The 56248-nt window shown below is 62.1% G+C and carries 49 protein-coding genes, 5 tRNA genes, 1 other RNA gene, 2 pseudogenes and 1 riboswitch (1 of these 58 cut by a window edge); of the genes and pseudogenes, 23 read left to right on the top strand and 34 right to left on the bottom strand.

Translation table 11 applies throughout. From position 1 onward, the window contains the following. Positions 1 to 30 carry the end of an aminotransferase-like domain-containing protein gene (locus ACQ4WN_RS20325; protein ID WP_436553138.1) on the top strand. The gene continues 1371 nt to the left of window position 1, outside the view, so only the last 30 of its 1401 coding nucleotides appear in the window; its start codon lies beyond the left edge, outside the window; it ends in the stop codon at positions 28 to 30. 260 nt (positions 31 to 290) lie between these two features. Here ACQ4WN_RS20325 and ACQ4WN_RS20320 read toward each other — a convergent pair whose 3' ends face one another. Next, positions 291 to 665 carry a VOC family protein gene (locus ACQ4WN_RS20320; protein WP_436553137.1) on the bottom strand — a complete coding sequence of 125 codons (375 nt, stop codon included), beginning with the start codon at positions 663 to 665 and terminating at the stop codon, positions 291 to 293. Positions 666 to 867: 202 nt separating this feature from the next. Here ACQ4WN_RS20320 and ACQ4WN_RS20315 point away from each other — a divergent pair, with 202 nt between their 5' ends. After that, positions 868 to 1626 carry a hypothetical protein gene (locus tag ACQ4WN_RS20315; RefSeq protein WP_436553136.1) on the top strand — a complete coding sequence of 253 codons (759 nt, stop codon included), beginning with the start codon at positions 868 to 870 and terminating at the stop codon, positions 1624 to 1626. A 307-nt stretch (positions 1627 to 1933) separates the two neighbouring features. Here the strand turns inward: ACQ4WN_RS20315 and ACQ4WN_RS20310 are convergent, their stop codons facing one another. The 6 genes from ACQ4WN_RS20310 to ACQ4WN_RS20285 all read right to left on the bottom strand — a co-directional run bounded on the left by ACQ4WN_RS20310 (position 1934) and on the right by ACQ4WN_RS20285 (position 9034). Beyond that, positions 1934 to 2554, bottom strand: a complete 621-nt coding sequence (locus ACQ4WN_RS20310; protein ID WP_436553135.1) for an RNA polymerase sigma factor — start codon at positions 2552 to 2554, stop codon at positions 1934 to 1936. Between the two features lie 840 nt (positions 2555 to 3394). Then, positions 3395 to 3484: transfer RNA gene (locus tag ACQ4WN_RS20305), tRNA-Ser, on the bottom strand. Positions 3485 to 3578: 94 nt separating this feature from the next. Then, positions 3579 to 5624, bottom strand: a complete 2046-nt coding sequence (locus ACQ4WN_RS20300; protein WP_436553134.1) for a putative bifunctional diguanylate cyclase/phosphodiesterase — start codon at positions 5622 to 5624, stop codon at positions 3579 to 3581. A 1-nt stretch (position 5625) separates the two neighbouring features. After that, positions 5626 to 6750 (bottom strand): EAL and HDOD domain-containing protein, encoded by a 1125-nt coding sequence (locus ACQ4WN_RS20295; protein ID WP_436553133.1) that lies wholly within the window; start codon positions 6748 to 6750, stop codon positions 5626 to 5628. Between the two features lie 266 nt (positions 6751 to 7016). Further along, the gene (locus ACQ4WN_RS20290; RefSeq protein WP_436553132.1) at positions 7017 to 7646 is read right to left on the bottom strand and encodes a response regulator transcription factor; all 630 of its coding nucleotides are present in this window, start codon (positions 7644 to 7646) and stop codon (positions 7017 to 7019) included. A 17-nt stretch (positions 7647 to 7663) separates the two neighbouring features. Further along, positions 7664 to 9034: a cache domain-containing protein gene (locus ACQ4WN_RS20285; protein ID WP_436553131.1), complete on the bottom strand. Its 1371-nt coding sequence runs from the start codon at positions 9032 to 9034 to the stop codon at positions 7664 to 7666. 244 nt (positions 9035 to 9278) lie between these two features. Here ACQ4WN_RS20285 and ACQ4WN_RS20280 point away from each other — a divergent pair, with 244 nt between their 5' ends. The 4 genes from ACQ4WN_RS20280 (at position 9279) to ACQ4WN_RS20265 (ending at position 16877) form a co-directional block, all read left to right on the top strand. Beyond that, positions 9279 to 11339 (top strand): carbon starvation CstA family protein, encoded by a 2061-nt coding sequence (locus ACQ4WN_RS20280; RefSeq protein ID WP_436553130.1) that lies wholly within the window; start codon positions 9279 to 9281, stop codon positions 11337 to 11339. After that, positions 11339 to 11539: a YbdD/YjiX family protein gene (locus ACQ4WN_RS20275; protein WP_010396213.1), complete on the top strand. Its 201-nt coding sequence runs from the start codon at positions 11339 to 11341 to the stop codon at positions 11537 to 11539. The genes ACQ4WN_RS20280 and ACQ4WN_RS20275 overlap by 1 nt, the downstream gene beginning before the upstream one ends. A gap of 309 nt (positions 11540 to 11848) precedes the next feature. Beyond that, on the top strand, positions 11849 to 14716 hold the full coding sequence (locus tag ACQ4WN_RS20270; protein ID WP_436553129.1) for a hybrid sensor histidine kinase/response regulator: 2868 nt from the start codon (positions 11849 to 11851) through the stop codon (positions 14714 to 14716). 1 nt (position 14717) lies between these two features. Next, positions 14718 to 16877, top strand: a complete 2160-nt coding sequence (locus ACQ4WN_RS20265) for a putative bifunctional diguanylate cyclase/phosphodiesterase (protein ID WP_436553128.1) — start codon at positions 14718 to 14720, stop codon at positions 16875 to 16877. On the opposite strand, the gene ACQ4WN_RS20260 is transcribed toward ACQ4WN_RS20265, so the two are convergent. The 7 genes from ACQ4WN_RS20260 to ubiD all read right to left on the bottom strand — a co-directional run bounded on the left by ACQ4WN_RS20260 (position 16846) and on the right by ubiD (position 24653). Beyond that, on the bottom strand, positions 16846 to 17979 hold the full coding sequence (locus ACQ4WN_RS20260; RefSeq protein ID WP_436553127.1) for an esterase-like activity of phytase family protein: 1134 nt from the start codon (positions 17977 to 17979) through the stop codon (positions 16846 to 16848). The genes ACQ4WN_RS20265 and ACQ4WN_RS20260 overlap by 32 nt on opposite strands. Before the next feature lie 88 nt (positions 17980 to 18067). After that, complete coding sequence (locus ACQ4WN_RS20255) at positions 18068 to 19285, bottom strand: CaiB/BaiF CoA transferase family protein (protein ID WP_436553126.1); 1218 nt, start codon at positions 19283 to 19285, stop codon at positions 18068 to 18070. A 2-nt stretch (positions 19286 to 19287) separates the two neighbouring features. Continuing rightward, positions 19288 to 19878, bottom strand: coding sequence for a recombination mediator RecR (recR, locus tag ACQ4WN_RS20250; RefSeq protein ID WP_436553125.1), 591 nt, complete (start codon positions 19876 to 19878; stop codon positions 19288 to 19290). 47 nt (positions 19879 to 19925) lie between these two features. Next, positions 19926 to 20252, bottom strand: coding sequence for a YbaB/EbfC family nucleoid-associated protein (locus tag ACQ4WN_RS20245; RefSeq protein WP_034759121.1), 327 nt, complete (start codon positions 20250 to 20252; stop codon positions 19926 to 19928). Positions 20253 to 20293: 41 nt separating this feature from the next. Then, a complete protein-coding gene (gene dnaX, locus ACQ4WN_RS20240; protein ID WP_436553124.1) occupies positions 20294 to 22657 on the bottom strand; it encodes a DNA polymerase III subunit gamma/tau in 2364 nt (787 codons plus the stop codon). A gap of 250 nt (positions 22658 to 22907) precedes the next feature. Further along, positions 22908 to 23006: signal recognition particle sRNA small type (gene ffs / locus ACQ4WN_RS20235), an RNA gene on the bottom strand. Between the two features lie 162 nt (positions 23007 to 23168). Next, complete coding sequence (gene ubiD / locus ACQ4WN_RS20230) at positions 23169 to 24653, bottom strand: 4-hydroxy-3-polyprenylbenzoate decarboxylase (protein WP_436553123.1); 1485 nt, start codon at positions 24651 to 24653, stop codon at positions 23169 to 23171. Positions 24654 to 25131: 478 nt separating this feature from the next. Between ubiD and ACQ4WN_RS20225 the strand changes: the two genes are divergently transcribed. Continuing rightward, on the top strand, positions 25132 to 26049 hold the full coding sequence (locus ACQ4WN_RS20225; protein ID WP_436553122.1) for a transglycosylase SLT domain-containing protein: 918 nt from the start codon (positions 25132 to 25134) through the stop codon (positions 26047 to 26049). 107 nt (positions 26050 to 26156) lie between these two features. Here the strand turns inward: ACQ4WN_RS20225 and nusB are convergent, their stop codons facing one another. The 3 genes from nusB to ribBA form a co-directional block, all read right to left on the bottom strand. Beyond that, positions 26157 to 26627, bottom strand: a complete 471-nt coding sequence (gene nusB / locus ACQ4WN_RS20220) for a transcription antitermination factor NusB (RefSeq protein WP_436553121.1) — start codon at positions 26625 to 26627, stop codon at positions 26157 to 26159. A 202-nt stretch (positions 26628 to 26829) separates the two neighbouring features. Next, positions 26830 to 27312, bottom strand: a complete 483-nt coding sequence (gene ribH / locus ACQ4WN_RS20215) for a 6,7-dimethyl-8-ribityllumazine synthase (protein WP_100876905.1) — start codon at positions 27310 to 27312, stop codon at positions 26830 to 26832. A 178-nt stretch (positions 27313 to 27490) separates the two neighbouring features. After that, positions 27491 to 28609, bottom strand: a complete 1119-nt coding sequence (gene ribBA, locus ACQ4WN_RS20210; protein ID WP_436553120.1) for a bifunctional 3,4-dihydroxy-2-butanone-4-phosphate synthase/GTP cyclohydrolase II — start codon at positions 28607 to 28609, stop codon at positions 27491 to 27493. 434 nt (positions 28610 to 29043) lie between these two features. Here ribBA and ACQ4WN_RS20205 point away from each other — a divergent pair, with 434 nt between their 5' ends. Beyond that, positions 29044 to 29469, top strand: a complete 426-nt coding sequence (locus tag ACQ4WN_RS20205) for an OsmC family protein (protein ID WP_436553119.1) — start codon at positions 29044 to 29046, stop codon at positions 29467 to 29469. Here ACQ4WN_RS20205 and ACQ4WN_RS20200 read toward each other — a convergent pair. The 11 genes from ACQ4WN_RS20200 to glyA all read right to left on the bottom strand — a co-directional run bounded on the left by ACQ4WN_RS20200 (position 29466) and on the right by glyA (position 42100). After that, complete coding sequence (locus ACQ4WN_RS20200) at positions 29466 to 30866, bottom strand: hypothetical protein (RefSeq protein WP_436553118.1); 1401 nt, start codon at positions 30864 to 30866, stop codon at positions 29466 to 29468. The genes ACQ4WN_RS20205 and ACQ4WN_RS20200 overlap by 4 nt on opposite strands. Positions 30867 to 30975: 109 nt before the next feature. Further along, entirely contained in the window at positions 30976 to 31611 is a 636-nt protein-coding gene (locus ACQ4WN_RS20195; protein WP_070219574.1) for a riboflavin synthase, read from the bottom strand. Between the two features lie 31 nt (positions 31612 to 31642). After that, positions 31643 to 32716, bottom strand: coding sequence for a bifunctional diaminohydroxyphosphoribosylaminopyrimidine deaminase/5-amino-6-(5-phosphoribosylamino)uracil reductase RibD (gene ribD / locus ACQ4WN_RS20190; RefSeq protein ID WP_436553180.1), 1074 nt, complete (start codon positions 32714 to 32716; stop codon positions 31643 to 31645). Positions 32717 to 32778: 62 nt separating this feature from the next. After that, complete coding sequence (locus ACQ4WN_RS20185; protein ID WP_436553117.1) at positions 32779 to 33348, bottom strand: GspH/FimT family protein; 570 nt, start codon at positions 33346 to 33348, stop codon at positions 32779 to 32781. A gap of 3 nt (positions 33349 to 33351) precedes the next feature. Continuing rightward, the gene (locus tag ACQ4WN_RS20180; RefSeq protein ID WP_436553116.1) at positions 33352 to 33840 is read right to left on the bottom strand and encodes a type IV pilin protein; all 489 of its coding nucleotides are present in this window, start codon (positions 33838 to 33840) and stop codon (positions 33352 to 33354) included. A gap of 84 nt (positions 33841 to 33924) precedes the next feature. Further along, a complete protein-coding gene (locus tag ACQ4WN_RS20175) occupies positions 33925 to 37791 on the bottom strand; it encodes a pilus assembly protein (protein WP_436553115.1) in 3867 nt (1288 codons plus the stop codon). Further along, positions 37788 to 38447, bottom strand: a complete 660-nt coding sequence (locus ACQ4WN_RS20170; protein WP_436553114.1) for a pilus assembly PilX family protein — start codon at positions 38445 to 38447, stop codon at positions 37788 to 37790. The genes ACQ4WN_RS20175 and ACQ4WN_RS20170 overlap by 4 nt, the downstream gene beginning before the upstream one ends. A gap of 9 nt (positions 38448 to 38456) precedes the next feature. After that, positions 38457 to 39434 carry a PilW family protein gene (locus tag ACQ4WN_RS20165; protein WP_436553113.1) on the bottom strand — a complete coding sequence of 326 codons (978 nt, stop codon included), beginning with the start codon at positions 39432 to 39434 and terminating at the stop codon, positions 38457 to 38459. After that, entirely contained in the window at positions 39431 to 40021 is a 591-nt protein-coding gene (pilV, locus tag ACQ4WN_RS20160) for a type IV pilus modification protein PilV (protein WP_436553112.1), read from the bottom strand. The genes ACQ4WN_RS20165 and pilV overlap by 4 nt, the downstream gene beginning before the upstream one ends. Positions 40022 to 40242: 221 nt before the next feature. Then, entirely contained in the window at positions 40243 to 40707 is a 465-nt protein-coding gene (gene nrdR, locus ACQ4WN_RS20155; RefSeq protein WP_071078724.1) for a transcriptional regulator NrdR, read from the bottom strand. A gap of 145 nt (positions 40708 to 40852) precedes the next feature. Continuing rightward, positions 40853 to 42100 (bottom strand): serine hydroxymethyltransferase, encoded by a 1248-nt coding sequence (gene glyA, locus ACQ4WN_RS20150; RefSeq protein WP_436553111.1) that lies wholly within the window; start codon positions 42098 to 42100, stop codon positions 40853 to 40855. Positions 42101 to 42211: 111 nt separating this feature from the next. After that, positions 42212 to 42336: riboswitch (ZMP/ZTP riboswitch) on the bottom strand. Positions 42337 to 42651: 315 nt separating this feature from the next. On the opposite strand from glyA, the gene ybgC reads away from it, so the two are divergent. From ybgC to ACQ4WN_RS20105, 9 genes are all read left to right on the top strand, one after another. After that, positions 42652 to 43053 (top strand): tol-pal system-associated acyl-CoA thioesterase, encoded by a 402-nt coding sequence (ybgC, locus tag ACQ4WN_RS20145; protein WP_436553110.1) that lies wholly within the window; start codon positions 42652 to 42654, stop codon positions 43051 to 43053. 47 nt (positions 43054 to 43100) lie between these two features. Further along, positions 43101 to 43790, top strand: a complete 690-nt coding sequence (gene tolQ / locus ACQ4WN_RS20140; RefSeq protein ID WP_102122543.1) for a protein TolQ — start codon at positions 43101 to 43103, stop codon at positions 43788 to 43790. 15 nt (positions 43791 to 43805) lie between these two features. After that, entirely contained in the window at positions 43806 to 44246 is a 441-nt protein-coding gene (locus ACQ4WN_RS20135; protein ID WP_242428498.1) for an ExbD/TolR family protein, read from the top strand. A gap of 48 nt (positions 44247 to 44294) precedes the next feature. After that, positions 44295 to 45308 carry a cell envelope integrity protein TolA gene (tolA, locus tag ACQ4WN_RS20130; protein ID WP_436553109.1) on the top strand — a complete coding sequence of 338 codons (1014 nt, stop codon included), beginning with the start codon at positions 44295 to 44297 and terminating at the stop codon, positions 45306 to 45308. Positions 45309 to 45313: 5 nt separating this feature from the next. Further along, a complete protein-coding gene (tolB, locus tag ACQ4WN_RS20125) occupies positions 45314 to 46582 on the top strand; it encodes a Tol-Pal system beta propeller repeat protein TolB (protein ID WP_436553179.1) in 1269 nt (422 codons plus the stop codon). A gap of 43 nt (positions 46583 to 46625) precedes the next feature. Then, positions 46626 to 47147 carry a peptidoglycan-associated lipoprotein Pal gene (gene pal / locus ACQ4WN_RS20120; RefSeq protein WP_436553108.1) on the top strand — a complete coding sequence of 174 codons (522 nt, stop codon included), beginning with the start codon at positions 46626 to 46628 and terminating at the stop codon, positions 47145 to 47147. Positions 47148 to 47282: 135 nt separating this feature from the next. Beyond that, on the top strand, positions 47283 to 48041 hold the full coding sequence (gene ybgF, locus ACQ4WN_RS20115; RefSeq protein ID WP_436553107.1) for a tol-pal system protein YbgF: 759 nt from the start codon (positions 47283 to 47285) through the stop codon (positions 48039 to 48041). A gap of 67 nt (positions 48042 to 48108) precedes the next feature. Beyond that, positions 48109 to 48184: transfer RNA gene (locus ACQ4WN_RS20110), tRNA-Lys, on the top strand. An 88-nt stretch (positions 48185 to 48272) separates the two neighbouring features. After that, a tRNA-Lys gene (locus tag ACQ4WN_RS20105) sits at positions 48273 to 48348 on the top strand. Between the two features lie 110 nt (positions 48349 to 48458). Here ACQ4WN_RS20105 and ACQ4WN_RS20100 read toward each other — a convergent pair. Together ACQ4WN_RS20100 and ACQ4WN_RS20095 are read right to left on the bottom strand one after the other, a co-directional pair. Continuing rightward, the gene (locus ACQ4WN_RS20100) at positions 48459 to 49586 is read right to left on the bottom strand and encodes an acyltransferase family protein (RefSeq protein WP_436553106.1); all 1128 of its coding nucleotides are present in this window, start codon (positions 49584 to 49586) and stop codon (positions 48459 to 48461) included. Between the two features lie 170 nt (positions 49587 to 49756). After that, a pseudogene (locus tag ACQ4WN_RS20095) lies at positions 49757 to 50050 on the bottom strand (ArsR/SmtB family transcription factor); the annotation flags it as partial. 105 nt (positions 50051 to 50155) lie between these two features. Here ACQ4WN_RS20095 and ACQ4WN_RS20090 point away from each other — a divergent pair. The 3 genes from ACQ4WN_RS20090 to ACQ4WN_RS20080 all read left to right on the top strand — a co-directional run bounded on the left by ACQ4WN_RS20090 (position 50156) and on the right by ACQ4WN_RS20080 (position 51745). Beyond that, complete coding sequence (locus ACQ4WN_RS20090) at positions 50156 to 51244, top strand: NADH:flavin oxidoreductase/NADH oxidase (protein ID WP_436553105.1); 1089 nt, start codon at positions 50156 to 50158, stop codon at positions 51242 to 51244. Positions 51245 to 51506: 262 nt separating this feature from the next. Next, positions 51507 to 51582, top strand: a tRNA-Lys gene (locus ACQ4WN_RS20085). Between the two features lie 87 nt (positions 51583 to 51669). Further along, a tRNA-Lys gene (locus ACQ4WN_RS20080) sits at positions 51670 to 51745 on the top strand. A gap of 54 nt (positions 51746 to 51799) precedes the next feature. Here ACQ4WN_RS20080 and ACQ4WN_RS20075 read toward each other — a convergent pair. Further along, positions 51800 to 52585, bottom strand: a complete 786-nt coding sequence (locus ACQ4WN_RS20075) for an AraC family transcriptional regulator (protein WP_436553104.1) — start codon at positions 52583 to 52585, stop codon at positions 51800 to 51802. A gap of 66 nt (positions 52586 to 52651) precedes the next feature. On the opposite strand from ACQ4WN_RS20075, the gene ACQ4WN_RS20070 reads away from it, so the two are divergent. Both ACQ4WN_RS20070 and ACQ4WN_RS20065 read left to right on the top strand, forming a co-directional pair. Continuing rightward, a complete protein-coding gene (locus ACQ4WN_RS20070; protein ID WP_436553103.1) occupies positions 52652 to 52918 on the top strand; it encodes a hypothetical protein in 267 nt (88 codons plus the stop codon). Between the two features lie 57 nt (positions 52919 to 52975). Further along, positions 52976 to 53581: an IMPACT family protein gene (locus ACQ4WN_RS20065; protein WP_436553102.1), complete on the top strand. Its 606-nt coding sequence runs from the start codon at positions 52976 to 52978 to the stop codon at positions 53579 to 53581. Positions 53582 to 53584: 3 nt separating this feature from the next. On the opposite strand, the gene ACQ4WN_RS20060 is transcribed toward ACQ4WN_RS20065, so the two are convergent. Both ACQ4WN_RS20060 and ACQ4WN_RS20055 read right to left on the bottom strand, forming a co-directional pair. Then, positions 53585 to 53974, bottom strand: a complete 390-nt coding sequence (locus ACQ4WN_RS20060; RefSeq protein ID WP_436553101.1) for a hypothetical protein — start codon at positions 53972 to 53974, stop codon at positions 53585 to 53587. 10 nt (positions 53975 to 53984) lie between these two features. Next, positions 53985 to 54362: a nuclear transport factor 2 family protein gene (locus tag ACQ4WN_RS20055; protein WP_436553100.1), complete on the bottom strand. Its 378-nt coding sequence runs from the start codon at positions 54360 to 54362 to the stop codon at positions 53985 to 53987. A gap of 277 nt (positions 54363 to 54639) precedes the next feature. On the opposite strand from ACQ4WN_RS20055, the gene ACQ4WN_RS20050 reads away from it, so the two are divergent. After that, positions 54640 to 56040, top strand: coding sequence for an L-cystine transporter (locus ACQ4WN_RS20050; protein WP_436553099.1), 1401 nt, complete (start codon positions 54640 to 54642; stop codon positions 56038 to 56040). 94 nt (positions 56041 to 56134) lie between these two features. Here ACQ4WN_RS20050 and ACQ4WN_RS20045 read toward each other — a convergent pair. Next, positions 56135 to 56248: pseudogene (locus ACQ4WN_RS20045) on the bottom strand (IS1595 family transposase); the annotation flags it as partial.

Here is a 56248-nt window from a genome sequence, read left to right as displayed (position 1 = left end):
CCCGAGTCGTTCAGCGCTGCTGTGGTTTAACTATCCAGGAAACACGGTGCTTGATCCGGGATTTCTCTCAATGCGGCCGCACATTGGTTTGCAGCATCGCCGTTTATTTATCGTGAGATCACGCGCGAAAGTGAACAGACTGGAAGAAAGCTACGTTAGCCGCGCGGAAAAGATGTTTTTCGTGCGACGACGGGCACCCGCTAATGCAGCACCTCCACGAGCCTGACGACGAAAAACACATGGTGATGACAGGAGAGCCATAACGTCGAACTGCCTCCTCTTTAAAGTCACTATTTGTTTTGGTATAGGTCCCAGCGATTTCCGTAGAGATCCTCAAATACCACGACCGTTCCGTACTCTTCCTGCCGCGGTTCCTCACAAAAGTGAACGCCCGCAGCCTTCATGGCACCATAATCTCGCCAAAAATCGTCGGTGTGGAGGAAAAGGAAAACCCGCCCGCCACACTGATTGCCAATAAATACCTCCTGACTGTCGTTTGAGGCACGAGCCAACAAAAGATGACAATCGCTTTCTGGATTCGGCGTTACAACCACCCAACGTTTCCCTGCTTGTGGCGTATCTTCGACCACCGTAAATCCGAGTTTTTCTGTGTAGTACTCGATCGCCCGATCGTAATCGTCGACGACGATGGCCACATACCCCATGCATCTTTTCTGCGTTCTCAAAATCCATTCCTTCCATTTTGGGACAAACCTCCCAGTCACTCGAATTTACCATAACACCTGCTACAGCCACCGGTCTCAACGCCTCTCTGCGCAAACGGCGCACAGCCGCATGCTCTCGCGCACGCTAGCCGCATGACCGCGCGCATGGCATCATGCGGCAGAACATTAACTATGGTGACACATGGAGCAATTTCATTTCCTGGTAGGCGAATTCAAAAAGAATAGCCCATTTATTCCTGCCGCCGCCAGCGAGCAGCTGTTTGCCTGGTTTGAGCAGGTGGGCGAGCGCGTCGATCGCTACGGCAGCAAGACCGGCAAGGTCGTCAAGTTTTCGCAGAAAAACTACGAGAAAACCCTGTTCGCACCTGATGCCGACAGCATCAGCCTGTATTCGCCTCGGGTCGTACCACCCGACGATATAGACGAGTGGGCGAACTGCGACGTTCTTGCCCTGTATTCACATAGCTTTTCGCTGATGCTGGCTGTCCACGCCAGCAAACTGCCGCTGGCGCAACTGTTTCAAGGCGCAGAGAATATACCCGGCTTGCTCGATCATTGCGATTATGTGTACGGCTACAGCGAAACGCTGGGTTATGGTACCGGTTACGCACGCGGCTACCGGATAATCGATGAAGCCCATCCGTGGGTACCGGCCAGCTCCGATCCTGGCAATAACTGGGGAGCCATCCAGCGCCACGGGCTGCAGTATGAGCATATACGCGACGTGTATCCCATTAATATTTTCAGCCAGGCCAGGCTAGACGCGCTACCGCCAGAGCGTCAACAGGCATTGCGCAAGGCGATGCAGGCATATGGCAGCAGTAATACGCAAGACGGCAGGACGCACTGGATTTTAAGCGGCGAAGAAGAGGCGGCGGCCCGGAGCGACCTGCAAGCGCATGCCATGCTGGGTTCCTTGATCGACCCATGCAACCGGTAAGGGCAGCAAGCTGTTGCAAATTGCATTCCGAACCGGCTTGCGCACTTCCGAACCGGATGCCCTGGACTGCTCCAAAGTGGACTTCGTGCGCGGCGGGTTCGATTACCGCCGTCTCCACCACTGAATTGTTTAGAATCAAAAAGTTAGAAAGATGATGGCTGTCATTATTTGGGTTGTTTTTGGGCTGTTTTAGCCTGGGAATAACAGCAAAGTGACAGCCTTTTTTCGCCTATAGCAGTCATCAAAGCTTGCATCCGTACCGGCTATCTTGCGTTTGTGGAGCGAGTAGCCAAGCTAGTCTTGACAGCTACGCCGCCCGCAAACCACTTCGCCTTCTTTTCAGACTCAAAATTCCAAGTCTTATACGATTTTTTACAGTGCCTAAAGGTTCAGCTACTATACTTGCAACTTCTGAGTGGCTTAAGCCGTTGTAATAAGAAAGGTAAATCGCTTCCATTTGAGAACAATTAAGCTTTCGCAAATATTTCATTATAAGCATTGAAGACTGTTTCTCTGTTAATACCGCATCAGGCTCAAGGAAATTACTTGGCTCTTCCTCTTTGTTTTCATCTTGAAGTAATTCAGCATTTAAATAAACCTTTGAATTTCTTAAAGCGTCCAAAGCTTTATTCTTGACGATTGTTCGCATCCACGTTACCGGACTACCCTTCTCAGCATTATAAGATTTAGCTTGAAGCCAAATACTCGTAAATGTTTCCTGCACTACCTCTTCAGCAAGCTGTTGATTTTTCACAATTTTATGCGCATAAAATAATAAATGCTTACTGGAAGCATCGTGAAGCATCCGAAAAGACTGTATATCGTTTTTTTCAATCCAATACGCAAGGTCGGAATTCTTATTCTCTCTTGCGGCAATAAATTCAAGTTCCACCTTGACCTCGCAAAGAATTGAAATTAATTTATTCAAAAATAATATTTAATTATTTTAAAAAATAAAATAAATATCGCAAATGAAATTACAATGAAAAATTATTTCCGCAAGCCAAGTTAAAGCATACCGGTTCATCCTGAAAAAATGTTCACAGTTTGTAACAACCTGAAATAAATACGAAAAATGTTATATACGCTTGCAAACATTAAATTTCGAATAATATTTACTAAGACTGAATTTTCTAGCCAGATTGCAAAAAAGATATTTATCCATAACAAGAGAGTGGGTCATGCTAACTTGCACAAATTATCACAATGTGAAAACTAGCTAACTTCACGGCCACAGCACGAAAACAACACGGCTCCCACGTCGCAACGCCACCGGCACGAACAACCGCTCAAAATGCCTCAAATCGCATGCCCCCCTCTTCGCCCTGCCTCGTCAGTCCTCATGCGCCTTCGGCCATGGCGCAAATTTGAGTCATAAGAACCCTGTATAGCGGGCAGGTGTGGAGGGGGGGCAACTGCGCGCGCCGGGCCGAAATGGGCTTTTTTCTTGCTTCTGATGCAACATCATTCGTCGGGACGTGAAAAAGCCGCCTCGGGACGCGACGGGTCACTCAGGACGCGAGGTCCCTCATTCAGACACGAGCTGATGCGTGGAGCTCCTAGAAGCTGGCTCAGTCGAAACCTACTTAGAACCACGAACGCGCGCCTGCGGCGCGCGAAGCTGCCGCACTGCGGCAGCAGTTGGAGGATTCGGGGCGGGCTGGGCCGGTAGGCCCAGCCCTTCGAATCTCACACGCAGGGCGCGAAGGCGCCCTGCTCGCTTCCGCCAGGCAATAAAAAACCGCCCGAAGGCGGTTTCTCTATTTCCTGGCGGAAGCGGTGAGATTCGAACTCACGAACAGTTTAACCCGTCGCTAGTTTTCAAGACTAGTGCCTTCAACCACTCGGCCACGCTTCCTGATGGCAGCATTATACATAAAGGTGCGTGGCTTACCAATGCCTGGCACCGTCGCAACTCTTTCTTCTGACAGGAAACAGCCAACACGCATGAACTATAGGCCCCAGTTTTCCCGCAGCGCTTTCTCGAACTCCACCGCCGGCAACGGGCGCGAGAACAAATAGCCTTGCACTTCGTCGCAGCCCGAACTCTTCAGGAAGGCCAGCTGCTCGGCCGTTTCCACGCCTTCAGCGATCACCTTGTGATGCAACTGCTGGGCGATGCTGATGATGGTGCTGGCGATGGCGCAGTCGCTGGCATCGGTAGGGATGCCGGTGGTGAACGAGCGGTCGATCTTGAGCGTGTCGATGGGGAAGCGTTTGAGGTAGGACAAGCTTGAATAACCGGTGCCGAAGTCATCCAGCGACAGGGCCACGCCCAGCGCCGTGATGCGGTCCATGATGCCGATCACGCGCTCGATGTTGTGCATCAGCGTGCTTTCCGTGATTTCCAGTTCCAGCCAGGCTGCTTCCAGGCCGTAGCGGGCCAGGGTCGCCGCCACTCTGGCGGGCAGGGCCGAGGTGAATTCGCGCGCGGAAACGTTGACGGCCAGGCGGATCGGTGGCAGGCCGGCCAGTTTCCACGCTTGCGCCTGGGCGCAGGCCGCTTCCAGCACCCATTCGCCCACCTGCACCACCAGGCCCGTCGATTCGGCCAGGGGGATGAATTCGGCGGGCGGGATCATGCCGTGCTGCGGGTGGAGCCAGCGCACCAGGGCTTCGGCGCCAATGATGCGGCCGCTACCCAAGGCGTATTTCGGCTGGTAGTGCAGCAGCAATTGCTGTTCCGATAATGCCTGGCGCAAGCCTGTTTCCAGGCGCATGCGCGCCTGCATGCCCAGGTTCATGTCCTGGCTGTAAAAGGCCACGCTTTCCGCTTCGCCGCCGCTATCCTGCTTGGCGCGGTACATGGCGATGTCGGCCAGGCGCAGCAGGGTTTCCGCGTCTTGCCCATCTTGCGGATACACGCTGATGCCGATGCTGGCGCCCACGCGCAAGTCGTGACCTTCGATCAGGAACGGTTGCACCAGGGAAGCGAGCAACTTTTGCGACACCATGCTGGCCTCAAAATGCTGGCCGATGTCGAACAGGCCAACGGCAAACTCGTCGCCACCCAGGCGCGCCACCAGGTCCTGGTCGCGCAATACCTTGCGGAAACGCAGCGAGACCTGGCGCAGCAATTCGTCGCCGATGCGCCGGCCCAGGGTGTCGTTGATCAGTTTAAAACGGTTCAGGTCGATGAACAGCACGCAACCGAGCATCTTGCTGCGCTGCGCCACGCTCAGGGCCTGGTCGACCAGCTTGGCCAGCAAGGTGCGGTTGGGCAGGCTGGTCAGCGGGTCGTAATACGCCAGGTGGTGCAGGCGCTCTTCGGCCAGCTTACGTTCCGTGATGTCCGTCAGGTAGGCGATGAGTCCGATGGGCTTGTCGTCCATGTCTTGCAGTGGCGACAAGGACAGGCTGGCCCAGAAAATCTCGCCTGACTTCTTTCGGCGGCGCACCTCCATCAGGCGTCCTCCCTGCTCCAGGAAGGCGTCGTGGAAACCGGTGTCTTCATCGTCGTACAGGAACAAAATGTTGCGCCCCACGGCTTCCACCGAGGTATAGCCGAACAGGCGCTCGGCGCCCTTGTTCCAGCTGGTGATGTAGCCGGTCAAGTCCATCGTCAGCACGGATTCGTGCAACTGGTCAAGGATTTGCGTCTGCTGCGCCAACAAGGCTTCGACTTGCGCAAAAGCATGGGTCGAGCGTTGCGCCAGCGAATGCACCTTCAGCACACCGGCCGTCAGCGAGGCCAGGCTGGCCAGGTGGCGGCGGTCGGCGTCGCTGTACAGGCTGCGTCCCGCCACGCTGTAATGGCCAAAGCAATGGCCGTCGAAACTGATTTCCTGCAGCAGGGTGGGCGTATCGCTTGGGAAAGGCGCGACCGGTGCAGCGGCGTCCATGCTGGCCGCAGGCAGGAACTGGCCATGCGGGCTGGCCATCACGGCGCTGGCAATACGGCCCAGCTCAGCGACCAGCGCGGGACCGCGCAAACGCACGACGGCATCGCACAGGGCGGCGCTGTTACCGAGGAAATCCGACACCGGCAGCAAGGTCATGCTAGAGGTTCCGGCTGACCAGGATGGCCCATTGGTAGGCCTGCAGCAGGCTGCGCCAATAAGTTTCTCCATCGATGCCGGCGCGGCGCAAGCCGTCAGGCGCCGGCGTGGTGCTTTCGACCAGCGCCAGCAAGGTGCCCAGCTCGCCATTGCGCTCCAGCAAGGCGGCGCTGACTTCGGGCGCCAGGTTCAGGGTGGCGATGATGTCCGGCATGGGCATGCCCAGCAGGACGTCGAGCAGGGAAAACACGCCCGCCATGAAGGCCAGGTCTTGCGCATCGCGGTCGCCGCCGCGCAGCTGGCACAGCGCTTCCATCTGCGCCGCACGCACGGCCGCCAGCGGCAGCAGCGCGTGGATCTTGCCATCGTCTTGCTGGCGCGCATACAGCAGCAGTTGCAGCCAGCGCTGCAGCTGGCGCCGGCCCAGCAGGGTGATGGCCTGGCTGAAGCCGGTAATCGGCGCCGTGAAACCGAAGGCGGCGGAGTTGACCAGTTTCAATAAATGATAGCTGAGCGATGGGTCTTGCTTGAGCGGCACTTCCAGCTCGTGCGCGTCGGCATCGCGGGCCAGCAGGCCCAGCAGCGCCAGCAGGCGCTTGCGCGAGGTGGCGTCTTCCGGCTCGCTTTGCTGGCGCGCATGGTGCAGGGCGTAATCGCCGGAAAACCAGCTCACGCCCAGCGCTTGCGAGGCAGCAAACTGTTCGGCGTCGCCGATGTTGTAGGCCAGGTGCGGCCCCGGCAAGGGCAGCAGCTGATGCAGGGCCGGGCGTGCGCCCACCGCGTCAAAGCTCAGCGCGCGCGCGTCGACCTGCGCCGCCACCACGGGACCGGCATCGGCGCCATCGAGAAGGATGCGATAGCCGGCGTCGCGCCATTGCTGGCATTTTTTCTGAATTTGCTTGTCGCCGGCAAGCCGGGCCGGCAAACGGAAAATGGTGCGTTGCGGCGCCAGTTGCGCCAGCACGGCCTCGTCCACACCATGTGGGTCGGCCAGGGGAATGATGCAGTCGAGCGGCGCCAGGAAGGCATACGCATCGACGGCGGCCAGCGCCGCCAGCAGCGGTGCCGTCGAGGCCTGCGGTACATGCAGGGTGACAGCGACCCACTCGTTATGAGCATTGGCCACTGCTTGTAATCCCACCAACGGAAACAGGTTTGATTCAGACGCTGACATCGGTATCTCAGTGTGGGTAGGGCGCCATAGTAAATAAACTGACCTGCATTGGCAACCCTGGCCCGACAGGGGATGCCATTTCGAGAGCGAGAATCATTCTATCCGAATCTCACCCATGAAACAGTTTAATTATGGCAATAAATATTCAAAACGAACATTCCCCCGCGAGACCCGCCTGTCATGCGGGCTTGATAAAACCGCCGTGATGCCAGCATCGTTCAGGCGCTGCCGCCATGCGCATGCTCGACCGCATACTTGATCAATTCGGCCTGCCCTTCGATACCCAGCTTGCGCTTGATGTTGAGCCGGTGCGTCTCCACCGTGCGCACACTCAGGTCCAGGTCGCGGGCGATCTGCTTGTTCGACTGGCCCGCCGCGATGTGCTGCAGCACTTGCTGTTCGCGCGTGGTAAGGAAGGAATCGTGCACTTGCGGGCGCGACAGTTGCCGCGCCAGGGCCGCGCTGTAATAAATGCCGCCGGACATCACCGTCTCGATGGCGAAGACGATATCTTTCCCTGGAGCATCTTTGAGCACATAGCCGCGCGCACCGGCGGCGATGGCTTGCGACACATATTCGAGCTTGTCGTGCATGGACAGGATCAGCACGGCAATCTGCGGAAACGCCTGCTTGAACAGCCCTGTCGCTTCGATGCCGTTGATGCCGCGCATATTGATATCCATCAACACGAGGTCCACCTGATGCGTGCGCGCCTGGGCCAGCGCCTCATCGGCGCCGCCCGCTTCGGCCACCACGTCGAAATGCGCGACCGCCTCCAGACGCGCGCGCAAGCCGTCGCGCACGAGGGGATGGTCGTCCACCAGCAGGATGTTGATCTTCTCGGTCATGTTTCGGTATCTGTGAATTAGTGTGTCGGTGGAAGGGCGAGCCGCGCCAGCACCAGGGTGCCGGCCGGCGAGGAAGTGATGTGCAGGCTGCCGCCGATGGCTTCCATGCGTTCCGTCATGTTGCGCAAGCCGATGCCGCGCTGCGGATGCAGGGCGATGCCGTCGAAGTCGAAGCCGCCGCCATTGTCGCCGATGCGCAACTCCACCGCCTTGTCCGCCTCGTGCAAGCTCACTTCCACGCTGCGGGCATGGGCATGGCGCTCGCAATTGGTCAGCGCTTCCTGGGCGATGCGGAACAACACGGTATTGACCATGTCGGGCAAGCCCTCGCCCGCCGCCGCCGGACTGGCCGTGAAGCTGGCTTGCGCACTGCTGCTGTCATTGAATTCATGCACCAGGTGGTCGAGCGCGGCGGCCAGGCCCAGGTCGTCGAGGATGGCGGGGCGCAGATTGTGCGAAATGCGCCGCACCTCGCCCAGCACCTTGTTCAGTTGCTCGGCGGCCCGCTCGAAGGTGACGGGCGCCTTTTCTTTCTGCTCGGCATTGCCGGCCAGGCGCGCAATGCCCGCCTCGATCTGCAGTTTGATGGAAACGAGCCACTGGCTGATGCCGTCATGCAAGTCGCGCGACAGCCGCGCCCGCTCCTCCTCCTGCGATTCGACCACCCTCTGCGCCAGCACTTTCAGCTTGGCGTCGGCCACGCGCAATTCGCGTAAATTCAGCACCAGACCGCAGGCGGCCACCAGCAGCGAGCCGAGGATGGCAATGGCGGCGATCAGCTCCATGGTCGAGCGGATATTGCGCGACTGCTGGGCGTCGACCTTGGCCAGCGCCTGGTCCACGTCATCCATGTAGATGCCCGTGCCCATCATCCAGCCCCATTCCGGCATCAAGATCACATAGCCGAGCTTGGGTGCGGACTTGTTCGTCGACGGCTTGATCCAGTTGTAGCGTTCGAAGCCGCCGCCGCTCTTCGCCCGCTGCATCAGGCGCTGGATGGTCAGGTTGCCGTCTGCGTCGCGCAATTGCCACAGATTCTGCCCCACCAGTTCGGGCTGGCGCGGGTGCATCAGCGACTTGCCCTGCAAATCATAGATGAAGAAATAGCCGTCGTCGCCATAGCTGAGGGCGGACAGGATGCGCTTGGCTTCCTCTTGCGTGGCCGCATCCTTGCGCCCCGACTGGTACAGGGACGCGATGGAATGGCTGGCCAGGGTCACGTAATGCTTGAGTTCGGCTTCCTTGCTGGCCAGGTACGCTTGCTGGATGGTGGCGCGCTGCTGCTCGGCCAGGGTGATGGCCTGGTGCCGCACGGCAAACGCGATGGCGCACAGGGCAAGAATGAGCGGCGTGATGGCCAGGAAGATGACTTTCTGTCTGAGTTTCATGGCCTGGCGCTCCGGCGGCGTCGATGCTGGTGGGAATGGGTGATTTTACGTCGCGGCACCGCGATCGGTCTGCGTAGTAATACTGAGCGTTACTGCGTAGTCGTGCGCTTGCGGCAATTATACGATTCCTGAATACTCGCCATAAGCTGCAAATACACCAAAAGTAACACCCAAACTGGCGACGACCAGGCTCGGCAGCACACATCATCGCACGGCACAGCGCCCGTCAATCTCTGGAGGAAGCATGAACCGCATTTTCAAACAGCTCGGCTGGGCAGCGCTTGCGCTGGCCGGCGCCGGGTCCCTGGGCGTCGTCGCCCTGCAACGTGGCGAACCGATCAGCGCGATCTGGATCGTCATCGCCGCCGTCTGCGTCTACCTGATCGCCTACCGTTTCTACAGCCTGTTCATCGCCGACAAGGTGCTGGGCCTGGACGCGCGACGCATGACGCCAGCCTTCAAGCACAACGATGGCCTCGACCACGTGCCGACGAATAAATATGTGTTGTTCGGCCACCATTTCGCGGCAATTGCCGGCGCCGGCCCCCTGGTCGGCCCCGTGCTGGCCGCGCAGATGGGCTATTTGCCTGGCATGCTGTGGATTTTGGCGGGCGTGGTGTTTGCGGGCGCCGTGCAGGATTTCATCGTGCTGTTCATTTCCATGCGCCGCGACGGCCGCTCGCTGGGCGACCTGATCAAGGCTGAACTGGGTGAAATTCCCGGCATGATTGCCCTCTTGGGCTGCTTCATGATCATGGTCATCATCCTGGCCGTGCTGGCATTGATCGTCGTCAAGGCGCTGACAGGTTCGCCATGGGGCAGCTTCACCGTGATGGCGACCATCCCCATCGCGCTGTTCATGGGCGTGTACTCGCGCTTCATCCGCGTGGGCCGCATCGGCGAAATCTCCATCATCGGCTTCGTGCTGCTGATGCTGGCCATCATCGGCGGCCAGTACGTGCAGGAATCGGCCGTTCTCGGCCCGATGTTCACCTTCACGGGCACGGAACTGACGTGGATGCTGATTGGCTACGGCTTCATCGCTTCCGTGCTGCCCGTGTGGCTGCTGCTGGCGCCGCGCGACTACCTGTCGACCTTCCTGAAGATCGGCACCATCCTGGGCCTGGCCATCGGCATCATCGTCGTCGCGCCGTACCTGAAAATGCCGGCCATGACCAAGTTCATCGACGGCTCCGGCCCGGTCTGGTCGGGCAATCTGTTCCCCTTCCTGTTCATCACCATCGCTTGCGGCGCCGTTTCCGGCTTCCACGCGCTGATTTCCTCCGGTACCACGCCGAAGATGATTGAAAACGAAAGCCACGCCCGCTTCATCGGCTATGGCGCCATGCTGATGGAATCGTTTGTTGCCATCATGGCCCTGGTGGCCGCCTCGACCATCGAGCCAGGCATTTATTTCGCCATGAACAGCCCGGCCGCCCTGATCGGCACCACGGCCGAGTCCGCAGCACAGGCGATTTCGCAATGGGGCTTCTATGTGACACCGGAAATGCTGACGCAGACGGCCAAGGATGTTGGCGAGCACAGCATCATCTCGCGCGCGGGTGGCGCCCCGACCCTGGCCGTCGGCATGGCGCAGATTCTGTCCGGTGCCATCGGCGGCAAGGCCATGATGGCCTTCTGGTATCACTTCGCGATCCTGTTCGAAGCGCTGTTCATCCTGACGGCCGTCGATGCGGGCACGCGTGCCGGCCGCTTCATGCTGCAAGACTTGCTGGGCAGCTTCGTGCCAGCGCTGAAACAGACCGAAAACGTCATCGCCAACCTGCTGGCCACGGGCCTGTGCGTGGCAGCCTGGGGTTATTTCCTGTACCAGGGCGTGGTCGATCCATTGGGCGGCATCAACACCCTGTGGCCACTGTTCGGCATCGCCAACCAGATGCTGGCGGCGATTGCGCTGATCCTCGGCACTTGCGTGCTGTTCAAGATGAAGAAGGGCCGGTATGCGTGGGTGACGATTACGCCGACGATCTGGCTGCTGCTGTGCACCCTGACGGCGGGCTGGCAAAAGATTTTCGACGCCAACCCGCGCGTCGGCTTCCTGGCACATGCGAAGAAATATTCGGCGGCGCTCGATGAAGGCACCCTGCTGGCGCCAGCCAAGTCGGTGGCGCAGATGCAGCAGATCATCTTCAACGATTACCTGGACGCCGGCCTGGCCGCCTTCTTCGTCATCGTCGTGATCAGCGTGCTGTTCTTCGGCATCCGCACCATCCTGAAGGCACGCGCCGACAGCAAGCCTAGCACCAAGGAAACGCCGTTCCAGGCCATGCCCACGGTGCAATGATGATCGACGAAATCATCAAGGCTGGACGGTATCTGGGGCAAAGCATGCGGCTCATGTGCGGTTTGCCCGAGTACGACACCTATGTGGCGCACCGGGAAGTGACCCATCCCGGCGAGCCGATGATGACGTATGAAGAGTTCTTCCGCGAACGCCAGGAAGCCCGCTATGGCGGCGCCGGCAAGCGTGGCGGCTGCTGCTAGTTGTGGTGACACCTGACCCAGCCTACTGCGCGTCGGCATAGGCGGCTTGCGATGCTCACCGTACTTCAGTACGGTTGCGCTTCTCGGCCACCTCTGCCTTCCGCTCGCTACGGCTGGGTCAGGTGTTGTTGCTCAGCAATAATTTGTGGGCGGTCTTGCGGAACCGCCCTACTTGCTTCATCTCGTGTAAGTTCCCCTCCCCTCTCTTCCCTTAGACCCACATCAACATCGGGGTGTGTCTTCGCGTCTATATTTTTCCAATAGGAATTAAAAAACAGTCAAGCAATAGCCCGGAGAAGCGCCGCAACCATGTTCAATTTCCAACGCTCCAGCATCAGCCAGAAGCTGACCATGATTTCGGTGCTGTCGTCGGGCTGCGCGCTGCTGCTGGTGTTCGTGGCGTTCGCCCTGACGTCCGTGCTCAGTCACAAGAACGATGAAGGCAAGCAATTGCTGTCGCTGGCGGGCGTGATCGGTGCGGCCAGCGCGATGCCTTTACTGGAGGGCAAAGCTGCCCAGGCGCAGGCGCAACAGGTGCTGGCATCGCTGGCCGCGCGCGACGAGATCTCCCAGGCGGCGCTGTTCGACCGGGGTGGACGCCTGTTCGCCCTGTACCGCGCGCCGCAGCACGCAGAGGGACTGGCTACGCCGGAAGACATGGACCCGGCCTTGCTGGCCGATATGGCCGTGCAGCCCGTCACACAAGGCGCGGGCACGACCCTGGCGCCCGCCATGCGTTTGTACCGTCCCGTCTACCGGCCAGGCGAGGTGCAACAGATCATCGGCGCCGTGCTGATCGAAGCGGACCTGAACCACATGTGGCGCGACATCGGCCGCCACGTGAGCGCCATCGGCGGCGCCACCGTGCTGTCCTTCCTGGTGGCCATGTTCCTGGCGCGGCGTTTCAAGAGCGTGATCGCCGAACCGATCACCAAGCTGATTGATACAGCGCAAAAAGTGTCGAGCAGCCAGACCTACAGCCACCGCATCGCGCACCAGCGCAGCGACGAACTGGGCGTGCTGATCGACAGTTTCAACGACATGCTGGCGCAGATCGACAGCCGCGACAGCACCCTGGCCAATTACCGCGACCAGCTCGAACGCCAGGTGGGCGTGCGCACGGCGCAGCTGGAAAAGGCCAAGGATGCAGCCGAGGCAGCCAGCCAGGCAAAAAGTGCCTTCCTCGCCACCATGAGCCATGAAATCCGCACGCCCATGAATGGCGTGCTGGGCATGACGGAACTGCTGCTGGCCAGCCCTTTGAGCCCGCAGCAGCGCCACTACACGAGCATGGTGCAGCGCTCGGGGCAGAATTTGCTGGTAATCATCAACGACATCCTCGATTTCTCCAAGATCGAGGCGGGCAAGCTGAGCGTGGAATACATCCGCTTCAATTTCCGCGAATTGCTCGACGATATAGAACACGTGTTCGCGCCGCAGGCGGAGGCGAAAAATATCAGCCTGGAATTCGATATCGCGTTTGACATTCCCATCGCCATTTGCGGCGACCCGAACCGTTTGCGCCAGATCATCGTCAATCTGCTGGGCAATGCCATCAAGTTCACGGAAACGGGCCAGGTCACCGTCAAAGTGGCCGTGTGCAGCGAAGATGCGCCCAGCGTGGGCTTGCGCTTCGAGGTGCACGATACGGGCATCGGCGTGTCCAGCGAAGCGCAGAGCCGCATCTTCGAATCGTTCTCGCAGGCAGATGGCTCGACCACGCGCAAGCACGGCGGCACGGGCCTGGGATTGACGATCTCGAAACAGCTGGTGGAGCTGATGGGCGGCACTATCGGCGTGGACAATGCTTTAACGCAAGGATCGATCTTCTGGTTCGAAGTAAATTTCGATAAGCGGCGCGTCGACAGCGACGACCCGTCCTTCAACCTGAAAACCACGCGAGGGTTACGCGCCTTGATCGTCGACCACACACCCGCCACGCGCGCCGTGCTGGAACGGCAGCTTGCCAGCTGGCACATCGTCAGCGACAGCGCCGGCACGGCCAGCGATTGCCTGGGCAAGCTGCGCGCGGCCGCGCAGGCGGGCACGCCGTATGCCGTGGCCCTGCTCGACATGGAATTGCCGCGCACCAGCGGCCTGGCCCTGGCCGCCACCATCAAGAGCGACCCGCTGCTGGCCGACCTCAAGCTTCTGCTGCTGAGCACGGAGCAGGCGGCGGCCGACCCCGTGCAGCGGCGCGAGGCGGGCGTTGCCTTCCAGCTGATCAAGCCGGCGCGCGAATGCGACCTGTTCGACTGCATCGTCACGCCGCCGCGCGCCAGCGAGGGCATGCGCATCGTTCCACCGCACACGGCGCGCCATGCCGTACGCCCCCCCGGCCGACGCCAGCGCCGCCGCGTGCTGCTGGCCGAGGACAATCGCGTCAACGTGGAAGTGGCGCTGGCCATGCTCGACAGCCTGGGCCTGGACGTGGTGTGTGCGGGCAACGGCGAAGAAGCCTTGCAGGCGGCGCAGGCCGAGGATTTCGATTTGATCCTGATGGATTGCCAGATGCCCGTGATGGATGGCTTTGCCGCCACGGCGGAAATCCGCCGCCATGAACAGCAGTGCGGCCACGCGCGCGTGCTGCCCATCGTTGCCATCACGGCCAATGCGCTGCAGGGCGATCGCGAAGCGTGCCTGGCGGCCGGCATGGACGATTACCTGAGCAAGCCGTTCACGCAGCAAGACCTGGGCCACACGATTGCGCGCTGGATCACCCTGCCGCGCGCGGCCACCGTGCACCACAGCGTGGCGCCGGAGCCGGAGCGGCCGACATTGCCGGTGGTGCCGCCGCCGGTGGCCGCCCCCCCGCCAGCGAGCCAGCCGCTGAAACGGCAGGCGCTGGAAAACATCCGCGCCCTGTCCGGCACGGATGGCGATGCACTGCTGGAACGGGTCATCCTCACTTTTACCAGCGAGACGCCGCGCCAGTTGAGCGCCATGCGCGCAGCGATTGCCGGCGCGGATGCGGAAGCACTGCGCAAGGTGGCCCACAGCCTCAAGTCGGGCAGCGCCAACGTGGGCGCCGATGGCCTGGCGCAGCTATGCAAGGAGATGGAAAAACTGGGCCGCGCCGGCAGTACCGAGGGCGCCGCTATCCTGCTGCAGCAGATGCAGCAAGCCTTCCTGGCCGTACGCGAATCGCTGAGCGCCATCCTCGTGAAGGAACACTGACATGACAGCGCCCCTCCCTCCCCCACGCGGCCTGGTGCTGGTCGCGGACGACGATCCCGTGATGCGCCTGCTGATGCGGCAAATGCTCACGCAGGTGGGCCTGGACGTGATCGAGGCCGAAGACGGCGTGCAGGCGCTGGCCAGCTACAAGCACAGCGGGCCGGACCTGGTCATGCTCGACGTCGACATGCCAGCCCTGGACGGCTTTGCCGTATGCCGCGAAATCCGCGTGCAGGAAGTGGGCGGCACTGTGCCCATCATCATGGTCACGGGCGACGACGAGCTGGATGCGGTCACGCGTGCCTACGAGGTAGGCGCCACGGATTTCATTTCCAAGCCCATCAACTGGCCCATCCTGGGCCATCGCGCGCTGTACGTCCTGCGCGCCAGCGACGCCATCGCCCGCCTGCGCATCGCCGACGCACACAACCGCGCCGTGTTGGCCGCCATCCCCGACACCTTCTTTCGCCTGAACCGCGAAGGTTTTTATCTCGACTACGAACAGGGCCACGACGCCAGCGCCGGCTTTTCCCTCAGCGACTGCGTGGGCAGCCATATCGGCGACGTGCTGCCGCCCGAAATCGCCGCGCGCCTGCTGGACAAGACGCGCGCGGTGCTGGCCACGCAGCACATCGGCTCGGTCGACTACACGCTCACGCACGAAAACAGCACGCGCCATTTCGAAGCGCGCCTGGTGGCAACGGGGGCGGACGAGGTGCTGGGCCTGGTGCGCGACATCAGCGAGCGCAAGCGCACGGAAGAGCAGATCCGCCGCCTCGCCTATTGCGACAGCCTGACGGGTATCCCCAACCGGCAAGCCTTCCTGGAAACGCTGGAACGCGAACTGCTACGCTCGAAAGAGCACGACAAGAAATTTGCCGTACTGTTCATGGACCTCGATGCCTTCAAGCGCATCAACGATACCCTGGGCCACGACGTGGGCGACCATTTGCTCAAGGTGGTGTCCGAGCGCCTGCGCGAAACCATCCGCCCCAGCGACCTGGTACTGCGCGCCGAACACGAGTTTGAGGCCAGCTCCGGCGGCAGCAACCTGGCGCGCCTGGGCGGCGACGAATTCACGATCCTGATTCCCGATCTGGAGCGCGTGGAAGATGCGCTCAACGTGGCGCACCGCGTCAAGGAAGCCATGCGCCGGCCCTTCATGATCGAGGGCCACGAGATTTTCGTCACGGCCAGCATCGGCATTTCCCTGTATCCGGAAGATGGCGAGGACTGCAATTCGCTGTTGAAATATGCTGACACGGCCATGTACCACGCGAAGAACTGCGGCAAGAACAACGCCAAGCTCTACAGTTCATCGCTGACGATGGAAATCATGAGCCACGTGAAGATGGAAGTGGGGCTGCGCAAGGCCTTGCAAAACAACGAGCTGTACTTGCTGTACCAGCCGCAGATCGACGTGCCCAGCACGCAGATCGTCGGCGTGGAAGCGCTGGTGCGCTGGCGCCATCCCGAGCGGGGCATTATTTCGCCCACGGAATTCATCCCGCTGGCCGAAGAGACGGGGCTAATCGTGCCCATCGGCGAATGGGTGCTACGCACGGCCTGCAACCAGGCCAAGGCGTGGCAAAGCGACAGCGGGCACGCCATCCGCATGGCCGTGAACCTGTCGGCCAAGCAATTCAAGGATGAAAACCTGATGCAGATCGTGCTCTCGGCCCTGGCCGACACGGGCCTCGATGCGCGCCTGCTGGAACTGGAATTGACGGAAGGGACGTTGATGGACGATGCGCGCGCCACCATGGTGACGCTGGAGCAATTGCGCGGCATCGGCGTGTACCTGTCGATCGACGACTTCGGCACAGGCTACTCGTCGATGAATTATCTGAAACGCTTCGACGTGCGGGCCTTAAAAATCGACAAGAGTTTTATCGCCGGCTTGCCGCAGGATACGGAAAACGCAGCCATCACGCGCGCCATCATCGCCATGGCGCATGGCTTGAAGATGGTGGTGGTGGCCGAGGGCGTGGAAACGGGCGAGCAGTTGCTGATGCTGGAAGAATACGGCTGCGACATGGCGCAAGGCTATTTCCTGGGCCACCCGTCGCCGCACGACACGATTACGGCCATGCTGGCCAGGCAGGTCGGCCAGCTGGCCAGCCTGGAAGCTAGAGCACTTCGAAGGCAAGGATTTGCGTGACTTGCTGCGCGTTAAAATTGTCGTCGGAAATCATCACCAGGCTGCGGCGGCCGTTTTCCAGGCGCGGACCCCAACTGATGCCTTCGATATTGTCAATTCTTGCCAGGCCGATTTTTTCCAGGTCCAGCAGCAGTCGCTTGCGCGCCGGCACATAGGCCGCGCCCGCCAGGGCCGGGATGGCCTGGATGTCGGTGGCGCCATCGGTGTCCATCGCGTAGATGCGCACGTAATTCGTATAGATGCCGTCCGCGTTTTCCACCCCGGCCCGCTCCACTACCAGCACCTGGTGGTCGTTCACGGCGAGGATTTCCGACACGCCATTGTCCGCTTCGCGTCCCGGCGCGGGCCGTGACGCCACCGGCTCAATCGGATACGCATACTGGCGCAGCACCTTGCCCGTGCGGTCCAGGCGCGTGATGCGCACCACGGAGCCGTGATCGGGCGTGGCCAGCGGGCCATCCTGGTACAGGGCCGCTTCCATGCCCAGCCACAGGCTCTTGCCATCCGACGAGAAAGACAGTGCCTCGAAGCTCATGTTGTTGCGCGAACCAATTTCTTCCTTCGAGACATTGAACATGGCGGGCGTGGGCAAGGTAGCCAGATACTTGCCATCGCGGTCTGCGTGGCGCACGAACGGGTGCAAGCCCACCTTGCGGTTGCCTTCGCTGCCGTACCACAGGCTGCCGTCCTGCGGATCGACGCGGATGGTTTCGATGTCGGGCACCTGGTCGCCACTGTTGAGCTTGGCATGCGCCAGGTTCGGATAGCGGCTGCCGTCAGGCTGCGTGAAGAAATGCACGCTGCTCAGGGTCACGCCCGTAAACGCCTTGCTGTCGTAGGCCAGGGTGGCGCGGTAAAAACGGGCCGGATTGGTTTCCGAGCGGTCATCGCTTTCCATCACCCAGCTATTGCTGTCCGCAGCGTAATCGATGCCGGACAAGCCACCCACCGTGGTGCCCTCGAACGCGTGCTTGAGCGCGATACGCTGTTCGCCGATCAGGCGCAGGCCGGCAATCGGCGCGTCGTGCGGGAAACTGGCACAGGCGGAGAGAAGGATGGCGGAAGACGCCAGGGCGAGCGCGGTGCGGAACAATGGAGGCATGATCGGTATCAAATAAGTCAGGAAGCAAATTCCGGGGTCAGACCCGCCGGGTCTGACCCCAGCTTTAGTTGTGTGGGTTAATAACGAATTACACCACCCCATCGGCCTTCAAGCGCGCAATGGCTGCCGCGTCATAGCCCAGCGACGCGAGCACTTCATCGTTGTGCTGGCCCAGGGTCGGTCCCAGCCACTGGGTCTTGCCCGGCGTGGCGGACAGTTTCGGGCTGATGGCAGGCAATTTGACGGGCGTGCCGTCGGCGAAATGGTGTTGTTCGAACATATCGCGGGCGAGAAACTGCGGATCGCTCAGCATATCGCGCACGGAGTAAATTTTTCCGGACGGCACATCGGCCGCCTTCAGCACGGCCAGCGCGCTGTCTATCGTGTGCGTGGCGCACCAGGCGCCGATGGCGTCGTCGATTTCCTGCGTGCGCGCCACGCGGCCATCGTTGCGCGCCAGCTGCGGGTCGCCCGCCATGTCGATACGGCCCATGGCCAGCATCAAGCGCTTGAAGATGGCATCGCCATTGCCGGCAATCACAATGTTTTCGCCATCGCCCGTCGTGTAGGTATTCGAGGGCACAATGCCGGGGAGCGAGCCGCCCGTGCGCTCGCGCACCACACCCGCCTGGTCGTATTCGGGCACCAGTGACTCCATCAGGTTGAACACGGATTCGTACAGGGCCACATCGACCATCTGCCCTTCGCCGGAGGCCACCCCACCGGTCACGTCGCGGTGGCGCAGGGCCATCATGGCGCCGATCACGCCGTGCAGGGCCGCCACCGAGTCGCCGATGGATACGCCGACCCGCACGGGCGGGCGGTCGGCAAAGCCGGACACGTAGCGCAAGCCGCCCATGGATTCGCCGATGGCGCCGAAACCGGGCAAGTCCTTCATCGGGCCCGTCTGGCCGAAGCCGGACAGGCGCACCATGATGAGCGAGGGCTTGTCTTTCTTCAACTGCTCATAGCCGAGATCCCACTTTTCCAGCACGCCGGGGCGGTAATTCTCGACGATGATGTCCGCTTCCAGGGCCAGCTGACGGGCGATGGCCCGGCCTTCCGGCGTTTTCAGGTTCAAGGTCAGACTTTTCTTGTTGCGCGCCTGCACCGACCACCACAGCGAGGTGCCATCTTTCAGCACGCGCCAGGTACGGATGGGGTCGCCGCCATCGGGCGACTCGATCTTGATCACGTCGGCGCCGAATTCGGCCAGCATGCGGGCGCAGAACGGCCCCGCGATCAGGGTGCCCAGTTCAAGGACTTTGATTCCTGCCAAAGGACCAGCCGACATTTTTTCTTGCATGATCAGGTTGCCCTGCGGTCGAGCATCGCGCGGGCAATCGTGCCCGCGTCGACGTATTCCAGTTCGCCGCCCACGGGCACGCCGCGGGCCAGACGGCTCACGCGCAAGCCCCGCGCCTTCAGCATTTCGCTGATGTAATGGGCCGTCGCTTCGCCTTCATTCGTGAAATTGGTGGCCAGCACCACTTCACCGACCACGCCATCGTTGGCGCGACCCAGTAATTTTTCGAGGTGGATATCTTTCGGGCCGATGCCGTCCAGCGGAGATAATCGCCCCATGAGCACGAAATACAGACCCTTGTAGGTCAGCGTCTGCTCGATCATCAGCTGGTCGGCGGGCGTTTCCACCACGCACAGCAAGCGCTTGTCGCGCTCTTCGTCGAGACAGGTCTCGCACACTTCATGTTCGGTAAAGGTATTGCACAGGCCGCAGTGATGCACGGCATCGACGGCCTGGAACAGGGCGCGCGACAGGATGGCCGCGCCTTCCCTATCGTGCTGCAACAAATGAAAAGCCATCCGCTGCGCCGACTTGGGGCCGACGCCGGGCAGGCGCCGCAGCGCCTCGGTCAAAAATTCAAGCGACTTGGACATGGATCAACCCTGCCCCGTGCCACAGATCGAGCGCATGCGGTATGGCATCAGAATGGCATTTTAAAGCCGGCTGGCAAGTTCATGCCGCCGGTCAAGCCTGCCATTTTTTCCGCGGACGTCGCTTCCGCCTTGCGTACGGCGTCGTTGAAGGCGGCAGCCACCAGGTCTTCCAGCATGTCCTTGTCGTCGGCCAGCAGCGACGGGTCGATGGAAACGCGCTTGACGTCGTTCTTGCACGTCATGACGATTTTCACGAGGCCGGCGCCGGACTGGCCTTCCACTTCCACCAGCGCCAGTTGTTCCTGGGCCTTTTTCATGTTGTCTTGCATTGCTTGCGCCTGCTTCATCAGGCCAGCCAGTTGATTTTTCATCATAAGAATGCTCCGTTTAATTCAGTTTGTGAGTGTGTTAATCATCAATGCAGGGTCGGCGCGGCGGAGCCGGCCGGTGCAGGGGTAATCGTTCCCGGCACGACGAAAGCGTCGAATGCACGCTTCATGTCGAGCACGAAGGGGTCGCTGGCGATGGTTTCTTCCGCTTGCAGCTGGCACGCCTCGCGGTGGGCCTGCGCTTCCGCGCTGGCCGTGTACCAGACGGCGCCCAGTTCCGTATCAACCGCGACCTTGCGGCCGAAGCGTTCGGTCAGCGCGGCCGCCAGTTTTTCCACGTTGGCCGGGCTGCGCCACGTGTCGATGGGCACGCGCAGGCGGAACGTGGTGCTGTGGCCATCGTGCAGGCATTCGATCAGCTCGGCCTGCACGGCCAGTTGCTGGGCCACGCCGCGCAGCGGCAGCGCGGCGGCGACGGCCGGCCAGTTGCCATCCCAATCGAGGCCCGGCACGGGCGTGATCACATACGGCCCGCTGGGCGCGGCTTGCTTGGCGGCACGCTGCGGCATGACGACGGCGGGCTGCTCGGCACTCTGCGCGGCTGGCGCGGACACGGCGGCCGAGGCGCTGTCGTCGGAAAATTCGGTGACCCACGGCGGCAAGTCGTCGTCGGCGGGCGTTTGCTGTGGCGGCGGGGCGGCAGGACGCGCCTGTTGCGCAGGAGCGGGTGCGGGTGCTTCCATCACGGCCACGGGCGGCGCATCGTCCCACGGTGCCGGCGCTTTCGCGGCGGCCGGTGGTGGTGGCGCAGCCTGGACGGGCGCTGCCGGTGCTGGCGTGGCTACGGCAGCAGCCGGTGCTGGTGCAGGTGCAGCTGGCTTGGGCGCCGACGATGGCGCCGATGGCGCACTGCCCGGGCGGCCTTTCGAAGCGGCGCGGGCCGCTTCCAGCGCCGCGTTGATGGCGGCGCGGGCGGAACTGATGGGCGCGCCCGATGCTGTCGGGGCAGCCACAGCCGGAGCAGCCGCTGGCGGCGTGGCGGGCGGCGGCGCAGCTGGTCCCGGCGCCGGGGCTGCTACAGGTGCGGGTGCGGGTGCGGGTGCTGGCGCAGTAGCAGCCGCGCGTGGCGGCGGCGCTTCGCTGCGCGCCATGCTGGCGGCAGCGGCAGCGACGACGGCCGCTGGCGCCGCGGCGCCAGCCGTTACGGCTGCGTGGCTGGCCACGCTGTTCGTCGCGGCGCGGGCTGCCGGGACGGACGCCCCTGCCGCGGCGCGCGCGGCGGCCACGGCAGCGGGACGGTTGCCCGTTGCAGCGGCAGGTGCTGCCGCCGGCACGCCATCGGCGCCGCCTATGCCGGGCCGAAAGGCCAGCATGCGCAGCAAGGTCATGGTAAAGCCCGCGTATTCGTCGGGCGCCAGGCCCAGCTCGTTGCGGCCATGCACGGCGATCTGGTAAAACAGCTGCACTTCTTCCGCGTCAAACGCGCCAGCCAAACGCACGATGTCTGCGTATTCGGGCAAGTCCTGCGGCAAGGCGGCCGGCACGGTTTGCGCCAGCGCAATGCGGTGCAGCAAGGTGCCCAGATCCTGCAGGGCACCGTTGTAGGACAGGCTGCGCGACGCCATCTCGTCGGCCACGGCCAGCAGATCCGCGCCATCCTGCTGCGCCAGCGCGTCGAGCAGGCGCACCAGGTAGGATTGGTCGAGCGCACCCAGCATGCCTTGCACGGCGTCAAGCGTCACTGCGCCGGCCGCATACGCGATGGCCTGGTCCGTCAGCGACAACGCATCGCGCATGGAACCGTGGGCGCCCTGGGCCAGCAGGCGCAAGGCCGGCTGTTCGAAGGCGATGCCTTCCTGTCCCAGGATATTGTCCAGGTGGCTGATGATGTGGCCGGGCGGCATCTGCTTGAGGTTGAACTGCAGGCAGCGCGACAGCACAGTCACGGGAATCTTTTGCGGGTCCGTCGTGGCCAGGATGAACTTGACGTGCTCGGGCGGCTCTTCCAGCGTTTTCAGCATGGAATTGAACGCGTGGTTTGTCAGCATGTGCACCTCATCGATCATATAGACCTTGAAGCGCGCATTGCTTGGCGCGTAGACCGCTTGTTCCAGCAGCTGCGCCATTTCATCGACGCCGCGGTTCGATGCCGCATCCATCTCTATATAGTCAACAAAGCGTCCCGCATCAATTGCCGTGCACGCTTCACACACGCCGCAAGGCTGGGCCGTGATGCCGCCCGTGCCATCGGGGCCGATACAATTGAGCGATTTGGCCAGGATGCGCGACAGGGTCGTCTTGCCGACGCCGCGCGTGCCCGTGAACAAATAGGCGTGATGCAATCGGCCGCTGTGCAAGGCATGCGTGAGCGCGCGCACGACGTGCTCCTGGCCGACGAGCGTCTCGAAATTCTTGGGGCGGTATTTACGGGCGAGGACTTGATAGGACATGCTGAGATTTTACCATGCGATTTTGCGGGTGATCCTGCGCGACGGGCGCAAGCCTCATGGCCGGGCCAGGTCAGGTTCAAGCAAGACTTGGCAAACGCGGCAAAGCAGCAATTGTATAACATGGTCAGGTAGAAATATGGAAAACACGGCAAGCCCGGCAATGCTGCGGCGCCACGGGAAAATGTGGCCGTGAAAGCAAAAAAGCTGCCCATGGCAGCTTGATTGATGATCCTGATAAAACAATCCCGAAGGAGGCGAGCCTGATCTGCGGCACTCATGGTTAATAGCCGTGGCTGCTTCGTTCCCGACCTGACCAGGTTAGCCATGCCACGATGCGCAGGGGCCCGCCAGGGACAATTATAACCGGTCTGCGCAAGATTGGGAAATTGCCGTGCAGCCGGGCCAAACCCCGAAGCAAAATCTGGGCTCGTACCCTGAGGGGGAATGCTCCCCAATGGGGAACATTCCGATCCTGGAGGGAACGACCCCGGCATCTGCTCTTGGGTTGGCCTTACAAGCCCAGCTCTTGCCAGATGCCATCCACCTTGGCCTTCACTTCCGGCGTCATGGCAATCGTCGTACCCCATTCGCGCGTCGTTTCGCCCGGCCATTTATTCGTCGCGTCGATGCCCATCTTGCTGCCCAGGCCGCTCACGGGCGAGGCGAAGTCCAGGTAATCGATGGGCGTGTTGTCGACCAGGGTGGTGTCACGGATGGGATCGACCCGCGTGGTGATGGCCCAGATAACCTCTTTCCAGTCGCGGATATTCACGTCTTCGTCGACTACCACGATGAACTTGGTATACATGAACTGGCGCAGGAAGCTCCACACGCCGAACATCACGCGCTTGGCGTGGCCTGCGTACTGCTTCTTGATCTGCACCACGGCCATGCGGTAGCTGCAGCCTTCGGGCGGCAGATAAAAATCCGTGATTTCGCTGAACTGCTTTTGCAGCAGGGGCACGAACACTTCGTTCAGGGCCAGCCCCAGCACGGCCGGCTCGTCCGGCGGTTTGCCCGTGTACGTGGAGTGATAGATGGGATCGCGGCGCATGGTGATGCGGTCGATGGTAAACACGGGGAAACTGTCCTGCTCATTATAGTAGCCCGTGTGGTCGCCATACGGCCCTTCCAGCGCATGCTCGTAGCCGCTCGGATGGTTTTCGTCCGGGTAGATATGGCCTTCGAGCACGATTTCGGCCGACGCAGGCACGCGCAGCTCGCTGCCGATGGCTTTCACCAGCTCCGTGCGGCTGCCGCGCAGCAAGCCGGCGAACTGGTATTCGGACAGGCTGTCCGGCACCGGCGTCACGGCCCCTAATATAGTAGCGGGATCGGCACCGAGCGCGACGGCGATCGGATACGGCTTGCCCTTGCTTTGAATCGCATGCTCGCGGAAGTCCAGCGCCCCGCCCCGGTGCGCCAGCCAGCGCATGATGACCTTGTTGCGCCCCAATACCTGCTGGCGGTAAATGCCCAGGTTTTGGCGCTTCTTGTTCGGGCCCTTGGTGATCACCAGGCCCCAGGTGATCAGGGGGGCGATATCGCCGGGCCAGCAATGCTGGATGGGCAGGCGCGCCAGGTCGACGTCATTGCCTTCCCAGACGATTTCCTGGCACTTCGCGCCGCGCAACTCTTTCGGCGACATGTCCCACACGGATTTCACCAGCGAACCGAGACCCAGCAGATCCTTGAAATCCTTCGGCGGTTCCGGCTCCTTCAGGCGCGCCAGCACATGGCCGATCTTGCGCAACTCGCTGACATCTTCCGCGCCCATGCCCAGCGCCACGCGGCGCGTGGTGCCGAACAGATTACCCAGCACCGGCATCGTGTATCCCGTCGGATGATTGAACAGCAAGGCCGGCCCACCTGCGCGCAAGGTGCGGTCGCAAACCTCCGTCATCTCCAAAATCGGTGAAATAGGGGTCGAAATGGGCTTAAGTTCACCCATTTGTTGCAGTTGAGAAATAAAATCTCGCAAATCTGAATATTTCATGTGTTTTTAATTTTTTTTGACGTCGGACGCCGTTGCTGAAGGATCTATGCCAAGTAATTGATTTTATTGGCTTTTGGCACAATGCAAGACAAAAAGTAAGACATAAAAGTAATAAAGAATCGATTCGTTAGTATTGACTTGATATAAAACGGCTTCTACAATTCGCCCAACTTGAAAGAGCACGCCGGCCCAGAGCTTGATTTTAGCGTTTCTCTTTCATTCACGGAGTCGGGGCTCCACATGACATTTTAAGGAGTGTTTTCAAAAGGCGTCTGCCTTACCCCCGGTAAAAGTTGTATTGCGACTGATCCAATACCAAAACGGGACCGATCAGCTCAAGCAAGCAATGACGGCGTTTCTCGCACGCATCCATACGCGGCGGAAACGATGATATTTCTGATGCACGGCATTGGCAGCACCCACAACACCGCGAGACCGCGGAGGGACTGCCTGTTGACGCGACATTTCGGGGAACTCTATGACTCATCGTAGCACTGAAGCAGCATTGCCTGCTTCAACCGTGGCTGGCCAGCCAGCGTTGGCGCGTTTGCGCGCCCGCGCACAAGCCATTTCGGCACGTGGCGTATTGACCACGGCGCAACACACACTGACAGTCTTCGGCATTTCCGCCCTGGCACTGATCGCCCTGCTGATGTTCCGCCCCGACCTGGGCAAGCAACTGACGCACAGCCTGTTCCCGCTGCCCATGGCAGAGGCACAAGCCGTTGAAGCACCGGCCCTGTCGGCACTGATGGAAGCGCCTGCTTCCGTGCAAACGGCCGCCGCCAAAGACGCACCTTTGACCAAGGAAGAAAAAGCCTTGCTGGGCACGCAAAAGCAGCAGCAATGGGTCACCAACTGGCTCTCCAAGCGCTACCGCGTGGCCAACGATGCGACCAATATGCTGGTGTCGACGGCCTACCTGACGGCCCGCGAAATCAAGCTGGACCCGCTGCTGATCCTGGCAGTGATGGCCATCGAGTCGGGCTTGAATCCGTTCGCCGAAAGCCCGGTCGGCGCGCAAGGCTTGATGCAAGTCATGTCGAAAGTGCACCATGAGCGCTTCCAGGAAATGGGCGGCGTGCAAGCAGCCCTCAATCCCGTGGCCAACATCCGTGTCGGCTCCCTGATCCTGAAAGACTACGTCACACGTGGCGGTTCCGTCGAAGCGGGCCTGAAAACCTACGTGGGTGCCGCCAACTTCGCCACCGACTCGGGCTACGGCTCGCGCGTGCTGGCCGAATACCGCCGCCTGAAACAAGTGTCGGCCGGCCAGCGCGTGCCGACCACGACGCCGGTGATGGCATCGAATACGCCAGCGCCAGCCAAGGCGCCGGCAGCGGAAGGCGGCATCACCATCAAAGTGCTGCCGCACAACGAGATCGCCGGCCTGTGACCCTTTAAAAGCCCTCACAGGGGCCTCCAAATAGAAAAGCCACCGACACTTGCGTGCGGTGGCTTTTTTATTACCCTGCGGCGCTAGCCGCAGGAACTGCTCTTCTATTACTTGCGCTTGTTGGCGTTGACTTCTTCCTCGCGCAATTTCACTGCCAGCTTGTCCAGCACGCCGTTCACATACTTGTGGCCATCGATGCCGCCAAACGACTTGGCCAGCTCGACCGCTTCGTTGATGACGACGCGGTACGGGATTTCCATATTGTTCTTCAGTTCGAACGCGCCGATCAGCAGGATGCCGTGTTCGATGGGCGACAGTTCCGCGATATTGCGGTCGATCAAGGGTGCCATGCTGTCGCGCAGCGCCAGCGAATCCTTGATGGCGCCGTACAGCAGCACCGTGAAATGATCGCCATCGGCCTTGTCGAAGCCATGCGCGGCGCGAATATTGTTCACGACGGTGGTCGCGTCTTCATTGTTCAGCAGCCACTGGTACAAGCCCTGCAGCGCAAACTCGCGCGCGCGGTGACGCGGCGTGCGGTTTTTGCTGGGATTGGCGAGCAAATTTTTCTCAGTCATGATTGTTACCTGTTCTTAAGTACGTGTTCACTACAAATTCCGGCGAGACAGCACGGCGCGCTTTTCAACGCGCCGCAGCCAACCGCGTGTCAGAACGTTCGAGAAAATGCTCAGAGCAAGGCGCGAGCCCGAAGACAGTACGAATGTACGGCGAGGGCTTGCAACGCAGCTATGGGCGTTTTATCGGACGTTCACTACACGGCTAGTCCTCCTCGGATTCTTGCAACTCTTCTAGCGCTTGCGCCAGATTAGCCATTTCCACTGCCACGCGTGCCGCTTCGGCTCCCTTGACCAGCATGCGCACTTCTGCCTGCTCGTCGTTTTCGGTCGTCAACACTGCGTTGGCGATGGGGATGCCGTAATCGAGACCGATGCGCGTGATGCCCGCGCCCGATTCGTTCGATACCAGCTCGAAGTGGTAGGTTTCACCGCGAATCACGGCGCCCAGTGCGATCAGGGCGTCGAATTGCTCGGTTTCTGCCATTTTTTGCAGAATCAGTGGGATTTCCAGGGCGCCCGGCACGGTCACGTGCAGGATATCTTCATCGGCCACGCCCAGCTTGCTCAACTCTTCCAGGCATGCCGACAGCAAGCCACCACCGACGATTTCATTGAATCGTGCCTGGACGATACCGACGCGCAAACCTTCGCCGGCAAAATTGGTTTCGTATGTTCCTACGGTCATCATATGCCTCTTTAATCTGGTGGTTCAGGGCGACACGCACATGCCGCCATCGTTTACTCTCACATCGACGCCTGACAAAATCGTAGCGAGCGGCAGCGAGTTGTGGCAGAGAAGCGCAACTGTACGGGTAGTACAGTGAGCATCGCCGGCCGCAAATCGCGACGCGCAGTAGATTTAGTTAGGCGTCCTGGCCTGGATGGCACTGAAAACCCGTTACTTCCAGGTCGAAACCGACCATCGACGGCATCTTGCGGGGGCTGGCCAGCAACTGCATCTTGCTCACGCCCAGGTCACGCAGGATTTGCGCGCCGATACCGTAGCTGCGCAAGTCCATGCTGGCGGCGCGGCCTTTCGGCTTGGCTTGTGGCGTGTCGAGCGCGGCGAACTGGGCAAACAACTCGTCCGACGTCTCGCCGCAGTTCAGCAAGACCATCACGCCCCGCTCGGACTGCTTGATGGCAGCCATCGAGGCAGCCACCGTCCACGAATGGGTGGTCGCTTCGCTTTCCAGCACGTCCAGCAGAGAAACGGGCTGGTGCACGCGCACCAGCGCTTCCAGGCCGGGCGCCAGATCGCCGTGCACCAGGGCCAGATGGGCCGACGCGCTGGGCTTGTCACGGAACGCGATCAAACGGAATTCGCCATGCGCCGTGTGCAGGGTGCGCTCGGCAACGCGCTCGACCAGCGACTCCGTCTGGCTGCGGTAATGGATCAGGTCGGCAATCGTGCCGATTTTCAGGCCATGTTGCTCGGCAAATACCAGCAAGTCCGGCAGGCGCGCCATGGTGCCGTCGTCCTTCATGATTTCGCAAATCACGGAAGCGGGCGTCAGGCCGGCCATGGCCGTCAAGTCGCAACCGGCTTCCGTATGGCCTGCGCGCATCAGCACGCCGCCCTTTTGCGCTTTCAGCGGGAAGATATGGCCAGGCTGGACGATATCGGTGGGCTGCGTGCCCTTGGCCACGGCCACCTGGATGGTCTTGGCGCGGTCGGCGGCGGAAATGCCTGTCGTTACGCCTTCGGCCGCTTCGATGGAGACGGTAAAGTTCGTGCCGTAGGCGGTGCCGTTGCGCGACGTCATCATCGACAGGTTCAGCTCGTCGCAACGCTCTTCCGTCAGGGTCAGGCAAACCAGGCCACGCGCATGCGTGATCATGAAATTGATGGCTTCAGGCGTCACGAAATCGGCGGCAAGCACCAGATCGCCTTCATTTTCCCGGTCTTCTTCATCGACCAGTATCACCATGCGGCCGGCGCGCAATTCAGCGACGATCTCTTCGGTGCTGGATATAGACATTATTCATCCTCTTAAGACGCCAGTCAAAACCTGCTGCGCGTCGGTCTAGGCGGTCTGCGATGCTCACCGTACCTTCGTACGGTTGCGCTTCTCAGCCACCTTTCCCTGCCGCTCGCGACGGTTTTGCCGGGCGTTGTTAATGAAACTAAAAACTGAAACTGAATCTGGAACATCAAGCGCAAATATTCCGCGAATTTCCGGGAATTTTCTTATAACCTGCTATTTTAAAGGATTTAGCGCTTGCAGACCTGAAATAAGACAGCTTTGCGGCACGGGCGCCGCAGTCTGCCCCACAAAGCGCCCATTCCTCGATCCAGCGCAAACGGCGGCGGCAAAACGCGCGCCGCCAGCCTTGCGAAGAGCATAAGATCAGCCAGTCACCGTCACGGCGCTGACGCCCCACTCGCAACGACACCCCACACAGGAGCGGCAATATGAAAACCAACGGATCGGCCATCTGGTCAGGCGGCATCAAGGACGGCAAGGGCGCCATCAGCACGCGCAGCGGCGCCTTGCAGGAGTATCCCTACGGCTTTGCCAGCCGCTTCGAAGGCAAGCCCGGCACCAATCCCGAAGAATTGATCGGCGCAGCCCACGCCGGCTGCTTCACCATGGCCCTGTCGCTGATCCTCGGCGAAGCGGGCCTGACGGCGGAAAAGATGGAAACGACGGCCGAAGTCACCCTCGACAAGGTGGACGACGGTTTTTCCATCACGGCCGTCCACCTGACCCTGAAAGCAAAAATACCGGGCGCCGACCAGGCCAGATTCGACGAATTGACGGGCAAGGCCAAGGCCGGCTGTCCCGTGTCGAAGTTACTTAAAGCCAAAATTACACTGGACGCTACCCTGCTGCCCTAGATTTTAGGCACGGGCTTGACTGGCTCCACGGCAGCGACAGGCGCCACCAGCGGCAGGCGCGAATCGCTGGCCGGCAATGGGCGGTTCGTCAAGCCGGGATTCAGGGCGGCATTGTTCAGGTTATAGGCGGCGATGGCCGCCGCCACGGACGGGTCTTGCGAGGACGGCGGTGGCACGGCCATGCCCGCAGCTTGCGCGCCCAGCTCTTGCGCCTGCGCATTTTGCTGGGCCAACCGGGCTTGCGCCGTCGCCTGGCCCGTATCGGCCTGCAATTGCGCTGCGCGTGCCAGCGACTGCGCCCGGTCGGAGGTCGCCTGGGCCGCCATTTGCGCGTCGCTTGCGGCCAGCTGGGCCCGCGCCGCATCGTCCGCTGCCGCTTGCGCCCGCTGCTGCAAGCCCTGCTGCTGCACTTGTCCCTGGCGCAGCTCGTCCACCCGTGCAGCTTCCTGCTGCTGCGCCTGCTTATCGGTATTGATGCGTTCGCTGTCCAGGCGCTCGGCGTCAAGGCGCTGGGTATCGGCGCGCTGCTTGTCCGTGCGCTGCGTCTGCAGCAATTGCGCTGCATCGGTGGCGGCTTGCGCCTGCGGCTGGGGCCGCAACTCCTGCAAGTCCAGGTTCAATTCGTCCGCCTCCAGCTGCTGCTGCAGTTCCAGTTGTCGTTGTGCAATGGCAACCGTTTGCGCCGGCGCCCCTTGAACCACTGCCTGCGCGGCATACGCCGGCACGGCGGCTCCCGCCAAATCGGCTTCGACACTGGCCGCCAGCGGCGCGCCCTGCTGCCGGGCCAGCATGGCGCCCACCTGTGCCAGCACGTCCGTTCCCTGTTGCAAAGCGTCCAGGGTGGCATGGCTGTCAGCCGCATACGCGGCTTGCAAAGTTACCGCATTGACATCGTCATTGCGCAAATCGATGCCGATGCGGGCCAGCTGTGCTTGCGTGAGCAAGCCGCCGTCCTGCGCCAGCGCGGCCGCCGCACCGGTCGTGCCATCGCCCGACAGCAAATCGTAGCGCTGCGCCAGGCTGCCCGGCGTGTCGCCAGCCGTCGCCAGCTGGCTGGCATCGATGCCGCTCGTTTGGAGTTGGGTGAACGATTCCGTCAGCTGCCGCGCCAGCGCCAGCAAGTCGTCATTGACGTTGACAGGAATATTAACCGCACCGGCCTGCTCTGTGGCGCCCTGCAAGGCCAGCAGTTGCCGGCGTGACAAGGCCATGCCGGACAGGAACTGGCCCAGCGGGGAGATGTCGACCTGGGTCGATGACTGAATGGCAAGGGCCGCTGCCGCGCTCGACGACGGCACGGGCTGCCCCGACGCCAGCGGTGCTAGAGGTGCCGTTGCGCCCACGCCGGGCGTCGCCGGTATGGTGTTGGGCACGGTTGCGCGCGAAATCGGGTCCATGGCTAGCCTCCACTGCGGAAAGCTTCATAGTATGCGCGTCTGATAGAAAAGCAACACACGCTTGGCAAGGCGGAGGCTGTGTTGCTGCGTTTAGTGCTGTGTTCTTATATCAGGCGGCAGCCTTGTCCAGCGACAGCATGCGCTCGACATAGCGGGCGATGAGGTCGATTTCCAGGTTCACCTTGCCATCGACCGTCAAGTGTTTCAGGGTCGTCATGGCGATCGTGTGCGGTATCAGGTTGATCGAGAAACGGCAGCCATTGACGGCGCCTGCGCCCAGGTCTTCCACGCGGTTGACGGTCAGCGACACGCCATTGACGACGACGGAACCTTTGAAGGCCAGATATTTCGCCAGTTCGTGCGGCGCTTCGATGACCAGCTCCCACGATTCGCCCACGGCTTCGAACTTGCGCACGATGCCCAGGCCGTCGACGTGGCCGGAAACCAGGTGGCCACCCAGGCGCTCGGCCAGGGTCAGGGCTTTTTCCAGGTTCACTTCCGTGGTCGTATCGAGGCCCACGGTGCAATTGAGGCTTTCACGCGAGACATCGACGGCAAAGCCCGTGTCCGACTTTTCCACCACCGTCATGCAGGCGCCATTGATGGCGATCGAATCGCCCAGAGCCACGTCGGCCAGCGGCAAGCCGCCCGCGTGGATGGTCAGGCGCACGCCGGCATCAAGGCCGCCTTCGAGTGCTTGCACGGTTTCAATCTTGCCAATGGCGGCAACAATTCCTGTAAACATGGAGCTATACCCTATAAAAAGTGTGTAAGTATTAATTGCGCTGGGCGAATCTGGCAAGGATACGCACATCTTCGCCCACTTGCTGAACCTGGTGAAATTGCAAAGTGCGCTGCTGCTTGAGATCTGTCAATGCAGGCAAGGCAAACATGCCTTGCGCATCGCCCAGCAAGGTGGGCGCCAGGTAGACCAGCAGTTCGTCGACGCAGCCTTCGCGGATCAAGGAGCCGTTCAACTTGGAGCCGGCCTCGACGTGGACTTCATTGCATTGCCGGCGGCCCAGCTCCAGCATCAGCGCGGCCAGGTCGACCTTGCCGGCCGCGTTTGGCAACAGAATGACTTCCGCGCCCAGGGCGCGCAGCTGCGCTTCCTTTTCCGGATGGGCGACGGCCGCCACGATCCAGGTGCCGCCGCCCTGCAAGATGCGCGCATCGAGGCTGATGTCGAGCCGGCTATCGATGACGATGCGGCGCGGCTGGCGCGGCGTCTCGACGGCGCGCACGTTCAATTGCGGATCGTCGGCCTTGACCGTGCCGATGCCTGTCAGGATGGCGCAGGCGCGCGCGCGCCACGCATGGCCGTCGGCACGCGCTGCCGGCCCCGTGATCCACTGGCTTTGCCCGTTGTGCAAGGCCGTCATGCCGTCCAGGCTGGCCGCCGTTTTCATGCGCACCCACGGCTTGCCGCGCTGCATACGCGAAAAGAAGCCGATATTCATTTCATATGCCTCGTCGGCCAGCACACCCGTGGTGACGGCGATGCCGGCCGCTTCCAGCTTGGCCAGACCCTGCCCCGCCACCAGCGGGTTCGGGTCCGTCATGGCGGCAACGACGCGCCCCAGCCCAGCGCGCACGAGCGCATCGGAGCAGGGCGGCGTGCGGCCATGGTGGTTGCACGGCTCCAGGGTGACGTAAGCCGTGGCACCGCGCACGTCGTTGCCGCGCGCCGCCGCATTCGCCAGCGCTTGCACCTCGGCATGATCCTGCCCCGCAGCCTGCGTCACGCCGGCGCCGATCACCTGGCCATCCCGGACGATCACACAGCCGATGCGGGGATTGGGCGAGGTCGTGTATAAACCGCGCGCCGCCCATTCCAGCGCCAGGCGCATGCCATCGATATCGTTGAGTATTTCCACGGGCTTCTTTGATAGTGAGTGATAAGTGAGTCGGGTTATGAACTGTCGGCCACGCCGCTGCAATTGGTCGCTTGCTGCTGCGGGTCGCACACGCGCACCCTGCCCAGCATATTGATTTTAATATGGCGCACCTGCTTTCCCAAAGCCAGGGACAAGGTACCCCAGCGCGCCGCCAGGCTATTGGTCGCGCTGCAACTGCGTCCTGCGCCATTGTAGGCGATATAAAACGGCGCCGTGGCCGATGAAAAAGCGAACTGGGCCTTGATGCCCGCCGGCAGCGGTCCCTGGCGGAACAGCAATTCGTCATCACCATCGAACGCCAGGTTCGCATTGCGGTCGATAAAGACCAGCCAGCCCGTACCCCAGTCCATACCACCGGCCCCGGCCGGCATCAGCAGCACGCGCTGTCCACGCGCCATCGCCTGCGCCCGCGTCAGTTCGATGGCCGAAAACAAGTCCGTGGCCGATGCGCGTATCTGCTGGCGCGCCAGCAGGTGCTGCAAGCCGGGCATGGCAGCGGCCGCCAGCAGCGCGGCAATCGCCAGCACGGCCAGCAATTCGAGCAAGGTATGCCCCGTCCGGAGTGAACACTTGCGCGTAGCCATGGCTTAAGGCCAGCAATTGCTGGCGGAGCCGCTGCTGCCGCGCTGGCCCGTGCTGCTCAAGGACAGAATGCCGCAATCGGCATCCTGGAACTGCGCATCGACCTTGGACGTGCCCGGCATGGCCCGCAACAGCACGCATTGCCCGATCGTCATGCCGGGACAGGCCAGCGCCTCGATTTCATACGCGCTGGCAGCCGGCCCGTCGCCGGACCACCACGGAAACGCTTGCACCTGTGGCGCCGGCGAGGCCGAGGAAAAGGCCAGATAATGATTGTTTTGCGAATAATAGCGCTCCTGCTGCTGCATCAGCCGCAACAGGGCCGCCTGCCCCTGCACGCGCTTGGCGCGCACGATATGGCCATGGTAAGCGGGCACGGCCAGCGCCAGCAGCAGGCTCATGATCGCCAGAGCGGCCAGCAATTCGATCAGGCTGAAGCCGGGGAGGCCGCCACCTTGTGCAGCGGGCCAGTGTCGCCTTTCCAGCGCTCCCATGGGACCTCCCTCTCTCCAAAAAAGTGCCAGCCGCTGCGCCAGCCTGGGCCGCTTTAACTTTCGGCACGCCAGCCATGCCGGCACCTATTTTTTCTTGGCCGCCTCGTGCAATTCGCGCCAGTTCGCCACTTCGCGCCAACTGAGGCGCCGCGCCGGCAGCGGTGCGCTGACCACCTTGAGCCCAGCCCCGCTGGCCGTACCGGGCAAGCCCGGTTGCAGCACGGCCAGCTCCGTGCGCCCCTCGGCCCGCCCTGCCGCCGTCGCTGCGCCCACTGTGCTGTGCAGTTCCAACGCCAGCGGCGGCGCGCGCGCCAGGCCATCGAACAAGCGCCCTGTCTGCGCGCCCGCCTGCACGACACCGGCGCCATCGGCGGCAAAGCCGCTCAGCACATCGAGCACGTACAGGCGCGTGGCGGGCTTGGCGCAAGGATCGCGCCCCGGCAGGACAGTGTTGAACAGCACCTTGCCGGCAGCCAGTACGGGACTGCTGACGCTGCGTTCGCCCGTCTGCGCGGGATTGAGAAAATCGAGGTACCAGCCGCGCATGGCGTCGCTGCCCGTATAGCGCAGCTCGGCGCCGTCGACGCGCACGCCGCCCACCGCCTCGCCCAGGCTGCGCTGCTCCAGATCGGCCCGCCTGCGCGTAGGGGAGGCATCGCGCAAATCGTCGTGCACGGCGTAAAACGACTGTGACAGGAAGGCGGCGGGCCAGGTATCGGCCGCTTCGACCAGCTTGCCCGTGCCGAACAGCAGCATATAGCCGCCACCGGGCGCATACGCCACGTTCAGCCGCTGCGTCACGGGCTGGCGCCTGCCCTGCGCATCACGCGCAACAAACACGAGCTTGCGCCCCTGCTCCTCCTTCCACGGCGGCCCGCCAGCCATGTCGAGGCGCCAGATATTGCCTTGCAAATCGCCCGCATACAGATACGCCAGTGCACCGTCGCCGCCCGGCACCACGGCAGGCGGGCCCAGCGCCTGGGACATGGCGCCGGTGTCCCCATCCGCATCGCCGCCACCGCCGCCGCTGGCCACGGGTACCTTGAGGCGGAAGTAATTACTACCCAACACCCAGGGCGTGCCGGGCGCCTTGTCCAGCGCCAGCAGGAAGATGGCGGCGGACGATGCGGGCGCCGTCGTGTCCTTGCCATCGTCAGCATGGTTGTTGTAGCCGCTGGCAACGATGGCAAAATCGCGGTAGGCCACAACGCCTCCCTTCCCGCCCATATTGATGCGGGCAAAGGCGGGCGGCGCGCGCGCATTGCCCATCAGCTTATCGTCGCGATCTGTAAATTCCCACAACGCACCGTCTTGCGCGAAGCGGGCCGGGTCCGTGATGTCGAGCGCAAACACGCCCTGCGCCCCACCGCCCATGCCCGACACCAGCACCGTCTTCCAGCGTCCCAGCGTCAGCACTTCCGCCGTGGCCGCCGCGCCATCGAGCAGCGGCCCGGGGCTGTAGTGAGTGCTCGCAGTGACTGCGGCGGCGGGCAGCAGCGCTTGCGGCAGATAGGCAAACACCTCGCTGCCCGTGCGCGCATCGAACGCATGCAACAAGCCATCGTTGGTGCCCAGGTAGAGCATTTTCCGGCGCTGCAGCAGCAACTTGCGGTGCAAGCCATAGGCGGCACCCGGCATACCCAGCCCAGGCGCGCCCACGTACAACAGATTGCCATGCGGCGCCGCAGCCAGGCTACCCGCGCGGCGGCGCAGGAAGCCGCCTGGCTGACCCACCTCGTGCGAGCGCTGGCCCAGCAGATACGCCAGGCGCGCTTCGCCCTGGCCCGCCTGGCCATCCCCGCCGTCGAATGCGCCGCGCTGTTCCGCGTCGAGACGCTTCCAGGCCAGCGGCATCAGGGCGCCCTTGGCGTCAAGCGTATAAACGGGACGCAAGGACGCGGACGCGCCATCCGGCACGGGCTTATCCTGGCCGCCAGCGCGCCACCATGGCTTGCCGGGAAGCAGCGCCCCATCGGCACCCACGGCAAATGCGGTGCGCGACAGGGTCATGCTGCCATCCGCCAGGCGCATCTGCGTCTGGAACCAATATGCCTCTTCCGTGCCGCTGGCCAAGGCCATCAGGGCCGGCCCCGCCAGCGTCGCCGGCAAGCTGCCCATGTCGGCTGCCACAAAAGCTGCGCGCAATCCGGCGATCAGGGCGGCCGGATCGCTGCCCGGCAGGTAATGGGCGGGCCAGCGGCCGTCAGCACTCCACTCCTCCAGCGCGTTGCCCGCCGCGCTCTTATAGGGGTTGGCGTCGCCGTTCGCATCGAGAAAGCCGCCATATTTGGCCGCCAGCAACAAGGGAGTGGCGGCAGGTAGGCCCGCCGGATCGCCCTGGCGCAAGTCGCCCGCATAGTGCTCGACCTTTGCAACGCCATCGTACTTGGCGCCGGGACGCAGGGCCTGCACATGCGACCAGTAGGCGAGCCCTGCCGCATGATAGCTGGCGCCGCCCGCTCCGTCGGCCAGCAGTTCCAGCGCCCCCAGTTCGGGCCGTGGCGCGGGATTACCCTGCGCGCCTGAACTTTCCAGGCTGCCCACCGCATGCGTCCAGGCCATCGCATCAAATGGCGGCGGCGCAAAGCCATCGGCGGCGCGGGCACGGTCACCGTTGGATGCCGGCGTCGCCGGGACATTGCCGGGCACGTAACGGTCGCTCGCCATGCCCGCATCGCCGAGGCTGACGACGATGTGGCGCTGGCAAGTGGCCGTTTGCGGGTCGCTCCACGCAATCACCACCGGCAAACCCTCGTCGATGGCAGGCGGCGCAGTGACAGGCGGCACAGCGGCACTTGCTTGCCGCCCCTGCAAATAGCGCAGCGATTCGTACAGCAATTCAGCCAGCGGCGCCGCCCTGGCGTAGGTGCCGGGATGCCCCGCATTGCTGCGGCCCAGGCCATTGATGTAAGCGGTCACCCCGCCGCCAGGACCCGTGCCTTGGGCCACACCTTGGCCTACGTACACGCCAGTGGCGGGATTCCACTCGGCGTCGGCATTGTCTTGCGGCATATAGTCGGGCGCGATCCAGCGCCGCCGCCCAACGTGGGCCAGCGGCGCGCGCAGCATGCCGCCATACACGGGACCGGCGCTGGCAGGCATGCCGTTCAAGTGACCAAACACGCCCACGCGCACCCTGCCGCCATGGCGCTGCACGGCGCCCACCGGCTTGTAGTTCTTGCCATACGCCTGGCACAAATCGTCGCGCAGCGGCCCCTCATCGGCGTCGCAAACGCGCACGCGCGCGCGAAACACGCCGTGCGTGGCAGCAAAGCCGGGCGCGTCGCAACTGCCACTCGCAGGCTGGCCGAGGCTGGCATCGCCGAACAGCAAGCGGTTGCGACAGGAAACGATGGCCAGTTGCGCCAGCGCAAACGGTGTCGCCGCCGCCACGCCTGCATGCAAGACCTTGCGGGGGAAGAAGACAGGGTGGGCAAAGAAATCGACGGGGCCGTCGGCGTCAGGCAGCCAGGCGCGCTGCAGCACCGTCTTGCGCACTTCGTCGATGACGCGATCACCTCCCGTCAAGGCATAGCGCACGATGTCGAGCATGCTGGTGCCGGCCCAGTTGAGAAAGTTGCCACTAAAACTATCACCGCCGCAGCCGTGCAGCGCATCGGCCGGTTTCAGCACGGAGAAGTAAGCGGTCGCTACGCGCAAGTCCGGCAGCATGGCGCCGTCCTTGCTGCGATACGGATAGCTATAGCACATGCGCGCATGGAAGTAACCAGCGTACTCGCGCTGCGGCGCATAGTCGCCGCCATGTGCAGCAGCGGCGGCCGCATGCGTGAGGGACAGGTTGAGCAGCAGATTCGGCGGCACGCGAGCACCGTGCAAGCCTGCGTCGGCCCGCGCCAGCGTCACCGTGGCAGGGGCGGCGACGGCGGGGCCGCACACCAGGCTGGCCAGGCAAGCCAGCAGCAGCAAGCAGACGGACGACAGCGCCCTCATGGCCCCGCTCCCGCCGCCTCTTTGCGATAATAACTTTGCAGCACGACTTGCGTGCTGTCCTGCGCGCCAAAACCCATGGCCGTGATGCGGTACACATAGCTTTCCGTGGCCAGGCCTCCAGCCACTGCCGTGGCCTGCGCGCCGGGTGGGTGGAACGGCAGCAGTTCGATCAGGTAGCGGGGCCGGCGCGACGGCAGGAAGCCCTGCCCCGTCTGCATGACGGCGCCCGTAAACTGGCCATACGGCACCGCGCGGCTGCTGCTTTCGGCACCATCCAGATCCATGCTCAGCCAGAGCGCCGGCTCATTCTGGGGTGCGGGCAGGCACAAGCCCAGTACGCCCCCTTCGCCGCAGCCGGCCACGAACCCGGCCGCACTGCCTGGTGCGAAGAGGCTGCTGCGTCCCGGCGCGCCGGGCAAGCCTTCGATATCGTTTTGCGCATCCACCAATGCCTCCTCCGCCGCCTGAAACGCGATTTGCCGGTCGCGCTCGCCGCGTGCCGCCTTTTCTCCCTGCAAGGCCATCTGCGCTGCCGATATGCCCAGCAGCAAGATGATCACCAGCAGGCACAGCACATATACCAGGGTGGCGCCACGCGGCCGCGCGCCAGGAGCGCAGCGGCCTGGGCAACAGCGGGCACCCGCGCCAGCCATCATGGCGCCCGCCTAGGCCGGCCCGTTGCGCAGCATGATGCTTGTCTGCACCAGCTGCCGCAGCCTGGAGCGCGTTGCTGCAGGCAAGGCAGCGCGCGCAATGCGCACGCCCGTGTCGCCGGCGCCGTGCGCCTCGGCATATGCCTTGCCGAACAGGTCGAACTGCGCCGGCCCCAGTTCCGCCATCTTGTCCGCCTGGCCCGCTTCGCCATGCAACAGCAGCGCCACGCGCACGCTGGCCACGCGCTTCCAGTGCGTGCGCCGGTAAAAATCGCGCTGACGCGCGGCAGCATCCGCGCCCGTCAGCACCAGCGCCGCATCGTCGGCGTCGAGCGCGCTGGCATTGACATACTGGTTCGCCACGCCGTCGGGCGGCGTATCCGTATCGAGGCCATACAGCACCTGGAAACCGTCGACGCCGCGGATGACGGCGTCCGCACCCCAGCCATTCGCACCACGGTATTTGCAGCGCAGCTCGCCTTCGCCATCGGCGCCCTGCGCCACATAAAAAATGCTCCAGCCCCGCTGCGCCTCCGTTTGTGCGGCGCCCACGCCGAAGCCGGCGCAATTGAGCACGGAACCGTCGCCGCCCTCTTCCTTGCCAGCGCCGTAATAGCGCAGGGCCAGCACATCGCTGCCATGCAGGGCGCCGGGCAGCGCGCCGCTGATGCCCTCGCTGTTCTTGCCCAGGCTGCGCGCATCGAGCCCGGCGACATTCGCGCTGTCGTCATCCGCATGGGCGACGGGCGCGGCGCTGCTATCCCAGTTCACATACGCCGTCTGGCGCACGGCGCGGGCAATGGTGTCGAGCGCATAACGGCCATTGTCGTCCAGCCGCGCATTGGCGGACTGGTCGCCATAGCTGCCGCTGGCCGCCAGCAGCACGGTGCTGGCGGCCAGCATCAGCAGCGCGCCCAGCGACAGGGCCACCAGCAATTCGACCAGGCTCATGCCCCGATGCCGGCGCCCGCGAACGTGCATGCCGTTCATGCGCCGCCTCCCCCCAGCTGGAATGCCAGCCTGGGCAGCGACTCGTTTGCCGCATTCACGGCGGGTGATCCATCGGGCAGACGGGCGCGCCAGCCCAGCTTGATAACGATGGGCGCGCCCTTGCCGCCGCTGCACGCCCAGTGCAAGCCTTGAGCGGCGGCGTCCCACGCGGGAGCATCGCGGCAGATTTGCAGACGCGCGCCAGGCAAGGCCGCATGCAGCCTGTGCTTCCATTCGGCGATGTCGAATTGCGCCAGTTCGGCCGCGCTGCAGGCGGCAGCGCCGAAACAGTCCGGAGCGCCGCCGACAGGCTCGGCGCCGTCCGCCGCCTCGTAGGCTACGTTCAGGTAGGGATTACCCGCATCGAGACCGCGCATGAGCACGCTGTTCGCGCGCATGCGTTCAGCCATGCCGGCGGCCAGTTGCACGCCCGTCGACAACAGTGCCGACTCATGGCGCGCGCGCAGGGAGCTCAGTTGCAGGATGCCGGCACCCAGCAGGCCCAGCGCCAACAGCAGCAGGGACACGAGCACCTCGACGAGGCTGCTGCCGCCCGCAGGAAACATCTCGCGACCGCCATTGCGCATGCGCTCCTCCCTTCCGCAGACAGAGTCGCAAGAACAGGCGGCCCAGGTACACGATAGGCGCGCGCAAAAAGCCGGGTCTGCGCTAGCGCAAACAGCACGGCGATAAAATGAAAAAAAAAGCGCCTGGATTGATCAGGCGGCTTGCCAGGCGAACGCTGGCGTGATGAACACGGGGCGCAGAACCGGCCCCATTTTCAATCAGGTGAACAAGAAGGTGAACGTCAGGGCTTGCTGCGCGCCTGCCCCACTTCGGCAATCGCATCCTGGAACTCGGCCAGGTCTTCGAAATTCTTGTACACGGAGGCGAAGCGGATGTAGGCGATCTTGTCCAGGCGCTTGAGTTCCTGCATGACCAGTTCGCCGATATAGCCGGAATCGACTTCGCGCAAACCGCTGGTCAGCAGTTTTTCCTGGATGGACGCAATGGCCGTATCCACGGAGGCGGCCGCGACGGGACGCTTGCGCAAGGCCAGCATCAAACTGCCGCGCAACTTATCCGCAGCGAACTCCGTCCGGCTGCCATTCTTTTTGACGACGGCCGGCATGATAAGTTCAATACGTTCGTAAGTGGTAAAACGCTTGTCGCATTTGCCGCAGCGGCGGCGGCGCCGAATGGCATCCCCTTCCTCCGATACGCGCGTATCGAGAACCTGGGTATCGCCGTGCTGGCAAAATGGACATTTCATGGGGCGAAGACAACTTTATAGTAGTTAATGACGGAAAATCGCCGCCCTTGTACAAAGGGCGCCCGAATCACTCCGGGCGCCCTGGGGCACGACTGGAATGTGTCAGACAGAATCTTACTCTGTATGACACATTCTGGACAAATAATTATGAGGCGTACACAGGGTGCGCGTCGGCCAGCACTTTCACGGCCGCTTTCACGCGCTCGATGGTGGCGGCGTCATGCGGATTGTCCAGCACGTCGGCGATCAGGTTGCCCACTTCTTCCGCTTGCGCTTCCTTGAAGCCGCGCGTCGTCATCGCCGGGCTGCCCAGGCGGATGCCCGAGGTAACGAAGGGTTTTTGCGGGTCGTTCGGGATGCCGTTCTTGTTGCAGGTGATATGCGCGGAACCGAGGATGGCTTCGGCTTCCTTGCCTGTCAGGTTCTTGGCGCGCAGGTCGACCAGCATGACGTGCGACTCGGTGCCGCCGGACACGATGCGCAGGCCGCGCTTGATCAGGGTTTTCGCCAGCACGTCGGCGTTCTTGATCACTTGCTTCTGGTATTCGACGAAGTCAGGGCTCAGCGCTTCCTTGAAGGCGACGGCCTTGCCGGCGATCACGTGCATCAGCGGGCCGCCCTGGATGCCAGGGAAGATGGCCGAGTTGATGGCTTTTTCGTGTTCAGCCTTCATCAGGATGATGCCGCCACGCGGGCCGCGCAACGATTTGTGCGTGGTCGAGGTGACGAAGTCGGCGAACGGCACCGGGTTCGGGTACAGGCCGGCGGCGATCAGGCCGGCGTAGTGGGCCATGTCGACCATGAAGTAGGCACCCACTTCCTTGGCGATCTTGCCGAAGCGTTCGAAGTCGATCTTTTTCGAGAAGGCCGACGCGCCGGCGATGATCAGTTTCGGCTTGCGTTCGCGCGCCAGGCGTTCCATCGCCTCGTAATCGATGTCTTCTTCCGCCGTCAAGCCGTACGACACCACGTCGAACCACTTGCCGGACATATTCAGTGGCATGCCGTGGGTCAGGTGACCGCCTTCGGCCAGCGACATACCCATGATCAGGTCGCCCGGTTTCAGCATGGCAAAGAACACGCCCTGGTTCGCCTGCGAGCCAGAGTTCGGCTGCACGTTCGCGCATTCGGCGCCGAAGAGTTTTTTCACGCGGTCGATGGCCAGTTGCTCGGCGATGTCGACGAATTCGCAGCCGCCGTAGTAGCGCTTGCCCGGATAGCCTTCGGCATACTTGTTCGTCAGCTGCGAACCTTGCGCTTCCATGACGGCTGGCGACGTATAGTTTTCCGACGCGATCAGCTCGATGTGATCGTGCTGGCGCACGTTTTCTTTTTGAATGACGGCGAACAATTCAGGATCGACGTTGGCGAGGGTGTGATCTTTTGCGAACATGTAAAAACTCCAAAGATAAGGGTGCTTGTACTGGCAGGTTGGATCGAATGAGGGGAGCCGGCGTTAAGTGAATAACAACATTGGACAGGCAGCCTCTTCGTGCTTTTCCATAGTGGCTACCCAGGCGAACGGCTGATGAAAAATCTCACGTTTCCCGGTGGGTGCCCACCTTTCGCCGGTTTGCCGATCGCCATTCAGGGAGATCGCCCGACTTTTCGCCAGTCACGTGAGACGTAATGGAAGTCAAATTGTAAGTTAAGTGCCCAAATTGAGCAAGGAATGCAACCGTACGGCTATAATCGCCGCGCGCCAACGCAGCCCGGGCACGACCACAGGCCGCCCCGGGGCAAGACTGCGGCTCTTAAGCTGAACTTAAACCTGGCCACGGCATGTAAGCGTATGTTACGAAGCTTGCCATTGTGCGCCCCGGATTTACAATGCTGCGGTGCAACTTATATGCAGCTTTTGCATGGCTTTCCAGCAAGCGCCCACAGTCACAAGAAGAAAAATCGCGTAAAATGTTGCTCAATCTCACTACTGGCGCAATAAACATGCCTTCAGTCTTTACCTGGAACGTACGTGTCTACTATGAAGACACCGACGCCGGCGGCATCGTCTATTACGCAAACTACCTGAAATTTTTCGAGCGCGCACGCACGGAATGGCTGCGCGCCATCGACGTGGGCCAGCAGGCATTGCTGGAGCAGCACGACGCGATGTTCGTTGTCAAAAGCGTCAACGCCGACTATCATGCGCCAGCCAGGCTCGATGACACGGTAAGATTAACCTTAAGCATAGAAAAGATGGGGCGCGCCTCCATCGTTTTCCTGCAACAAGCCTGGTGCGGCGAGCGCCTGCTGAACACGGCCCGCGTCAAGATCGGCTGCGTCGACTCGGCATTGCGCCCGCGCGCCGTGCCTGATGCAGTGGCGGCCCGCATGCGCGCCGCCTGAGCCCTACCCGCCACCCCCGGACAATTCACCCAACAGACTGCCAGCCAATGAACGTTACACAAGATCTTTCTTTCCTCGCGCTCATCACCAATGCCCATTTGATCGTGCAACTGATCATGGCCCTGCTGCTGCTGATTTCCCTGACCAGCTGGACGTACATTTTCCGCAAGATGTTTGCCGTGCGCCAGGCGCGCAAGCAAACCATCGAATTTGAACGCAGCTTCTGGGCCGGCGGCAACCTGCATGCCCTGCATCAAAGCGCCAGCGGCAACCGCGACCAGAGCGGCGCGCTGGCCCGTATTTTTGACGCCGGCATGGGTGAATTCATCAAAGGCAAGGCTTCCTACGGTTCGCGCGAAGCGCTGGACGTGGGCGCCGTGCTCGACGGCGCACGCCGCGCCATGCGCGCCGCCTTCCAGCGTGAAATGGACGTGCTCGAATCGCATCTGGCCTTCCTCGCTTCCGTCGGCTCCGTCTCGCCCTACATCGGCCTGCTGGGCACCGTCTGGGGCATCATGAACGCCTTCCGCGGCCTGGCCAACGTGCAGCAAGCCACCCTGGCCGCCGTCGCGCCCGGCATTGCCGAAGCGCTCATCGCCACCGCCATCGGCCTGTTCGCGGCAATTCCCGCCGTCGTCGCCTACAACCGTTTTTCGCATGACATCGACCGCCTGGCGATCCGCTTCGAGAGCTTCGTCGAGGAATTCTCCAACATCTTGCAGCGCCAGTCGCGCTAAGAGGGAGCAGCGTCCATGGGTTCCTCATTCAATAGCGGCGGCATGCGCGGCGGCCGTGGCCGCAAGTTCAAGTCCGAGATCAACGTCGTGCCGTACATCGACGTGATGCTGGTGCTGCTGATCATTTTCATGGTGATGCCATCGTCGAACAATCCCAGCGTGGTGAACCTGCCCAACGCAGAAAGATCGGCCAAACCGCCCGATGACTATATTCAGATCGTGCTGAAACCGAATGGTTCGCTGTCGATCGGCGTCATCGGCAAGGAACAGCTGTCGCCGGAAACGGAACCGAACCGCGACGCCCTGCTGCGCAAGCTGCGCGGCTTGCACGAGAGCAATCCCGACTATCCCGTAATGATCGCGGGCGACAAGGAAAGCAAGTACGACGATGTGATCCAGCTCATTTCGGAAGCGAAAAAGATGGGCATTACCCGCGTTGGCCTGGCCACCAAGTAAGCGCAGCACCCTGTTTCCAGACTTGACCGTTTTTAGATAGACTAGACTTTGCAGACCAAACAAATCGACCATGTACTCGGCAAGCCCTACAGCGTGCCGCGCGAACGCAGCCGCTGGCCCTCGCTGGGCCTGGCGCTGGCGATGCACCTTGGCCTGCTGTTTTTCCTGTGGGTAGGCGTACACTGGCAAAATACGGAACCTGTGGCCGTCGAAGCGGAAGTATGGGACCTGAAAGTACAGACGGCCGCGCCGCAGCCCGACGTGGCGACGGAACCGGAGCCGACACCGTTACCACCGCCGGAACCACAAGTGGAACAGCCGGCCCCGCCGCCACCGCCGCCGGTGGCCGCGCCCGAGCCGAAAGTCGACCTGCGCGAGGCGGAGATCGCCCTGGAGCGCAAGAAGGCCAAGCTCAAAGAAGAAAAAGAGAAAGCGGCAGCGGAAGAACGCCGCAAGCAGGAATTGAAGGAACGCGAGGAAGAAAAGCGCGAACTGGAAAAACAGAAGCAGAAAGAAAAAGACAAGGCTGAAAAGCTGGAAAAAGAAAAGGCCGACAAACTGGCGAAAGCCAAAGAAGCCAAAGAGAAAGCGGCGGAAGAAAAAGCCGAGAAAGAACTGTCCGATAAAAAAGCGGCGGCCGAAAAAGCGGCCAAGGCCAAGAAAGCGGCGGAAGAGAAAAAAACCGCCGACAAGGCGCGCGCCGCAGAAATGAGCCGCATCACGGGTGCGGCGGGCGCCGGCACAACAGGCACGGCCGAGAAAGCGACCGCGCCGCGCAAGGACAGCGGCTATGTCGCTGCCCTGACGAGCAAGATCAAGAGCAATATCGCGTACAGCGGTAGCACGGACGTGCCGGGCAACCCGCGCGCCGTGTTCAAGATCGAGCAACTGCCAACTGGGGAAATTATTTCGGTCCGAAAGATTAAAAGTAGCGGCCTGCCGGCGTATGACAGCTCGGTAGAAAACGCCATTAATAAATCGTCGCCACTGCCGAAGAAAAAAGACGGCACCGTGGAACGCGAGATTGAACTCATATTCGAGATGAAGGATTTGCCTAAATGATGACCATGAAAAAAATGAGCTATGTCGTGCTCTGCGCCGGCCTGATGCTGGGAGCCTCCGGCGCCCAGGCGCAGCTGCGCGTGGAGATTACAGGGATCGGCAGCAACCAGATCCCGGTGGCTGTCGCCAGCTTTGTCAATGAATCGGCGGCGCCGCAATCGCTGTCTGGCATCATCAAGGCCGACCTGGCGCGCAGCGGCGTGTTCAAGCTGATCGACGCCGATGCGCCCGTGTCGGAAACAGCGCCCGTCAGCTACGGCCAATGGAAGTCGCGCGGCGCCGACGCGCTGGCAGCAGGTACCGTGCAAAGCATGGCCGATGGCCGCCTGGACGTGCGCTACAAGCTGTTCGACACCATCAAGGGCGCGCAGATCTCCAGCATGAACAATGCGGCTGCGCCGCAGTTCAACCGCCTGCTGGCGCACAAGATCGCCGATGACATCTACGAGAAGTTGACCGGCACGAAAGGCGCGTTCGCCACGCGCATCGCTTACGTCACGCAATCGGGCCGCGAATACCGCCTGGAAATCGCCGACGCCGATGGCGAAGGCATCCAGGTCGCCCTGCGCTCGAACGAGCCGATCATTTCGCCGTCGTGGTCGCCGGATGGCACCAAGGTGGCGTATGTCTCGTTTGAAAAGAAAAAACCCATCGTTTACGTGCAAAACCTGGTGACGCGCCAGCGCACCATCGTATCGAATGAAAAAGGCAGCAATTCTGCGCCCACCTGGAGCCCGGACGGTTCGCAGCTGGCCGTGGCCCTGTCGCGCGATGGCCATACCCAGGTCTACACCGTCAATGCCGACGGCAGCGGCTTGCGCCGCGTCAGCAACAGTAGCGGCATCGATACGGAACCCCAATTCTCGGCCGATGGCCAAAGCATTTACTTCACCAGCGATCGCAGCGGCGGACCACAGATCTACCGCATGTCGGTCGGCGGTGGCGAAGCCAAGCGCGTGACGTTTGGCGGCTCCTACAACATCAGCCCGCGGATTTCGTCCGACGGGAAGACTCTCGCTTATATTTCCCGTCGCGACGGCAATTTCCAGCTCTACGCGCTCGACCTGGCTAGTGGCCAGGAACTGCGCCTGTCGGACACCGCCAACGACGAATCACCGAGCTTTTCGCCCAACGGGAAATATATCATGTACGCGACCGAATCCGGACGACGCAAGTCGCTGGCAGTGGTATCGGTGGATGGCCGCGTCAAACAGCGTTTGACTACGCAAGCTGGCAATATCAAGGAGCCCACCTGGGGTCCTTTTATGAAGTAAATGCTGTACAGTTTCACCTTTAACCATGACCCGGAGAATAAAAATGAGTAACTTTAAAAGTTTGGCTTTCATCGCCGCTACCGCAGCCCTGCTGTCCGCCTGCAGCACCCCAGTCAAAGTCGCAGAAACCCCAGTGGTTGAGCGCGCTCCTGAAAAAGTCGCAGCTCCAGTTGACACCCGCCAAGTTCAGCCAGTGACGACCGCATCGGTCGATCCACTGGACGATCCAAAAGGCGTGCTGGCTAACCGCAGCATCTACTTCGACTTCAACAAATACGTCGTGCGCGAAGCGGACACCGCAGTCGTGCAAAACCACGCTGGCTACCTGGTGAAAACGCCTAGCCGCAAGATCCTGATCCAAGGTAACACCGATGAACGCGGTGGCGCTGAGTACAATCTGGCCCTGGGCCAGAAACGTGCTGAAGCCGTGCGCAAGTCGATGGCTGCCCTGGGCGTGCCAGAAGGCCAAATGGAAGCCGTGTCGCTGGGCAAAGAAAAGCCTAAAGCACAAGGCAGCAACGAAGCAGCATGGGCTGAAAACCGCCGCGCTGACATCGTTTATTGATGTGCATGGGTGAGCGCCGCAGCATTGACGCTTACCTAACTGGCCAGTCATAGGCATAATAATGGGGCGCAGCGCGGTGATTCACCGCCCGGCGCCCCGTTTGCATGTTTTGCGTAACCTTTGAAAGCCCGACCCATGATGACATTCTCGAAAGCCGGCGTCGCCGCCGCCTTGATGGCCGCGTTTGCCTACCTGCCCCTGCACGCCAACGCCGCCCTGTTCGACGACGACGAAGCGCGCAAGGCCATCCTGGAGCTGCGCGCCAAGGTGGACGCCATGGCGCGCGACCTGAACAGCCGCATCGACACCAAGGCGGACAAGACCAGCACCTTGAGCCTGATCAACCAGCACGACCAGACCATGCAAGAGATCGCCCGCCTGCGCGGCCAGATCGAAGTGCTGGGCAACGACCTGACGAATGTGCAAAAGCGCCAGAAGGATTTCTACACCGACATCGACGCGCGCCTGCGCAAGTTAGAGCCGCGCCAGGTCACCATCGACGGCCAGGAAGCGGCCGTAGGCGTCTCCGAACAAAGCGCGTACGAATCCGCGTTTGGCCTGTTCAAGTCGGGCGACTACAAGGGCGCCGTCACGGCACTGGACGCCTTCGTGAAGCGCTATCCGGAATCGGCCTACGCGGCCAACGCGCAATACTGGCTGGGCAACGCCTATTACGCCCAGCGCGACTGCAAGAGCGCCATCACGGCCCAGCAGGCAGTGCTGAAACACTACCCGGACAGCCCCAAGGCGCCCGACGCCATGCTCAACATCGCCAGCTGCTATACGGAGCTGAAAGATAAGCCAAACGCGACCAAGACGCTGAACGCGCTGATCTCGCGCTACCCGGACTCCAGCGCGGCCCAGGCCGCCAAGGAACGGGGCGGCAAAAAGTAAAAACGGGGAAAAAGTTGCCCGTTAGGTTTGACAGAATCCCGGGCACCCCCTATAATCTTTCTTCTTCGGGTCGTTAGCTCAGCTGGTAGAGCAGCGGACTTTTAATCCGTTGGTCGCAGGTTCGAATCCCGCACGGCCTACCACGAATACGCAGTACTGATCTGCTTGCGAGTTGTACTAGCAAGCATTTTTTTACGGCACAGTGTTACCGAAGTTGTTGTACAAGTTTTTGGGTCGTTAGCTCAGCTGGTAGAGCAGCGGACTTTTAATCCGTTGGTCGCAGGTTCGAATCCCGCACGGCCTACCAAATACTATGAAGAAGCCAACCGTTCGCGGTTGGCTTTTTTGTTTTTCAGTATAGAAACAGGCAGCATTATTTCAGAAGGCGAGCGCGATCGGTACTCGACAGCTTCGACCTTAACGCGATACCCATGCCGGCCGCCCCGCCAGATGCGCCACCACATTGCCCACCACCCGCCCCAGCGGCACCTCCACCCAGCGGTAAAACGCGGCCCCGGCCACCAGGCTGGCGCCCCAGGCCGTCAGCATGCCCAGCGCCTGCCAGGCCGGCTCCAATGGGACATAGGCGGTAAACAAGGCATTGACCAGCAGGCTGACGGGAAAGTGGACGAGGAAGACGGCATACGAGATGCGTCCCAGGGCGTTGATGGTGCTCCAGGCGCGGCCTTGGGAAGGCGTGCGGGCGCGGCCGAACAGGAACAGGGCGCAGGCGACGATCAGGGCCAGGGCGATGCGGCTGCGGTAATCGATGGCCAGCGCCAGCAGCACCGGCACGGCGGCCAGGGCCATGAGCGCAATCATGGCACCGGGCTTGCGCCTGGGGTCGCTGGCCCACCAGGCCATGAGTCCCAAGCCATAGCTGCCGAAGAAATACGGCGCCCAATTGTCCCAGCCAGCATCGAGATTGAAATACAGCAAGGAAAAGGTGATGCCCACGGTGACGACCAACGGCATCAGCCAGTGCCGGCGCTGGCCTGCCAGGCGACCGCCCAGCCACAGCAGCGATACCGTCAGCATGTACAGCTGGAAATCGATGGCCACGTACCAGGCGCCGGCCGACAGCGATTCATAGCCCAGCACCCCGTGCAGCAGCAGGGCATGGGCGCTCAGCTGGCCCAGGGTGACGGCGGCCGACATGGAATCGTGCAGCATCCAGATGCCAGCCACAGGCGTGATGATGGCGGCGATCAAGGTGGCGACCAGGAAAGGCGGCGCCAGCTTGGCATAGCGGCGCCAGACGGCTTGCAGCGGGGTGGCAATGCCGGCACGACCGGCGGGCGAAAGGGATTTGGCGACCAGAAAGCCGCCGATGACGAGGAACACTTGCACGGCGATGCGCGCGCTGCCGCCCAGCCAGCCCAGCAACTCGGGCCACAGGGGCCGCACATAGTCGGACATGGGGCCGTAAAACGCCAGGTGGTGCAACACGATCAACTGCGCCGCGCCCGCCTTTAAACCATTGATCCAGCCAAACTGCGGACGATTTGCCAGGTCCGCCTGAGATACCACTGCTGCTACCGTCATTCCCATCCCTTGCCGTGCCAGGTAGTGTCGCCAGCCCATCGCGCAACGGGCGCGCGGCTGAGGATTTACCGAAAGGCCGATATCATAGCCGAGCCTGGAGCATGGCGTGGCACGGCAGGCGGCAAGACTCCCTGCCCGACCGCCTCCGGCGCCCCGGGAGACAATGGCTGCTGCGCCAGGATGGCATCCAGCAAGCCGGGGAAGCGGCTTTCGATATCGGCGCGGCGCAGGGTGTTCATGTGCGTGGTACCCGTATTTTCTGTCCACACCAGCCCCGCTTCGCGCAAGACCTTGAAATGGTGGGAGACGGTCGACTTCGGCCGCCCGCCGTCCAGGTCGCCGCAGGCGGCCGCGTCCACGCGGGCCAGGTGGCGCACGATGTCGAGGCGGATGGAATCGCTCAAGGCATAGAGCACGCGCTCAAGGACGAATTCGCTGGCGGAGGGATGTTTGTGTGGACGCATATGCAGAATCATACAGCATGCGCTATACTAATTCCATTCTTCGAATATTTACGAACTACCGAATCAGTATTCACTCCCCCTCCAACAACAAACGCAAAGGCCACCATGCCCGCCCTCTTCCAGCCATTCAGTCTTAAAGATATCACCCTGCGCAACCGCATCGCCGTGCCGCCCATGTGCCAGTACATGGCCGTCGATGGCCAGCCCAACGACTGGCATCTGTCGCATTACGCGGGCATGGCGCGCGGCGGCGCCGGCCTGGTGATCGTCGAAGCGACGGCCGTGGCACCCGAAGGCCGCATCACGCCCGGCTGCACGGGCATCTGGAATGATGATCTGGCGCAAGCCTTCGTGCCGGTGGTAAAAGCCATCAAGGCGGCCGGCTCCGTGCCCGGCATCCAGATCGCCCACGCAGGCCGCAAGGCCAGCGCCAACCGCCCATGGGAAGGCGACAACCATATCGCGCAAGGCGACGCGCGCGGCTGGCAAACCATCGCCCCGTCCGCCATCGCCTTCGGCGGCGGCCTGCCGAAAGTGCCGCGCGCCATGGATCTCGACGATATCGCCCGCGTGCAACAGAACTTCGTCGATGCGGCCGTACGCGCCCGCGAAGTGGGCTTCGAATGGCTGGAACTGCACTTCGCCCACGGCTACCTGGCGCAAAGCTTCTTTTCCGCCCATTCGAACCAGCGCGACGACATCTATGGCGGCAGCGTGGAAAACCGTAGCCGCTTCTTGCTGGAAACCTTGAAAGCCGTGCGCAAAGTGTGGCCCGAGCACCTGCCGCTGACGATCCGCTTTGGCGTGCTGGAATTCGACGGCCGCGACGAGCAAACCCTGCTCGAATCGATCGCCCTGGTGCGCCAGTTCAAGGATGCCGGCATGGATATGATCAGCGTCAGCATGGGCTTCACGATTCCCGACGTATCGATTCCGTGGGGCCCCGCTTTCATGGGCCCGATTGCCGAAAGAGTCCGCCGCGAAGCGGGCGTACCCGTCTCGTCCGCCTGGGGCTTCGGCACGCCAGCCATCGCCGAGCGCGTCGTCAAGGAAGAACAACTGGACGTGGTGATGGTCGGCAAGGCGCACCTGGCCAATCCGCACTGGGCCTACTTTGCCGCCAAGGAACTCGGCGTGGAACGCGCCTCGTGGACCCTGCCGGCGCCCTATGCGCACTGGCTGGAACGCTATTAATAATCCTTGACCGTTGCCGGATGCCCCTCCAGGGGCAGTTCCGGCAGGAACAGCAGGAACAGCAGGAAGGCCAGCCCCACTAGCAGCAGCACTACGGCAGTACGCTGCCGCACACCTTGATGGCCAGCGAGCCCGACGGCCACTGCGTGCGGGCTTGCTACCCACATCAGACAACACGCGCGCACCATGCAAGGCTTTTTTCCACCCCTGCCCCATCCAGCCCTTCCCAAAACCGGCTTTGGCCGTCATAATAGCCGCCCTTGGGTCGTTAGCTCAGCTGGTAGAGCAGCGGACTTTTAATCCGTTGGTCGCAGGTTCGAATCCCGCACGGCCTACCAAGATTTAGCCCTCATCCTGTGTTTGCGCCTTGCAATGGCAAACATATTGATGCGGCACAGCGTTACCGCAATTGTTGTAAAGTTTTTGGGTCGTTAGCTCAGCTGGTAGAGCAGCGGACTTTTAATCCGTTGGTCGCAGGTTCGAATCCCGCACGGCCTACCAAATACGTCAGAGAAGCCAACCGTTCGCGGTTGGCTTTTTTGTTTTGTGCCCCAGCTATTCCATCCCCTCGCCATACCTGCCCGGCGTCACGCCCATCACGCGCTTGAACATGGCGATGAAGGCGCTGATGTTGTCGTAGCCCAGGTCCAGCGCAATCGTCGTGACGGGCTGGCCAGCGGCCAGCAGTTCCAGGGCGCGCAGGATGCGGGCGCGCTGGCGCCAGGCCGAGGGCGTAAAGCCGGTCTCCATCGTGAACCGGCGCGCCAGGGTGCGCGGCGATACGCCGGCCCAGGCGGCCAGCGCTTCCACGCCCCGCTCGTCGGCCAGGTCATCAAGCACGGCGCGCGCCACGCGCAGCAGGCGCGGGTCCTTCGGCAAGGGCAAGCCGAAGGACTCGTGCGGCGCGGCGGCGATTTCGTCGAGGATCACGCCAGCCATCCGGGCCTGGCGCGCGTCCAGTGCGTCAAGCGCGCCATTGTTCCAGGCGCTGGCTCGGGCCACCGCCTCGCGCAGCAAGCCCGAAACGCGCATCACGCAAGGCGCGGCGGGCAAGCTGGCGCAACTGGCCTCATCCATATACACACTCCACCCCGCAAACGGGCCATGCGAACGCAGCGCATGCACGTGATGGGGCGGCATCCATACGCAATGGCTGGCCGGCACCACCCACTGTCCGCTGTCGGCAGCAACGGAGAGCAAGCCCCGCACGGCACCGAACAACTGGCCGCTGGCATGGCTGTGCGCCGCCGTCACCCGTTGCTGCGGCTGGGCAATGCGCACGACGCGCAGCGGCGACGGCGACGAAGGCAAGATTGGCGGATTTGACGTATCGAATGACATAAACAACGCAGGCAAGACAATCCCGCCATCATACAGTGGAGTCTTTCCATCATTCAGGAGTTCACCATGCGTGCAGAAGACGTATTACCAGATCAACAAAACCAGTGCCAGTTCAATGGCGTCACCGTGCGCAAGGGCACGGTGGGCGCCTTCCTCGCCAATGCCCGGCTATGGCTGGATGACACGAGCAGCATCGCCGAAAAGGCCGTCGCCGAGCGCGACATCCTCGACGCCTTGCCCGCCCTGCACGCGCTGGGACTGTTCGATATCCTGCAAGTGAGCGACGCGGCGCTGCGCGAACTGGTATCAGTTTCCGCAGCGCGACCGGGCTGACTCGTCCCCGGCGCGCATTTCCTCTATCATGCTGCTTTGCCCGCCTTCGCACCCGCCATGCCGTTTACCATTGCCACCCCCGTCCACAGCGAACTGATCATCAAGAAAAGCCGTTTCATCGGTTGCGTGCAGCCGATGACGGACCGCGCCAGCGCGCAGCAGGTGGTCAACGACTTGAAGGCGCAGCATCCGGGCGCCTGCCATGTGTGCTGGGCCCTGCTGGCGGGCGGGCAGTCGGCGGCCGTCGATGATGGCGAACCGAGCGGCACGGCCGGGCGGCCCATGCTCGACGTGCTGCGCCACCAGGATCTGGAAGGCGTGCTGGCGACGGTCGTGCGTTACTTTGGCGGGATCAAGCTGGGTGCGGGCGGCCTGGTGCGCGCCTACACGGACAGCGTGGCGCAAGCGCTGCTGCAAGCGGAAAAGACGGCCATCGTGCGCCAGCGCACCCTGCGCTGCACGGTGCCGTATGCGATGGAAGGCATGCTGCGCCGCGAACTCGATGGCGCCGGCGCCACCTTGCTGAACGTGGCGCACAGCGAAGACGTGCTGTTCGACTTCAGCCTGCCTGAAACGGCGGCCACCGCCCTGCTGGCCCAGCTGCATGAGGCGGGCAATGGGCGGATAGCCTGGCTGAAAGTACAGGCCGGAGAGGAAGAGTAAAACCTACAGGTCGCCCGGGCGCTTGATCTGCAACAAAATGAAATGCGTCCACGCCAGCGCCGGCAGCACCATCAATAGCAGCATCAGTCCGGCCGGCATGTCCGGCACGAAGCGCACGAAGCAGGCAAGAAAGCTGGCGATGGCGAGCCAGAAGCGCCAGTTGAACGCATAGGCCTTGCGCGCCACTGTCGCCAGCGCGATGCGCCAGAATTCCAGCAAGGCCCACAGGCCGCCCGTCAGCAGCAGCGCGGCCAGGGCATTGGCGCCGGGGGCATCGGCCCAGGTGCGCACCAGGTTATACAACAGCACGGGATAGCCGGCCGTGATGGCCAGGGTGGCCGGGCCGGCGGCGATGACCGCTTCAAACAGCTGCCCTTTGGAACGATGATCCACTACATCACCCCTATGCCACGACGCCGGAATGGGCGGCGATCACTTGCAGCGCGCCGGCCGCATCCTGCGTCCAGACGCGCGTAAAACGGAAGTCGCCATGCGTTTCCACGTCGTGATAACTGCCCGTCAGCTGCATGCGCACGGAGACCACGGCCACGGGGCCGTTGACGCGCACATGGCGCTCGGACGCGCGCAAGTCCGTGATGGTCAGCAGGCGCTGCTCGTGCGCTGCCAGGTCCGCATGCTTGCTCAGCAAGTGCCCCAGGTGATTCGTAAACAACAAGTCATCGGCAAGCAAATCTTTCAGTACAGCCACGTCGGAGGCCATCATGGCCAGGCGCAAGCGCTCTTCCACATCGAGTACTTGAGCTTCCGTTAAAGCATTCATCTTTTTCCTTAAAAAATACTGCACCAGATTAGCAAACGAACAAACGTGCAATGCTGGCATGAAATCCTCCATTCCACAATCATCCGGCAGACCTATACCTGCGCTTATGCCTGTGAAGCATATTTATATAGCGTAATATTCGCAGCGGTATTGCGCAAAACGCCCCCATAGTACTGTACAGTGTTTGCCCTTTCGCCCCGGGCTGGGGCAGCAATTACTTGTAGTAAAGTTCTCATGCTCTCTGCAGTCTCGAATAAAACCAAGATAAGGCCCCTTCATGGCAATTAACATCATTCTGAACCTGCTCGTTGCGTTGATCGTCTTCGCCTTCATGTTCCACCAGCAACGCAAACATGCGACGTTTACCGTGCGCGTCTTCACCGGCCTGGGCCTGGGCGTGCTGCTGGGTGCGGCGGCGCAAGCGCTGTATGGCGCCGGTTCGCCCGTCATCGCGGGCACCAATGAATACATCGACATCGTCGGCAGCGGCTACGTAAAACTGCTGCAAATGATCATCATGCCGCTGATCATGGTCTCCATCATTTCCGCCATTTTAAAGCTCAAGGATGCGAGTTCCCTGGGCAAGATCAGCGCGCTGACCATCGGTACCCTCCTGATTACGACCACGATCGCCGCCGCGCTGGGCATCCTGATGGCCAAGCTGTTCGGCCTGACGGCTGTCGGCCTGACGTCGAGCGCGGCCGAAGTGGCGCGCGGCGTGCAACTGCAAGGTTCGCTGGAAACGGCGAAAGCCCTGTCGCTGCCCAAACTGCTGGTCAGCTTCGTGCCGACCAACCCCTTCCTTGACATGACGGGCGCGCGCAAGACGTCGACCATCGCCGTCGTCGTGTTTTCCATCTTCATCGGCATCTCGGCCACGGGCATCGCCGCGAAAAAGCCGGAAATTTTCGCTTCTTTCGACAGCTTCATGAAAGTGGCGCACGCCATCGTCATGCGCATGGTCACCCTGGTGCTGCGCCTGACGCCGTACGGCGTGTTCGCGCTGATGTTTGAAGTGGTGGCCTCGTCGAGCTACACGGACATCTTGAAATTGATTAACTTCGTCGTCGCCTCATACAGCGCGCTGATACTGATGTTCCTCGTGCACCTGGCCATCATCGCCGGCGTGGGTCTGAACCCGCTGCGCTTCGTGAAAAAAGTCTTCCCGGTGCTGGCTTTCGCGTTCACCTCGCGCACCAGCGCCGGTTCGATCCCGATGAGCGTGCAGACGCAAACCCAGCGCCTGGGCACGCCGGAAGGCATCGCCAACTTCGCCGCCTCGTTCGGTTCGACCATCGGCCAGAACGGCTGCGCCGGCATCTATCCGGCCATGCTGGCCGTGATGATCGCCCCCACCGTCGGCGTCGACCCGTTCACCGTCAGCTTCCTGCTGCCACTGCTGGCCATCATCACCATCGGTTCCGTCGGCGTGGCCGGCGTGGGTGGCGGCGCCACGTTTGCTGCCCTGATCGTGCTGTCGGCCATGGACTTGCCCGTCGCACTGGCCGGCTTGCTGATCTCCGTCGAACCGCTGATCGACATGGGCCGCACGGCATTGAACGTGAGCGGCTCGATCACGGCCGGCACCGTCACCAGCCGGGTCATGGGGCAGACCGACCTGGCCGTCTACAACAGCGACGACGCGCCCGACCTGGACGAGGCGGAGCACGCCGCTTAAGAAGCCATCCACCGGCGCGCCGCGCCTTGCCGCTTTCCTCTATATTTATTGACAATACATACAGAGGAAGGCGCAAGGCGATGGAACAGAAAGGCTATGTCACCGTAAGGTGTGGGAACTCTCCCATGGTTGCCTTCAACAATGTTTCTGGGGAGCGGATGCGTCCGGCGTCGAGTATCCAGCGCCACCCCAGATAATTCGGCAGGTA

This window comes from Janthinobacterium pasteuri, from assembly GCF_051380775.1.
Classification (GTDB): Bacteria; Pseudomonadota; Gammaproteobacteria; order Burkholderiales; family Burkholderiaceae_D; genus Janthinobacterium.
The sequence above is the reverse complement of the archived record's forward strand: the minus strand, read 5'-3'. Positions and strand labels throughout refer to the sequence as shown.

What these genes read in the sequence shown, in the direction of transcription:
- ACQ4WN_RS20320 (WP_436553137.1), bottom strand. Translation starts at nt 665, where the DNA reads ATGGGGTATGTGGCCATCGTCGTCGACGATTACGATCGGGCGATCGAG.
- ACQ4WN_RS20315 (WP_436553136.1), top strand. Translation starts at nt 868, where the DNA reads ATGGAGCAATTTCATTTCCTGGTAGGCGAATTCAAAAAGAATAGCCCA.
- ACQ4WN_RS20300 (WP_436553134.1), bottom strand. Translation starts at nt 5,624, where the DNA reads ATGACCTTGCTGCCGGTGTCGGATTTCCTCGGTAACAGCGCCGCCCTG.
- ACQ4WN_RS20290 (WP_436553132.1), bottom strand. Translation starts at nt 7,646, where the DNA reads ATGACCGAGAAGATCAACATCCTGCTGGTGGACGACCATCCCCTCGTG.
- ACQ4WN_RS20285 (WP_436553131.1), bottom strand. Translation starts at nt 9,034, where the DNA reads ATGAAACTCAGACAGAAAGTCATCTTCCTGGCCATCACGCCGCTCATT.
- ACQ4WN_RS20280 (WP_436553130.1), top strand. Translation starts at nt 9,279, where the DNA reads ATGAACCGCATTTTCAAACAGCTCGGCTGGGCAGCGCTTGCGCTGGCC.
- ACQ4WN_RS20275 (WP_010396213.1), top strand. Translation starts at nt 11,339, where the DNA reads ATGATCGACGAAATCATCAAGGCTGGACGGTATCTGGGGCAAAGCATG.
- ACQ4WN_RS20270 (WP_436553129.1), top strand. Translation starts at nt 11,849, where the DNA reads ATGTTCAATTTCCAACGCTCCAGCATCAGCCAGAAGCTGACCATGATT.
- ACQ4WN_RS20265 (WP_436553128.1), top strand. Translation starts at nt 14,718, where the DNA reads ATGACAGCGCCCCTCCCTCCCCCACGCGGCCTGGTGCTGGTCGCGGAC.
- ACQ4WN_RS20260 (WP_436553127.1), bottom strand. Translation starts at nt 17,979, where the DNA reads ATGCCTCCATTGTTCCGCACCGCGCTCGCCCTGGCGTCTTCCGCCATC.
- ACQ4WN_RS20255 (WP_436553126.1), bottom strand. Translation starts at nt 19,285, where the DNA reads ATGCAAGAAAAAATGTCGGCTGGTCCTTTGGCAGGAATCAAAGTCCTT.
- recR (WP_436553125.1), bottom strand. Translation starts at nt 19,878, where the DNA reads ATGTCCAAGTCGCTTGAATTTTTGACCGAGGCGCTGCGGCGCCTGCCC.
- ACQ4WN_RS20245 (WP_034759121.1), bottom strand. Translation starts at nt 20,252, where the DNA reads ATGATGAAAAATCAACTGGCTGGCCTGATGAAGCAGGCGCAAGCAATG.
- dnaX (WP_436553124.1), bottom strand. Translation starts at nt 22,657, where the DNA reads ATGTCCTATCAAGTCCTCGCCCGTAAATACCGCCCCAAGAATTTCGAG.
- ubiD (WP_436553123.1), bottom strand. Translation starts at nt 24,653, where the DNA reads ATGAAATATTCAGATTTGCGAGATTTTATTTCTCAACTGCAACAAATG.
- ACQ4WN_RS20225 (WP_436553122.1), top strand. Translation starts at nt 25,132, where the DNA reads ATGACTCATCGTAGCACTGAAGCAGCATTGCCTGCTTCAACCGTGGCT.
- nusB (WP_436553121.1), bottom strand. Translation starts at nt 26,627, where the DNA reads ATGACTGAGAAAAATTTGCTCGCCAATCCCAGCAAAAACCGCACGCCG.
- ribH (WP_100876905.1), bottom strand. Translation starts at nt 27,312, where the DNA reads ATGACCGTAGGAACATACGAAACCAATTTTGCCGGCGAAGGTTTGCGC.
- ribBA (WP_436553120.1), bottom strand. Translation starts at nt 28,609, where the DNA reads ATGTCTATATCCAGCACCGAAGAGATCGTCGCTGAATTGCGCGCCGGC.
- ACQ4WN_RS20205 (WP_436553119.1), top strand. Translation starts at nt 29,044, where the DNA reads ATGAAAACCAACGGATCGGCCATCTGGTCAGGCGGCATCAAGGACGGC.
- ACQ4WN_RS20200 (WP_436553118.1), bottom strand. Translation starts at nt 30,866, where the DNA reads ATGGACCCGATTTCGCGCGCAACCGTGCCCAACACCATACCGGCGACG.
- ACQ4WN_RS20195 (WP_070219574.1), bottom strand. Translation starts at nt 31,611, where the DNA reads ATGTTTACAGGAATTGTTGCCGCCATTGGCAAGATTGAAACCGTGCAA.
- ribD (WP_436553180.1), bottom strand. Translation starts at nt 32,716, where the DNA reads ATGCGCCTGGCGCTGGAATGGGCGGCGCGCGGTTTATACACGACCTCG.
- ACQ4WN_RS20185 (WP_436553117.1), bottom strand. Translation starts at nt 33,348, where the DNA reads ATGGCTACGCGCAAGTGTTCACTCCGGACGGGGCATACCTTGCTCGAA.
- ACQ4WN_RS20180 (WP_436553116.1), bottom strand. Translation starts at nt 33,840, where the DNA reads ATGGGAGCGCTGGAAAGGCGACACTGGCCCGCTGCACAAGGTGGCGGC.
- ACQ4WN_RS20175 (WP_436553115.1), bottom strand. Translation starts at nt 37,791, where the DNA reads ATGAGGGCGCTGTCGTCCGTCTGCTTGCTGCTGCTGGCTTGCCTGGCC.
- ACQ4WN_RS20170 (WP_436553114.1), bottom strand. Translation starts at nt 38,447, where the DNA reads ATGATGGCTGGCGCGGGTGCCCGCTGTTGCCCAGGCCGCTGCGCTCCT.
- ACQ4WN_RS20165 (WP_436553113.1), bottom strand. Translation starts at nt 39,434, where the DNA reads ATGAACGGCATGCACGTTCGCGGGCGCCGGCATCGGGGCATGAGCCTG.
- pilV (WP_436553112.1), bottom strand. Translation starts at nt 40,021, where the DNA reads ATGCGCAATGGCGGTCGCGAGATGTTTCCTGCGGGCGGCAGCAGCCTC.
- nrdR (WP_071078724.1), bottom strand. Translation starts at nt 40,707, where the DNA reads ATGAAATGTCCATTTTGCCAGCACGGCGATACCCAGGTTCTCGATACG.
- glyA (WP_436553111.1), bottom strand. Translation starts at nt 42,100, where the DNA reads ATGTTCGCAAAAGATCACACCCTCGCCAACGTCGATCCTGAATTGTTC.
- ybgC (WP_436553110.1), top strand. Translation starts at nt 42,652, where the DNA reads ATGCCTTCAGTCTTTACCTGGAACGTACGTGTCTACTATGAAGACACC.
- tolQ (WP_102122543.1), top strand. Translation starts at nt 43,101, where the DNA reads ATGAACGTTACACAAGATCTTTCTTTCCTCGCGCTCATCACCAATGCC.
- ACQ4WN_RS20135 (WP_242428498.1), top strand. Translation starts at nt 43,806, where the DNA reads ATGGGTTCCTCATTCAATAGCGGCGGCATGCGCGGCGGCCGTGGCCGC.
- tolB (WP_436553179.1), top strand. Translation starts at nt 45,314, where the DNA reads ATGAAAAAAATGAGCTATGTCGTGCTCTGCGCCGGCCTGATGCTGGGA.
- pal (WP_436553108.1), top strand. Translation starts at nt 46,626, where the DNA reads ATGAGTAACTTTAAAAGTTTGGCTTTCATCGCCGCTACCGCAGCCCTG.
- ybgF (WP_436553107.1), top strand. Translation starts at nt 47,283, where the DNA reads ATGATGACATTCTCGAAAGCCGGCGTCGCCGCCGCCTTGATGGCCGCG.
- ACQ4WN_RS20100 (WP_436553106.1), bottom strand. Translation starts at nt 49,586, where the DNA reads ATGACGGTAGCAGCAGTGGTATCTCAGGCGGACCTGGCAAATCGTCCG.
- ACQ4WN_RS20090 (WP_436553105.1), top strand. Translation starts at nt 50,156, where the DNA reads ATGCCCGCCCTCTTCCAGCCATTCAGTCTTAAAGATATCACCCTGCGC.
- ACQ4WN_RS20075 (WP_436553104.1), bottom strand. Translation starts at nt 52,585, where the DNA reads ATGTCATTCGATACGTCAAATCCGCCAATCTTGCCTTCGTCGCCGTCG.
- ACQ4WN_RS20070 (WP_436553103.1), top strand. Translation starts at nt 52,652, where the DNA reads ATGCGTGCAGAAGACGTATTACCAGATCAACAAAACCAGTGCCAGTTC.
- ACQ4WN_RS20065 (WP_436553102.1), top strand. Translation starts at nt 52,976, where the DNA reads ATGCCGTTTACCATTGCCACCCCCGTCCACAGCGAACTGATCATCAAG.
- ACQ4WN_RS20055 (WP_436553100.1), bottom strand. Translation starts at nt 54,362, where the DNA reads ATGAATGCTTTAACGGAAGCTCAAGTACTCGATGTGGAAGAGCGCTTG.
- ACQ4WN_RS20050 (WP_436553099.1), top strand. Translation starts at nt 54,640, where the DNA reads ATGGCAATTAACATCATTCTGAACCTGCTCGTTGCGTTGATCGTCTTC.